The organism is Streptacidiphilus jiangxiensis, assembly GCF_900109465.1.
In the GTDB taxonomy this organism is placed as follows: domain Bacteria; phylum Actinomycetota; class Actinomycetes; order Streptomycetales; family Streptomycetaceae; genus Streptacidiphilus; species Streptacidiphilus jiangxiensis.
Map to the genome: position 1 here is coordinate 1 of NZ_FOAZ01000030.1, position 56671 is coordinate 56671.

At 72.1% G+C, this 56671-nt stretch carries 51 protein-coding genes and 2 pseudogenes (1 of these 53 cut by a window edge); 27 read left to right on the plus strand and 26 right to left on the minus strand.

The annotated features are described in order from the left end of the window. From BMY61_RS37570 to BMY61_RS37610, 9 genes and pseudogenes are all read left to right on the plus strand, one after another. Positions 1-376: pseudogene (locus BMY61_RS37570) on the plus strand (urocanate hydratase); the annotation flags it as partial. Between the two features lie 7 nt (positions 377-383). Next, positions 384-1628 (plus strand): allantoate amidohydrolase, encoded by a 1245-nt coding sequence (locus BMY61_RS37575; RefSeq protein ID WP_042456705.1) that lies wholly within the window; start codon positions 384-386, stop codon positions 1626-1628. Further along, positions 1619-2974, plus strand: coding sequence for a formimidoylglutamate deiminase (locus tag BMY61_RS37580; RefSeq protein ID WP_425314734.1), 1356 nt, complete (start codon positions 1619-1621; stop codon positions 2972-2974). The genes BMY61_RS37575 and BMY61_RS37580 overlap by 10 nt, the downstream gene beginning before the upstream one ends. Positions 2975-3110: 136 nt before the next feature. Next, the gene (gene hutI, locus BMY61_RS37585) at positions 3111-4268 is read left to right on the plus strand and encodes an imidazolonepropionase (RefSeq protein WP_042456699.1); all 1158 of its coding nucleotides are present in this window, start codon (positions 3111-3113) and stop codon (positions 4266-4268) included. A gap of 146 nt (positions 4269-4414) precedes the next feature. Continuing rightward, positions 4415-5128: an LPXTG cell wall anchor domain-containing protein gene (locus BMY61_RS37590; protein WP_042456696.1), complete on the plus strand. Its 714-nt coding sequence runs from the start codon at positions 4415-4417 to the stop codon at positions 5126-5128. 277 nt (positions 5129-5405) lie between these two features. Beyond that, positions 5406-6752, plus strand: coding sequence for a WxL domain-containing protein (locus tag BMY61_RS37595; protein WP_236656593.1), 1347 nt, complete (start codon positions 5406-5408; stop codon positions 6750-6752). Positions 6753-6883: 131 nt separating this feature from the next. Continuing rightward, positions 6884-7930 carry a COG1470 family protein gene (locus BMY61_RS37600; protein WP_244904231.1) on the plus strand — a complete coding sequence of 349 codons (1047 nt, stop codon included), beginning with the start codon at positions 6884-6886 and terminating at the stop codon, positions 7928-7930. Beyond that, positions 7927-9183, plus strand: a complete 1257-nt coding sequence (locus BMY61_RS37605) for a hypothetical protein (protein ID WP_052439295.1) — start codon at positions 7927-7929, stop codon at positions 9181-9183. The genes BMY61_RS37600 and BMY61_RS37605 overlap by 4 nt, the downstream gene beginning before the upstream one ends. Then, positions 9180-10553 (plus strand): hypothetical protein, encoded by a 1374-nt coding sequence (locus tag BMY61_RS37610; RefSeq protein ID WP_042456692.1) that lies wholly within the window; start codon positions 9180-9182, stop codon positions 10551-10553. The genes BMY61_RS37605 and BMY61_RS37610 overlap by 4 nt, the downstream gene beginning before the upstream one ends. A 64-nt stretch (positions 10554-10617) precedes the next feature. Here the strand turns inward: BMY61_RS37610 and BMY61_RS37615 are convergent, their stop codons facing one another. Next, entirely contained in the window at positions 10618-12144 is a 1527-nt protein-coding gene (locus BMY61_RS37615) for a peptide MFS transporter (protein ID WP_042456689.1), read from the minus strand. A gap of 208 nt (positions 12145-12352) precedes the next feature. Continuing rightward, positions 12353-13852, minus strand: a complete 1500-nt coding sequence (locus BMY61_RS37620; RefSeq protein ID WP_042456687.1) for a peptide MFS transporter — start codon at positions 13850-13852, stop codon at positions 12353-12355. Positions 13853-14000: 148 nt separating this feature from the next. Here BMY61_RS37620 and BMY61_RS37625 point away from each other — a divergent pair, with 148 nt between their 5' ends. Beyond that, positions 14001-14675 (plus strand): response regulator transcription factor, encoded by a 675-nt coding sequence (locus BMY61_RS37625; RefSeq protein ID WP_042427662.1) that lies wholly within the window; start codon positions 14001-14003, stop codon positions 14673-14675. 22 nt (positions 14676-14697) lie between these two features. Continuing rightward, positions 14698-15948 carry an ATP-binding protein gene (locus BMY61_RS37630; protein WP_042456684.1) on the plus strand — a complete coding sequence of 417 codons (1251 nt, stop codon included), beginning with the start codon at positions 14698-14700 and terminating at the stop codon, positions 15946-15948. 52 nt (positions 15949-16000) lie between these two features. Here the strand turns inward: BMY61_RS37630 and BMY61_RS37635 are convergent, their stop codons facing one another. Further along, on the minus strand, positions 16001-16522 hold the full coding sequence (locus tag BMY61_RS37635; RefSeq protein ID WP_042456681.1) for a GtrA family protein: 522 nt from the start codon (positions 16520-16522) through the stop codon (positions 16001-16003). A 246-nt stretch (positions 16523-16768) separates the two neighbouring features. Between BMY61_RS37635 and BMY61_RS37640 the strand changes: the two genes are divergently transcribed. The 5 genes from BMY61_RS37640 (at position 16769) to BMY61_RS37660 (ending at position 23276) form a co-directional block, all read left to right on the plus strand. After that, positions 16769-17908, plus strand: coding sequence for a 5-(carboxyamino)imidazole ribonucleotide synthase (locus BMY61_RS37640; protein ID WP_075004214.1), 1140 nt, complete (start codon positions 16769-16771; stop codon positions 17906-17908). After that, positions 17905-18435: a 5-(carboxyamino)imidazole ribonucleotide mutase gene (purE, locus tag BMY61_RS37645; protein ID WP_042456676.1), complete on the plus strand. Its 531-nt coding sequence runs from the start codon at positions 17905-17907 to the stop codon at positions 18433-18435. The genes BMY61_RS37640 and purE overlap by 4 nt, the downstream gene beginning before the upstream one ends. 8 nt (positions 18436-18443) lie before the next feature. Continuing rightward, positions 18444-19643, plus strand: a complete 1200-nt coding sequence (locus tag BMY61_RS37650; RefSeq protein WP_075004215.1) for a dipeptidase — start codon at positions 18444-18446, stop codon at positions 19641-19643. Positions 19644-19860: 217 nt separating this feature from the next. Beyond that, positions 19861-21498 (plus strand): amidohydrolase, encoded by a 1638-nt coding sequence (locus tag BMY61_RS37655; protein ID WP_042456671.1) that lies wholly within the window; start codon positions 19861-19863, stop codon positions 21496-21498. Between the two features lie 71 nt (positions 21499-21569). Next, a complete protein-coding gene (locus BMY61_RS37660; RefSeq protein ID WP_052439294.1) occupies positions 21570-23276 on the plus strand; it encodes a restriction endonuclease in 1707 nt (568 codons plus the stop codon). Positions 23277-23319: 43 nt separating this feature from the next. Here BMY61_RS37660 and BMY61_RS37665 read toward each other — a convergent pair whose 3' ends face one another. The 5 genes from BMY61_RS37665 to BMY61_RS37685 all read right to left on the minus strand — a co-directional run bounded on the left by BMY61_RS37665 (position 23320) and on the right by BMY61_RS37685 (position 28029). After that, positions 23320-23733 carry a CoA-binding protein gene (locus BMY61_RS37665; RefSeq protein ID WP_042456668.1) on the minus strand — a complete coding sequence of 138 codons (414 nt, stop codon included), beginning with the start codon at positions 23731-23733 and terminating at the stop codon, positions 23320-23322. Positions 23734-23823: 90 nt separating this feature from the next. Beyond that, complete coding sequence (locus BMY61_RS37670; protein WP_042456665.1) at positions 23824-25158, minus strand: UDP-glucose dehydrogenase family protein; 1335 nt, start codon at positions 25156-25158, stop codon at positions 23824-23826. Between the two features lie 29 nt (positions 25159-25187). Next, a complete protein-coding gene (locus tag BMY61_RS37675; RefSeq protein WP_052439293.1) occupies positions 25188-26537 on the minus strand; it encodes a nucleobase:cation symporter-2 family protein in 1350 nt (449 codons plus the stop codon). A gap of 145 nt (positions 26538-26682) precedes the next feature. Next, positions 26683-27090 carry a nuclear transport factor 2 family protein gene (locus BMY61_RS37680; RefSeq protein ID WP_042456662.1) on the minus strand — a complete coding sequence of 136 codons (408 nt, stop codon included), beginning with the start codon at positions 27088-27090 and terminating at the stop codon, positions 26683-26685. Between the two features lie 21 nt (positions 27091-27111). Next, positions 27112-28029 (minus strand): zinc-binding dehydrogenase, encoded by a 918-nt coding sequence (locus BMY61_RS37685; RefSeq protein WP_042456660.1) that lies wholly within the window; start codon positions 28027-28029, stop codon positions 27112-27114. Between the two features lie 125 nt (positions 28030-28154). Here BMY61_RS37685 and BMY61_RS37690 point away from each other — a divergent pair, with 125 nt between their 5' ends. Further along, positions 28155-29168: a LysR family transcriptional regulator gene (locus tag BMY61_RS37690; RefSeq protein WP_042456656.1), complete on the plus strand. Its 1014-nt coding sequence runs from the start codon at positions 28155-28157 to the stop codon at positions 29166-29168. A 229-nt stretch (positions 29169-29397) separates the two neighbouring features. On the opposite strand, the gene BMY61_RS37695 is transcribed toward BMY61_RS37690, so the two are convergent. The 7 genes from BMY61_RS37695 to BMY61_RS37725 all read right to left on the minus strand — a co-directional run bounded on the left by BMY61_RS37695 (position 29398) and on the right by BMY61_RS37725 (position 36067). Continuing rightward, the gene (locus tag BMY61_RS37695; RefSeq protein WP_042456652.1) at positions 29398-30549 is read right to left on the minus strand and encodes a low temperature requirement protein A; all 1152 of its coding nucleotides are present in this window, start codon (positions 30547-30549) and stop codon (positions 29398-29400) included. A 31-nt stretch (positions 30550-30580) separates the two neighbouring features. Then, positions 30581-30907 (minus strand): DMT family transporter, encoded by a 327-nt coding sequence (locus tag BMY61_RS37700; RefSeq protein WP_042456743.1) that lies wholly within the window; start codon positions 30905-30907, stop codon positions 30581-30583. 157 nt (positions 30908-31064) lie between these two features. Further along, on the minus strand, positions 31065-31772 hold the full coding sequence (locus BMY61_RS37705) for an HAD family hydrolase (RefSeq protein ID WP_342342550.1): 708 nt from the start codon (positions 31770-31772) through the stop codon (positions 31065-31067). 139 nt (positions 31773-31911) lie between these two features. After that, on the minus strand, positions 31912-33066 hold the full coding sequence (locus tag BMY61_RS37710; RefSeq protein WP_082015510.1) for an ABC transporter ATP-binding protein: 1155 nt from the start codon (positions 33064-33066) through the stop codon (positions 31912-31914). A gap of 48 nt (positions 33067-33114) precedes the next feature. Beyond that, positions 33115-33876, minus strand: a complete 762-nt coding sequence (locus BMY61_RS37715; protein ID WP_236656594.1) for an ABC transporter permease — start codon at positions 33874-33876, stop codon at positions 33115-33117. A 146-nt stretch (positions 33877-34022) separates the two neighbouring features. Further along, positions 34023-34907 (minus strand): ABC transporter permease, encoded by an 885-nt coding sequence (locus BMY61_RS37720; RefSeq protein WP_082015505.1) that lies wholly within the window; start codon positions 34905-34907, stop codon positions 34023-34025. Further along, positions 34904-36067, minus strand: coding sequence for an ABC transporter substrate-binding protein (locus tag BMY61_RS37725; protein WP_425314735.1), 1164 nt, complete (start codon positions 36065-36067; stop codon positions 34904-34906). The genes BMY61_RS37720 and BMY61_RS37725 overlap by 4 nt, the downstream gene beginning before the upstream one ends. Positions 36068-36308: 241 nt before the next feature. Here BMY61_RS37725 and BMY61_RS37730 point away from each other — a divergent pair, with 241 nt between their 5' ends. The 4 genes from BMY61_RS37730 to BMY61_RS37745 all read left to right on the plus strand — a co-directional run bounded on the left by BMY61_RS37730 (position 36309) and on the right by BMY61_RS37745 (position 39197). Further along, positions 36309-37052 carry a GntR family transcriptional regulator gene (locus BMY61_RS37730; protein WP_042456643.1) on the plus strand — a complete coding sequence of 248 codons (744 nt, stop codon included), beginning with the start codon at positions 36309-36311 and terminating at the stop codon, positions 37050-37052. Between the two features lie 81 nt (positions 37053-37133). After that, positions 37134-37706: a TetR/AcrR family transcriptional regulator gene (locus tag BMY61_RS37735; protein WP_042456640.1), complete on the plus strand. Its 573-nt coding sequence runs from the start codon at positions 37134-37136 to the stop codon at positions 37704-37706. A gap of 14 nt (positions 37707-37720) precedes the next feature. Beyond that, positions 37721-38311, plus strand: a complete 591-nt coding sequence (locus tag BMY61_RS37740; protein ID WP_042456637.1) for a DUF4865 family protein — start codon at positions 37721-37723, stop codon at positions 38309-38311. 91 nt (positions 38312-38402) lie between these two features. Further along, positions 38403-39197: a ZIP family metal transporter gene (locus BMY61_RS37745; protein WP_042456635.1), complete on the plus strand. Its 795-nt coding sequence runs from the start codon at positions 38403-38405 to the stop codon at positions 39195-39197. Between the two features lie 79 nt (positions 39198-39276). Here BMY61_RS37745 and BMY61_RS37750 read toward each other — a convergent pair whose 3' ends face one another. Beyond that, complete coding sequence (locus BMY61_RS37750; protein WP_075004220.1) at positions 39277-40437, minus strand: LCP family protein; 1161 nt, start codon at positions 40435-40437, stop codon at positions 39277-39279. A 156-nt stretch (positions 40438-40593) separates the two neighbouring features. Between BMY61_RS37750 and BMY61_RS37755 the strand changes: the two genes are divergently transcribed. Further along, a complete protein-coding gene (locus BMY61_RS37755; RefSeq protein WP_042456630.1) occupies positions 40594-41616 on the plus strand; it encodes a glycosyltransferase family 2 protein in 1023 nt (340 codons plus the stop codon). Between the two features lie 108 nt (positions 41617-41724). On the opposite strand, the gene BMY61_RS37760 is transcribed toward BMY61_RS37755, so the two are convergent. From BMY61_RS37760 to BMY61_RS37775, 4 genes are all read right to left on the minus strand, one after another. Beyond that, entirely contained in the window at positions 41725-43233 is a 1509-nt protein-coding gene (locus tag BMY61_RS37760) for an LCP family protein (protein WP_042456627.1), read from the minus strand. A 436-nt stretch (positions 43234-43669) separates the two neighbouring features. Further along, on the minus strand, positions 43670-44314 hold the full coding sequence (locus BMY61_RS37765) for a LytR C-terminal domain-containing protein (RefSeq protein ID WP_052439292.1): 645 nt from the start codon (positions 44312-44314) through the stop codon (positions 43670-43672). Between the two features lie 210 nt (positions 44315-44524). Beyond that, positions 44525-45751, minus strand: coding sequence for an LCP family protein (locus BMY61_RS37770; protein ID WP_042456624.1), 1227 nt, complete (start codon positions 45749-45751; stop codon positions 44525-44527). Between the two features lie 104 nt (positions 45752-45855). Beyond that, a complete protein-coding gene (locus tag BMY61_RS37775) occupies positions 45856-46620 on the minus strand; it encodes a TIGR03089 family protein (RefSeq protein ID WP_042456621.1) in 765 nt (254 codons plus the stop codon). On the opposite strand from BMY61_RS37775, the gene BMY61_RS37780 reads away from it, so the two are divergent. Further along, positions 46619-47671 (plus strand): DNA-3-methyladenine glycosylase family protein, encoded by a 1053-nt coding sequence (locus BMY61_RS37780; RefSeq protein ID WP_425314733.1) that lies wholly within the window; start codon positions 46619-46621, stop codon positions 47669-47671. The genes BMY61_RS37775 and BMY61_RS37780 overlap by 2 nt on opposite strands. 150 nt (positions 47672-47821) lie before the next feature. On the opposite strand, the gene BMY61_RS37785 is transcribed toward BMY61_RS37780, so the two are convergent. After that, on the minus strand, positions 47822-49153 hold the full coding sequence (locus BMY61_RS37785) for a coenzyme F420-0:L-glutamate ligase (protein ID WP_042456618.1): 1332 nt from the start codon (positions 49151-49153) through the stop codon (positions 47822-47824). After that, entirely contained in the window at positions 49150-50118 is a 969-nt protein-coding gene (gene cofD / locus BMY61_RS37790) for a 2-phospho-L-lactate transferase (RefSeq protein WP_042456615.1), read from the minus strand. The genes BMY61_RS37785 and cofD overlap by 4 nt, the downstream gene beginning before the upstream one ends. Before the next feature lie 90 nt (positions 50119-50208). Between cofD and BMY61_RS37795 the strand changes: the two genes are divergently transcribed. After that, the gene (locus tag BMY61_RS37795; RefSeq protein WP_042456612.1) at positions 50209-51306 is read left to right on the plus strand and encodes an NAD-dependent epimerase/dehydratase family protein; all 1098 of its coding nucleotides are present in this window, start codon (positions 50209-50211) and stop codon (positions 51304-51306) included. Here BMY61_RS37795 and BMY61_RS37800 read toward each other — a convergent pair. The 4 genes from BMY61_RS37800 to BMY61_RS37815 form a co-directional block, all read right to left on the minus strand. Beyond that, complete coding sequence (locus BMY61_RS37800; RefSeq protein WP_042456609.1) at positions 51291-51752, minus strand: cupin domain-containing protein; 462 nt, start codon at positions 51750-51752, stop codon at positions 51291-51293. The genes BMY61_RS37795 and BMY61_RS37800 overlap by 16 nt on opposite strands. Positions 51753-51950: 198 nt before the next feature. Continuing rightward, entirely contained in the window at positions 51951-52553 is a 603-nt protein-coding gene (locus BMY61_RS37805; RefSeq protein WP_042456606.1) for a Uma2 family endonuclease, read from the minus strand. Between the two features lie 63 nt (positions 52554-52616). Beyond that, the gene (locus tag BMY61_RS37810) at positions 52617-53750 is read right to left on the minus strand and encodes a sensor histidine kinase (protein ID WP_042456603.1); all 1134 of its coding nucleotides are present in this window, start codon (positions 53748-53750) and stop codon (positions 52617-52619) included. Further along, complete coding sequence (locus BMY61_RS37815) at positions 53743-54570, minus strand: response regulator transcription factor (protein WP_082015503.1); 828 nt, start codon at positions 54568-54570, stop codon at positions 53743-53745. The genes BMY61_RS37810 and BMY61_RS37815 overlap by 8 nt, the downstream gene beginning before the upstream one ends. 67 nt (positions 54571-54637) lie before the next feature. Here BMY61_RS37815 and BMY61_RS47235 point away from each other — a divergent pair. From BMY61_RS47235 to BMY61_RS37830, 3 genes and pseudogenes are all read left to right on the plus strand, one after another. Then, positions 54638-55399 (plus strand): annotated as a pseudogene (locus BMY61_RS47235) (glycosyltransferase family 2 protein); the annotation flags it as partial. 45 nt (positions 55400-55444) lie between these two features. Next, positions 55445-56038, plus strand: coding sequence for a TIGR04282 family arsenosugar biosynthesis glycosyltransferase (locus BMY61_RS47240; RefSeq protein ID WP_244904232.1), 594 nt, complete (start codon positions 55445-55447; stop codon positions 56036-56038). Further along, positions 56035-56671 carry the 5' portion of a class I SAM-dependent methyltransferase gene (locus BMY61_RS37830; RefSeq protein ID WP_042456594.1) on the plus strand. 71 nt of this gene lie beyond the right edge of the window, so the window shows 637 of its 708 coding nt (coding positions 1-637); the start codon lies at positions 56035-56037; the stop codon falls past the right edge of the window. Before BMY61_RS47240 ends, BMY61_RS37830 begins: the two co-directional genes overlap by 4 nt.

Sequence of the window (56671 nt, forward strand, 5' to 3'; positions counted from 1 at the left end):
GGCGGCGCCGATCGTGATCGGCCGCGACCACCTGGACTGCGGTTCGGTGGCGTCGCCGTACCGGGAGACCGAGGCGATGCTCGACGGCTCGGACGCGATCGCGGACTGGCCGCTGCTGAACGCGATGGTGAACGTGGCGTCGGGTGCGTCGTGGGTGTCGATCCACCACGGTGGCGGTGTCGGCATCGGGCGTTCGATCCACGCGGGTCAGGTGACGGTCGCGGACGGCACGAAGCTGGCGGGCGAGAAGATCCGCCGGGTGCTGACCAACGACCCGGGCATGGGCGTCATCCGCCACGTCGACGCGGGCTACGACCACGCCGTCGACGTCGCCGAGGAGCGCAACGTCCGCATCCCCATGCGCGAGGGTGAGTGACCTTCCGATGACTGAGGCTTACGAGGAGGAGCTCGGCGACGCCGCGGACGGCTACCGCCGGATGTGGCGCGAGCTCCTCCCCGTCGGCCGCTTCCAGGAGACCGGCGGCTACCGCCGGTTCGCCTGGACCAGCGCCGACGCCGAGTGCCGTGCCTGGTTCGCGGAGCAGGCCGCCGCGCGCGGGCTGACCTACGAGCTGGACCGCAACGGCAACCAGTGGGCCTGGTACGGGGACCCGGACGCCGGCGACGCCGTCGTCACCGGCTCGCACCTGGACTCCGTCCCGGACGGCGGCGCCTACGACGGGCCGCTGGGCGTCATCTCCTCGTTCGCGGCGCTCGACGCGCTGCTCGCGAGCGGTGCCCGCCCGACCCGCCCGATCGCGATCACCAACTTCGTCGACGAGGAGGGCGCCCGTTTCGGCGTCGCCTGCGTCGGCTCGCGCCTGACCGCCGGGGTGCTGACGCAGGACCAGGCCTTCCGGCTCCGCGACGCCGACGGCATCTGGCTGCCCGACGCCATGGCCGCCGCCGGGCAGGACCCGGACGCCATCGGCAAGGACGAGGCACGCCTCGCCCGCGTCGGCGCCTACGTCGAGCTCCACGTCGAGCAGGGCCGCTCCCTCGACGCGACCCCGCACGCCGTCGGCGTCGCCTCGGCGATCTGGCCGCACGGGCGCTGGCGCTTCGACTTCCACGGCGAGGCCAACCACGCGGGCACGACCCGCCTGGAGGACCGCCGCGACCCGATGCTGACCTACGCCAACACCGTGCTCGCGGCCCGCAAGAAGGCCAAGCTGGCGGGCGCGCTGGCCACCTTCGGCAAGGTCAGTGTCGAGCCCAACGGCACCAACGCCATCGCCTCGCTGGTGCGCGGCTGGCTCGACTCGCGCGCAGCCGACGAGACCACGCTGACGGCGCTCGTCGACGAGATCACCGCCGCCGCCACCGAGCGTGCCGAGCGCGACGGCGTGCGTGCCGAGATCGTGCGCGAGTCCTACACGCCCGTCGTCGACTTCGACGACGCGCTGCGCGACCGGCTCGTCTCCATCCTCGGCCCGGACACCCCCGTCCTGCCGACCGGCGCGGGTCACGACGCGGGAATCCTCTCCGGAGTCATCCCGACTGCGATGCTGTTCGTGCGGAACCCCACCGGTGTCTCGCACTCGCCGTCCGAGTCGGCCACCGAGCCCGACTGCCTGGCCGGGGTCGCCGCGCTCGCCAAGGTGCTCGAGGAGATGACCTGCCGATGACGACCTTCTGGGCTCCGCACGCGTGGCTGCGCCGCGAGGGCGGCTCGCTGACCGCCGTCGAGGACGACGTGCGGATCGACGTCGACGCCACCGGGCGGATCAGCGCGATCACGCCCGACAGCGGTCCGGCGCCGGAGGGCGCCACGGTGCTGACCGGGCTGGCCCTGCCCGGCATGGCCAACGCCCACTCCCACGCCTTCCACCGCGCGCTGCGCGGGGCGGTGCAGGTCGGCAGCGGCACTTTCTGGACCTGGCGCGACACCATGTACCGGGCCGCCGACGCGCTCGACCCGGACAACTACCTCGCGCTCGCCACGGCCGTCTACGCCGAGATGGCCCTCGCCGGCATCACCGCCGTCGGCGAGTTCCACTACGTCCACCACCAGCCGGGCGGCACCCCCTACGCCGACCCGAACGCGATGGGCGAGGCGCTGATCGAGGCGGCGGCGCGAGCCGGCATCCGGATCACCCTGCTGGACACCTGCTACCTCTCCAGCGGCTTCGGCGAGGCCCCCAACCGGCACCAGACCCGGTTCAGCGACGGGACGGCCGAGGCGTGGGCCTCGCGCGTCTCGCTGCTGAAGGAGCGTGACCACGCGAAGATCGGCGCCGCGATCCACAGTGTGCGCGCGGTCCCGGCGGAGCAGTTGGGGACGGTGGCGGTGTGGGCGAAACAGCGGCAGGCACCGCTGCACGTGCACCTGTCGGAGCAGGTCGCCGAGAACGAGGCCTGCCTGGCCGCGCACGGCGTCACCCCGACGCAGCTGCTGGCCCGCCACGGCGTCCTCGGCCCGCGCACCTCGGCTGTTCACGCGACGCACCTGTCCGAGGAGGACATGCGGCTGTTGACCGACACGTCCACGGTCATCTGCATGTGCCCGACGACCGAACGCGACCTCGCCGACGGCATCGGCCCCGCCCGCAAGCTCGCCTCCGGCGGCTGCCCGATCTCGCTCGGCTCCGACAGCCACGCGGTGATCGACCTCTTCGAGGAGGCGCGCGCCCTGGAGCTGAACGAGCGTCTGGCGACGCAGCGCCGCGGCCACTGGACGGCGGCGTCCCTGCTGCGCGCCGCGACGGAGGACGGTCACGTCTCCCTGGGCTGGTCCGAGGCGGGCCGCCTGGAGCGCGGAGCGCTCGCGGACTTCTGCACGGTCGCACTGGACACCCCGCGCACGGCAGGCCAGGCCCCTCGTCTCGGCGCGGAGACGGCGGTCTTCGCGGCGACGTCCGCGGACGTGCGCGACGTGGTCGTGGGCGGCCGCATCGTGGTCCGCGACGGTGTTCACACGGCCGTTCCGGAGACGGGGCGGGCTCTGACGGAAGCTGTTTCGGCACTTCGGTGAGTTGCACTGTGCAGGGGCGCGGGGAACTGCGCGAGAACCACCCTGTGCGGATGGCCCTGCGCGTTGGGGACCATCCGCGCGTGGGTGGCTTGTCGCGCAGTTCCCCGCGCCCCTCGATGGTCCCCAAGGAGAAGCTATGACCACCCTGATCACGAACATTGGTTCGCTGCTCACCAACGACCCCGAGCTGGGCACCCTCACCAACGCGGCGATCGTCCTCGAGGGCGACCGCGTGGCCTGGGTCGGTTCCGACCTTTCCGCGCCCGCCGCGGACGAGCGGGTCGACGCCGAGGGACGGGCCGTCATCCCCGGGTTCGTCGACTCGCACTCGCACCTGGTGTTCGCGGGCGACCGCACCGCCGAGTTCAACGCGCGGATGTCCGGCAAGGCGTACACGGCCGGCGGCATCCGCACCACCGTCGCGGCCACCCGCGCCGCGAGCGACGAGCAGCTCGACGCGAACATCCGCCGCTACTTCGACGAGATGCTCCGCCAGGGCACCACCACCGTCGAGGTGAAGTCCGGCTACGGCCTCACCGTCGCGGACGAGGCCCGCGCCCTGCGGATCGCGGCCGCGCACACGCAGGAGACCACCTACCTGGGCGCGCACGTCGTCGCGCCCGAGTTCGCGGACGCCCCGGCCGCCTACGTGGAGCTGGTGACCGGCGAGATGCTCGACGCCTGTGCGCCGCACGCGCGCTACGTCGACGTGTTCTGTGAGCGCGGCGCGTTCGACGGGGACCAGGCGCGGGCGATCCTTACCGCCGGTGTCGCCCGCGGGCTCACCCCGCGCGTGCACGCGAACCAGCTGACGCAGGGGCCGGGTGTGCAGCTCGCGGTGGAGCTCGGCGCAGCCAGTGCCGACCACTGCACGCACCTGTCCGACGAGGACGTGAAGGCGCTGGCCGACGCGCACGCGACGACCGTCGCCACGCTGCTGCCGGGCGCGGAGTTCTCCACCCGCGCCGTGTACCCGGACGCGCGGCGGCTCATCGACGCGGGTGCGACGGTCGCGCTGTCGACCGACTGTAACCCGGGGTCCAGCTTCACCAGCTCCATGCCGTTCTGCATCGCCGTCGCCGTGCGCGACATGGGGATGACGCCGGACGAGGCCGTCGTCGCGGCCACCCTGGGCGGAGCCCGCGCGCTGCGCCGCACGGACGTCGGGCACCTCGCACCGGGCGCCCGCGCGGATCTGGCGATGCTGGACGCGCCGTCCCACGTGCACCTCGCATACCGGCCGGGTGTGCCGCTGGTCAGCGCCGTCTGGCAGGGGGGCGCGCGGGTCTGCTGACGCGCCTGGCCGGCCGCCCTGCACCACGACGCTCCCATTGCTCACTGAGAAGGTCGCTGCACGAGGGTTCCCCCCGTCGTGTCCCTGTCGTACCGTCGGCGACAATCTGACGACTCGTCAGTAAGGTGCGGCCGGAGGAGGGCACAGTGGGCAGCAGGACCACCAGGAGGGCCGCCGTCGGCCTCGTCGCCGCGGGGATGGCGACGGCGGCGGCCATCACACCCGCGCACGCGGCGACGGTGCCGGTCAACTACAACTGCCAGACCCCGATCGGGCAGAAGAGCGCGGTCTCGCAAGTCGAGATCTCCGCCACGCAGAGCGGTTCGGGCTACGCGGTGACGGTCACCTTCACCAACGGTGTCTCCTCCAGTCCCGTCCCGCTGGGGGCCGGCTCGATGACACCCAGCGTGGTCGTCGCCGTCGGCGGCGCCGACAGTGGGAGCTTCACCGCGAACGGGACGCCCAACGCCCAGCAGATCCCGGCGAACAGCCCGATCCGCATCGGCAGCATGACCGGTACGTACACCCCGCACCACACCGGTTCGGTCACGCTCACGCCGTCGACGCTCACCATCAAGGCGCTGGGCACGACCACGACGTGCACGCCGACCGGCTCGGTCTCGCCCGCGCTGACGCTGACCGTCGCCACGGCCTCGTCGGGGAGCGGGTCGTCCTCGTCCTCGTCCTCGTCCTCGTCGAGCTCGAGCACGTCGACCGGGGGGACCCTGCCGCAGACCGGTCCGGCGGACGACGCCGCGGCGTTCGGCCTCTTCGGCGGGACGGTGATGCTGGTGGGCGTCGGTGGCGCGCTCTGGCTCACCAGGCGCGGTCGTCACGGCCGACTCGGCGTGCGGCCGTGAACGCGCGGGTCTGCGTGCCTTGACTTCTAAATCTGACGGGCCGTCAATTATGGCCTGCAGGGGGGATGGGACTTCCCTGTGCACGAGGCCGGCCGCCCCGTCCACGGCAAGGGAACCAGGGAGGCCGGCCCGCACGGCACCGTAGCGCCGTTCGCAGGATAGTCCGAGGCCGCACCACTCGGCAGATCGACCTCCGAAAGGGCCGCAGCGGTGACCGTGACGGCCGTCACGCAAGGCGCGTGAAGGTCGTCCGACCACCGAAAGGAGCACCACTCACGTGTTCCACCACTCTTCGAGCATCCTCAGACGCGCAGCCGTCAGGAAACTGACGCAGGCTGTCGCCTGGGGAGGAGCCGCCGCGCTCGCGGTCGGTGCACCGGTCGCCCTGGCCGGGTCCGCGCATGCCGCGTCGGCGAAGGGGACCACGGTCTCCTACGCGATGACCTGCATCCCGCCGTCCATCTCCGGGCTGCCGCCCCAGCACGGCACCGCACAGGCGGAGATCACCCTGTCCGACACCACGCCGACGGCGGGGGAGACGGTCACCGTCACCTACGACGTGATCGCGGCGGCGGCGGGCAACCCGTCCACCTTCACCATCCCGGCCAACAGCGTCAGCGCCACCGGCACGGTGACGTTGGCGGGCGCGGTGACGACGCCGGTCAGCGTCGCCAACTCGGCCGTCCCGAACCCGGCGATCGCGCCCGGGGGCGCCTTCCCGGAGTTCCAGATGACCGGCACGTTCGTCTCGCCGGCGTCCGGCACGATCAACTTCTCGCCGGACGGCATGACCATCAGCGTCGCCGGCACCAACACCGTGTGCACCGTCGACACGGAGCCGGCTCCGGTCTCCAACTCGGCGACCGCCACGATCCCGAACAACCGCAAGCTCAGTGACACGCCCAACCAGGGCCCGGTCGGCACCAAGGTCAGCGTGACCGGCTCCGGCTACACCGCCGGCGCCACCGTCACGGTGGCCGGCTTCGCGGGCACCTCCGGCACCGGCGACCTGACCCAGGTCACCGCCGACGCGAGCGGGAACATCAGCGGCACGCTGACCGTCAACGCGCCGACGACGACCGGCATCATCGCCTTCGAGGGCTCGACGTACACCCCGGCGACGGCCTCCGCGCCGGCGCCGTTCACCGTCACCGCCACGGTCAAGCCCGGTGACCTGCAGCAGACGCTGAACTCGACCGTCCTCTCCGGGACGCTGAGCATGACGCAGGCGGGCACCGCGGTCACCATGACCCCGGTCCCCTTCGGCACCGGCGGCGCCTCGACCGGCACGCTCAACACCGTCACCGTCCAGGACTACCGCGGCGGCTCGACCGGATGGTCCCTGACGGCCAGCAACACCAACTTCACCGGCCCCGGCACGGCGAGCCTCCCGGCCTCCGCCCTCAGCTGGTCGCCGACCTGCACCACGACCACGGGCAGCCCGAGCACCTGCGCGCCCGGCTCCGCGGGCGTCGTCGGCGCGACCGGCGCGACCCTCGCGAGCACGCCCGCGGCGAACCTGACCGGCGGTCAGTTCGCGGCCGGTGCGGGTCTCACCCTCACCGTCCCGGCGTTCACCGCGCCCGGGGCGTACAGCTCCACCCTCACGCTGACGCTGGCGTAGGGGCGCACGACCGTACTTGATCAGGGGGCCCGGACCACCACTCCGGGCCCCCGCAAGGGGAAGGTTGAGTGATGAGGGACCGTTGCACTGCCCCTCAGGGGCGCGGGGAGCTGCGCGACAAGCCACCGGGGGTGGTGAGCCCCCGAACGCGCAGGGCCATCCGCCCGGGGTGGTTTCTCGCGCAGTTCCTCGCGCCCCTGATGGTGCTCCTCGCCGTCGGTCTCGCAACCCCCGCGCATGCCGCCGACAACGGGACCTGGGCCGTCTTCCCGACCCCTCCTGCCGGGACGGCGACGCCGGGACCGGGTGACCGGCAGTACTTCTACCTCGAATCCGCGCCCGGACGGGTCCTCTCCGACCGCGTCTCCGTGGTGAACCTCACCACCAAGCCGAAGTCGTTCACGCTCTACGCCGCCGACGCGTACAACACCCCTCGGGACGGCGGCTTCGCGCTCCGCACCGTGGGCCAGCGGATGACCGGTGTCGGTGCCTGGACCAAGCTCAACGCCACCAGCCTCACCGTGCCGCCGCGGACCCGCGCGGACATCCCCTTCAGCATCGCCATTCCCACCACCGCCGAGCCGGGTGACCACCCCGGGGCGATCGTCGCCGTGGAGACCGACGTGGAGGCGACCACGCAGCAGGGCGGACTCGCCGTCGGGGTCAAGCGCGCCGTGGGCGCTCGCATCTACCTGCACGTCACCGGCCAGTCCGTGCCCGCGCTCAGTGTCGACGCCGTCTCCGTCGAGCGCAGCGCACCGCTCGTGCCCGGCCTCGGCGCCAGCCGCGGGACGCTGCACTACACCCTCACCAACCACGGCAACGTGACGTTGCACCCCACCGTCGAGGTCAGCGAGACCGGTTGGTTCGGTTCTGTCTATCACCGGCCACCGACAAGCACCGGCGTCGAGCTGCTGCCCGGACAGTCCGTGCAGCTCACGCTGGCCCTGCCGGCGCCTCCCCAGTTCGACGACGTGTCGGTGACCGTCAAGGCCGCCGACGGAGCGACCGCCGGTCAGGGACAGACCGAGTACCTGGCGGTGCCCTGGCTCGTGGTCGTCGTCGTCGTGCTGGCGCTCGCGGGGCTGGGCGTCTGGCTCTGGCTGCGGGCGAAACGGCGCCGTGTGCACCGAGGCGGACGCAAGCGGAGCCGTGAACCGGCGGGGGCGGCGGCGTGAGGCGGCACCTGTTCACACTGCGCGGCGCCTTGGCGACCGTGGCGACGCTGCTGCTGGCGCTCGCGCTGCCGGTCGTCCTGCCGCCCGGGACGGCCCGCGCGGCGAACACGCCGGTCGTCGTGGCGCTGCCCGCCTCCGCGAAGCCGGGCGCGACCACGACGGTGGGTGGTTCGGGCTGGCCCGCGCACGTGCTGCTCACCGTGCTGCTGTGCGGCCAGAACGCGGTGGCCGGGACGGACGACTGCGCGAACGCCTCCGGACGGGCCGTCACCACCGACGCCGCCGGGCGCTTCACCGAGCCGCTGACCGTCCAACTACCGCCGGAGCCCTGCCCGTGCGTGATCCACGTCAGCACCGTCCTGGGCGGTTCCACGAGCACGGACACGCCCTTCGACGTGATCGGCGCACCGGTGAAGCCCATCCCGGTGGACGCCGCCGGCAGCGGTCACCTGATCGCGCTGAGCGAGAGCCTGACCGGGGACAGCAACCTGCTCAACGTCTTCGGGGCCCCGCCCTCACGGACGCTCAAGGTGATCGTCACCAATCTGGGGGCCGCGCCGGTCGTCAATCCCGAGTTCCGGTTGGGCACCTCCCACTCGGTGCTCGCGCCCGAGTGGAGCGCGGCGCCGTGGCAGGGAGTGATCCAGCCGGGCCAGAAGGTCGAGGTCGACCTGCCGGTCGAGTTCGACTCGGGCGCCAGCGGGCGCTGGACCGTCGCGCTCAGCTACCAGGGCAAGCAGGACTTCGCCACCGCCTACGAGGACCTGCCGGCGGCGTGGGGCGTCACCCTGTTCTGGTTCCTGCTCGGGCTGGTCGTCGCCGTCGGCCTCTACCGGATCGGGATGGCCGTGCTGGACCGGGTCCGTCCCGACGTCGTCGAGCGCCATCGCGAGCGGCGACTCTCGCGACTGGGCCGCCACCGCGCCGGGGCCGACGTGATCGGTCCGGTGGAGGAGGGGTCGGGGGAGGACGAGGCGGCGGACGAGGCGCCGACGCAGGTGATCCCGCTGGTCCCGCCGCCCCCGCCCTTGCCGATGTCGTCGCCCGCGCAGCCCGCGTCCCCGACAGCGGTGTCCCCGCAGCCCGCGCCTCCGATGCCTGCATACGCGCCGACCGTCCGGCCCGCGCTGCCGGCCGCGCCCGCGGCGCCGACCCTGCCCTGGTTCGCTCCGGGCACGGTGACCCTGACCGCACCACCCCAGGCCGCACCCCTGGTCCGACCACCCCAAGCGGAAAGGCCAACTGACACGTGAACAGCATCCGGCCGGCCGCGGGCGCGCTGACGGCCCTGCTCGCCGCCTCACTCCTGGCGGTCGCCGCGCCCAGCGCGTCCGCCGCCCAGTCCAGTTTCTCGACGACCTGCAACCCACCGGTGGGTGGTGCCGTGCACGGCACCACCGTGGTGGACGTGACCAGTGACGACGCGAATCCAAAGGTCGGCGACACGGTCACGCTGACCTGGAAGTTCGTGCAGGCCGCCTCGCAGAACCCCGGCTTCGTCGACCTCCAGCCGGACACCGTGCAGCCGACGGGGCACGTCTCCGTGGGCGGTGCGCAGACAGCGACCGTCGCGATGAGCGGACCGCGCAAGAACCCGTTGATCCCGAAGAACTCGCCGATGGTGCTCTCGGACATGACCGGGACGGTCAAGCTGACCACGGCCGGGGACGTGACGGTCACGCCCGCGGACTACAACATCAACGTCAGCACGTTCAACGCCGACACCCCCTGCAAGCCGGACGCGACCGCCCCGGTCGGCCTCACCCTCCACGTCGCCGCCTCCGGCGGCGGGACGACCGGCGGGACCACGACGGGTGGCACGACCACCGGCGGCACCACGACCACGGGTGGTACCACGACCGGCGGGACGACCACGGGCGGCACCACGACCACGGGTGGTACCACGACCGGCGGGACGACCAGCGGTGGCACGACCACGGGCGGGACCACCACGGGCGGCACCACGGGCGGCAGCACCGGAGGCGGCTCCGGTGGCGGCAGCTTCCCGGGGACGCCGGTCCAGGTCGCCTACACCTGCCAGACCCCCATCGGCGTCAAGAACGCCAACCCCACGGTCACCATCAGCGCGGTGCGCAGCGGTGACCACTACACGCTGACGGAGTCCTTCGCCTCGGGCGTCTCCTCCTCCCCGGTCGCGCTGGGCGCGGGGTCGATGGTTCCGAGCACCACCGTCGTCGTGGCCGGGGTCGACAACGGCTCGCTGACCCTGACCGGCCCGGCGAACAGCGCCACGATCCCGGCGAACACACCGATCAAGCCGAGCGACATGACCGGCACCTACGTCCCCGGGCACACCGGTGAGGTGAAGTTCGCGCCGGGCGTGCTGACGATCAAGGCCCTCGGCACGACCACCACCTGCTCGGCCACCAGCAAGCCGGGCGCCTCGCTGACCCTCGACGTCACCGCCGCCGGCGGGACCGGCGGTGTCTCCGGGACGGAGGACTCGGGAGGCAGCAGCGGCGGCAGTACCGGCGGGCTCGCCAACACCGGTGGCAACGACGACGCGTTCCGCGCGCTCGGCCTGATCGGCGGCAGCGTGCTGCTGCTCGGTGCGGCCGTCTTCGTGGTCACACCCTGGCGCCGCCTGCGCAAGGTGCGCTGAGAGACGCCGAAGGGGCGCCCCGCTCGACGAGAGCGGGGCGCCCCTTCGGGGTTTCGGCGCAGCGTCAGTGCACGTCGCCCATGAGGGCGCGGACCTTGCGGCGGTAGAGCACCATCGCCACGCCGGCCAGCAGCGCGGCCGCGCCCTGGATGGCGAACGAGGTGGTGCTCAGGAACGCGTCGCCCATGACCTGCTGGAGCACGGCGGCGACGCAGTCGCCCGCGGTGACGGCGAGGAACCAGATGCCCATCATCTGGCTGGCGTACTTCTTCGGCGCCAGCTTGGTGGTGACGGACAGCCCGACCGGGGAGAGCGTGAGCTCGCCGACGGTCTGGACCAGGTAGACCAGGGCCAGCCAGAGCGGGGTGACCAGGACTCCGCCGGAGGCGGCGGCCATCGCCAGCATCATGACGCCGAAGGACAGGCCGATCAGCGCCAGGCCGATGCCGAACTTCACGGCCGTGCTGGGGTTCTTGTCGCGGCGGTGCAGCGCCACCCAGAGCCAGGCCATGACCGGCGCCAGCGCCATGATGTAGAGCGGGTTCAGCGACTGGAACCAGGTGCTCGGGAAGTTGAAGCCGAACAGCTTGCTGGACGTGTTGTTCTGCGCGAACAGGCTGAGCGTCGAGCCGGACTGGTCGTAGATCATCCAGAAGATGGCCGCGGCGACGAAGAACCAGATGTAGCCGGTGAGCTTGCCGCGCTCGTCGGTGCTCAGGTCCTTGTCCCGACGGATCCGGGCGAAGACGATGACCGGGATGATCAGGCCGACGACCGTCAGGGTCCAAGTGACCCAGCCGACGGTGAGGTGACCGGCGAGGGCGACGGCGCCGAAGAAGGCCACCGCGAGAGCCAGCCAGAACAGACCCTTGCGCAGCATCGACGTGCGCTCGGCGCGGGACATGGGCGAGCTGACGACGCTGGACTTCGCGCTGAGGTTGCGGCTGCCCAGGACGTAGTTGGTCAGACCCAGGGCCATGCCGACGCCGGCGAGGGCGAAGCCGAAGTGGTAGCCGAGGCTGCTCTGACCCACGGTGCCGATCACCAGCGGCGCGGCGAACGCGCCCAGGTTGATGCCCATGTAGAAGATCGTGAAGCCGCCGTCCCGGCGCGGGTCGTTCTTGTCCGGGTACAGGTGGCCGACCATCGTCGAGATGTTGGCCTTGAGCAGACCCGAGCCGACGGCGATGAAGCCGAGGCCGACGAAGAAGGACACCGAGGCGGGCACGGCCAGCAGGAAGTGGCCGGTCATGATGATCACGCCGCCGACGAGCACGGTCTTGCGCGCGCCCCACAGACGGTCGGAGATCCAGCCGCCGGGCAGCGCGAGCAGGTAGACCATCGCGTTGTAGACGCTGTAGATCGCGGCACCGGTGGCAGCGTTGAGGCCGAGGCCGCCCTTGTCGTGCGGGGCGACCAGGTAGAGCACCAGCAGCGCGCGCATGCCGTAGAAGCTGAAGCGCTCCCACATCTCGGTCATGAAGAGCGTCGACAGACCACGCGGGTGCCCGAAGAACGTCTTCCTGGGGGAGCCGTTGGCGGCGACGGCGGAGGCCGCGTCGACAGCGAGCTCTACAGGTATCGGCGACATGGGCAAGTTCCTTGCAGGTTCAGTACAGGGGTTGCCCAACTGTAAGGTCCGCCTTTGAGTGCTTTTGACCGCGGCGGCCGGTAACTGATCTTTATGAGCTGATTGGTTCTGCATGAATGTGGCACAGAAGGCGCCCGTGGCCTTCGAATCTGTCGCCAGCACCCCGCTGTTCACGAAGAATCTATAGTCCGGCCATGTGAGCTGGTTCTCAGTGCACCTCGCCCAGGTAGCCGTGGATCTTGCGCCGGTTCAGCAGGATCGCCGCCGCGGCCAACAGGGCCAGGGCCACCTCGGCCAGCACGTAGCCGCGGCTGTTGAGATCGGCGCCGGCCGTCGTCGCCAGCGAGGTCACGCAGTCGCCGGCGGTCACCGCGAGGAACCAGACGCCCATCATCTGGCTGCCGTACTTCTCCGGAGCCAGCTTGGTGGTCACCGAGAGCCCGACGGGGGAGAGGCACAGCTCGCCGACCGTCTGGATCAGGTAGACCGCGCACAGCCAGAGCGGTGTCACCTTGGTCCCGCCCGACGCCGCCGCCAGCGCGCCCAGGAACACCGCGAACGAGAGGCCCACCAGGACCAGGCCGATCGCGAACTTGGTCGACGTCTGCGGCTCCCGGTTCCGCGCCGCCAGCCACTGCCACAGCCAGGCGAAGACGGGGCCCAGCGCCATGATGTACAGGGGGTTCAGCGACTGGAACCAGCTCGACGGGAAGTGGACCCCGGCCAGGCTGTTGGCGGTGTTGTCCTGGGCGAAGATGTTGAGCGTCGAGCCGCCCTGGTCGTAGATCATCCAGAAGATCGCGGCCGCGACGAAGAACCAGATGTAGCCGGTCATCTTCTGGCTCTCCAGCGTGGAGAGGTCCCGGTCCCGCTTGATCCGCAGCAGCGTCCAGGCCGGGAAGACCAGCCCGATCACCGTCAGCGGGATCGTCGCCCAGTTCAGCGTGAAGTGGCCGGTGCCCGCGACGATCCCGTAGAAGACGGCGGCCACCGCCAACCAGAACAGGCCCTTGCGCAGCACGCTGCGCCGCTCCGCCTCGCTGAGCGGCGTCGAGACGATGCTGCTGTGCGGGCTGAGGGTGCGCATGCCGAACAGGTAGATGGCCAGACCGATCCCCATGCCGATCCCGGCCAGTGCGAAGCCCAGGTGCCAGTTGACCTTCTGGCCCACCGTGCCGATCACCAGCGGCGCGAAGAAGGCGCCGACGTTGATGCCCATGTAGAAGACGGTGAAGCCGCCGTCCCGGCGCGGGTCGGTGGGGCCGTTGTACAGGTGGCCCACCATCGTGGAGATGTTGGCCTTGAGCAGTCCCGAGCCGAGCGCGATGAAGACCAGCCCCGCGAAGAACGAGCCCGTGGCCGGCAGGGCGAGCAGGAAGTGCCCGACCATGATGACGCCGCCCGCCACCGCCACCGTCTTGCGCGGCCCCCACACGCGGTCCGCCACCCAGCCGCCGGGCAGTGTCAGCAGGTAGACCATCGACACGTAGACGCTGTAGATCGCGGTCGCCGCGCTCTTGGAGAAGCCCAGCCCGCCCTCGGAGTGCGGGGCCGTGAGATAGAGGACCAGCAGCGCGCGCATGCCGTAGTAGCTGAACCGTTCCCACATCTCGGTGGTGAACAGGGTCGCGAGCCCCCACGGGTGGCCGAAGAAGGTGCGGTGGTGCCTGGGGTCTGTGCCCTGTCCCGTCGCCACGTCCTGAGCCATCGGCCGCACCACCCCTGCCCTTATGCCGCTTTTACACGTATCTGCCCGAGATTAGGCGAGGCGTCGGGGATCGGCGTCGCGCATCGCCCGGCTCTGCTCCGTTCGACGGAAGCGGGGGTGCGGCCCGTGCGCGCACTACGATCGACCCATGACGCGTGTACTGCTCGCCGAGGACGACATCGCCATCTCCGAGCCGCTCGCCCGCGCCCTGCGCCGCGAGGGCTACGAGGTGATCGTCCGCGAGGACGGCCCCTCCGCCCTGGAGACGGCCGGTTCCGGCGGCGGCGTCGACCTGCTCGTGCTCGACCTCGGCCTGCCCGGCATGGACGGCCTGGAGGTCGCCCGTCGGCTGCGCGCCGACGGCCACGGCTTCCCGGTGCTCGTGCTGACCGCCCGCGCCGACGAGGTGGACACCGTCGTCGGCCTCGACGCCGGCGCCGACGACTACGTCACCAAGCCCTTCCGCCTCGCCGAGCTCCTCGCCCGCGTCCGGGCGCTGCTGCGCCGCGGCACCGGAGACCTCACCACCGGCGCGCACGGCGTCAAGATCGACGTCGAGTCGCACCGCGCCTGGCTCGGCGACGACGAGATGCAGCTCTCCGCCAAGGAGTTCGAGCTGCTGCGCGTCCTGGTCCGCGACGCCGGCCGGGTGGTCACCCGCGAGCAGATCATGCGCGAGGTCTGGGACACCACGTGGTGGACCTCGACCAAGACCCTCGACATGCACATCTCCTGGCTGCGCAAGAAGCTCGGCGACGACGCGGCGAGCCCCCGCTACATCACGACGGTGCGCGGCGTCGGCTTCCGCTTCGAAAAGGGCTAGGAAAGGTCGAGGTCGTACCGCTGTGAGACGCAGGCTGCTCAACTCCACCCTGGCGGTGGTGCTGGTGACCGTCGCCCTGTTCAGCGTGCCGCTGGCGGTCGTGGAGAAGCGCAGCATCGAGGGCGCCGCACAGGACGCGGTGAAGACCGAGGCGATCCACATCCTCGGCGTCATCGAGAACCGCTATGCCGCGAACGAACCCATCGACCCCGCCGCGCTGGCCGGACTCAACGACTCCGGCTCCAGCCGCTACGCCGTCGTCCAGATCCCCGGTCACAGCGAGCCGATCATCCTCGGCACCCCGCCCAAGGGCTCCGACCCGGTCACCGCGACGGAGAAGGGCCCGCACGGCGAGACCGTCGTCGTCCAGGAGTCCCGCGGGCCCGTCGACGACTCCATCGTGCGGATGCTGCTGCTGCTCGTCGGGGTCGCCGCGCTGACCGTCGCCGCGGCCATGGCCCTGGCCATCTGGCAGGCCAAGCGGATCACCCGCCCCCTGATCGACCTCGCCGAGACCGCCGAGCGCCTCGGATCCGGTGACCCCCGCCCGCGCCAGCGCCGCTACGGCATGGCCGAGCTCGACCGCGTCGGCGAGATCCTCGACCAGAGCGCGGAACGCATCGGCCGGATGCTGACGGCCGAGCGCCGCCTCGCCGCGGACGCCTCCCACCAGCTGCGGACGCCGCTGACCGCGCTGTCGATGCGACTGGAGGAGATCGTCGAGACGGACGACCTGGACACGGTGAAGGAGGAGGCGGCGATCGCGCTCGGCCAGGTGGAACGCCTGACGGACGTGGTCCAGCGGCTCCTGACCAACAGCCGCGAGTCGCGCAATGCGGCGGCGGTCGCCTTCGACGTCGACGAGGTCATCAAGCAGCAGGCCGAGGAGTGGCGCCCCGCGCTGCGCCGGTACGGCCGCAAGCTCTACCTGGAGGGCCCGCCCGGCCTCCTGGCCGTGGGCACGCCGGGAGCGGTCGCCCAGGTGATCGCGGCGCTGATCGAGAACTCGCTCATGCACGGTGACGGGTCGGTCACCATCCGCACGCGGGTCCGCGACACCCGCGTCGTCATCGAGGTCCAGGACGAGGGCGCCGGCGTTCCGGACGAGCTGGGCGCCCGGGTCTTCGAGCGCACGGTCAGCGGCCACAACAGCACCGGTATCGGCCTCGCCGTGGCCCGCGACCTCGCCGAGGCGGACGGCGGCCGCCTGGAGCTGCTCTCGCAGCGACCGCCGGTCTTCGCGCTGTTCCTGGGCCGGCAGGAGAGTCAGTAGCAAGAGTCAGGGGCGCGGGGACCTCCCCGCGCCCCTCGGTCGTGCAACCGCCTCAGCGTGCGATGTGCGAGTTGCTGCGCTTGACCTGCTCGGCAGCAAGGATCTGCTCGGCGGCGTCCAGCGCCTCCTCCGCCTGCGGCACCACACGGAACACCCAGGTGCGGTAGGCCCAGAAGCGGAAGATCGTCGCCACGCCGATGCCGATGACACTGCAGACGAGGCTCTCCAGCTTGGTGTGGAAGCCCAGGCCGTAGGTCAGCACGTACAGCACGCCGTTCTGGACCACCAGGCCGATCGCGCTGAAGACCAGGAAGAGCGAGATCTCGCGGGACCGCGTCTTCTTGTCCGCGTCCCGGTAGACCCAGTAGCGGTAGCCGACGTAGTTGGTCGCGATGGCGATCAAGGTCGCGACGATGTTGGCACGGACCGTCTGCATGAAGTCCAGCAGGATCCCGAAGGCCACCAGCTGGATGACGACACCGGATATCCCGACGATGCCGAACTTGGCCACCTCGTTGAGAAGGCGGCGCAGAGCACTCGGCGTACGTCCGCCAGTGAGGGGGGAAGCGGTCATGGCAGCAGGATCCGTCTCTACTCGGCTACTCGGCGCGCGATTGGGATGAAGTCGCCGCGCTCGACGCGGGTGCGTGTGCCGCACACGACGATAGTCGGCTCACCGGTGTGACAAATACTTCTCCTGTTAAATCCTCATGGAACTTTGGCTCATCCGCACCTTGTCCACGGGCCTGTCCGGCGGCCCGTCGACCCGCTCGTCCACCAGCGCGGATGGAGCGATTCCGCAGGCGGATATCCTTGCGGTGTGACTTTTCCGGTAGTGGGCATGATCGGTGGCGGGCAGCTGGCCCGGATGGCGCACGACGCGGCGATCCCGCTGGGCGTGCGATTCAGGTTGCTGGCGGACACGCCGCAGGACTCGGCCTCGCTCGTGGTGAACGACGTCGTCCTCGGCGACTACCGCGACCTGGAGACTCTGCGTCGCTTCGCGGCAGGCTGCGACGTCATCACCTTCGACCACGAGCACGTGCCCACCGAGCACCTGCGCACTCTCCTCGCCGAGGGCGTGAACGTCCGGCCGGGGCCGGACGCGCTGGTGTTCGCGCAGGACAAGGGCCTGATGCGGGCCAAGCTCGACAGCATCGGCGCGCCCTGCCCGCGCCACCGCCTGGTGGCGGACCCGGCCGACGTGACGAAGTTCGCCCAAGAGGGTGACGGCTATCCCGTCGTGCTGAAGACCACCCGTGGGGGTTACGACGGCAAGGGCGTCTGGGTCGTCAAGGACGAGACCGAGGCCGCAGAGCCGTTCCGGGCCGGGGTCGCGGTCCTCGCGGAGGAGAAGGTCGACTTCGTGCGCGAGCTCGCGGCCGACGTCGTGCGCTCCCCGCACGGGCAGGCCGTGGCGTACCCGGTCGTCGAGTCCGTGCAGAAGGACGGCATCTGCCACGAGGTCGTCGCGCCCGCGCCGGACCTGTCGCCGGAGCTCGCCGCCGAGGCGCAGGCCCTGGCGCTGCGCATCGCGGGGGAGCTCGACATCACCGGCCACCTGGCCGTGGAGCTGTTCGAGACCCGCGACGGCCGCGTGCTCGTCAACGAGCTCGCCATGCGTCCGCACAACTCCGGCCACTGGAGCATCGACGGCGCGGTCACCTCGCAGTTCGAGAACCACATCCGCGCGGTGCTGGACCTGCCGCTGGGCGACCCGCGTCCGCGCCAGCCGTGGACGGTCATGGTGAACGTGCTCGGCGGCGACTACCCGGACATGTACAGCGCGTACCTGCACTGCATGGCGCGCGACCCCGGGCTGCGCATCCACATGTACGGCAAGGACGTGAAGCCCGGCCGTAAGGTGGGCCACGTCACAGTGTTCGGCGACGACCTGGAGGACGTGCGCGAGCGCGCCCGCCACGCCGCCGCGTACCTTCGAGGGGACATCACAGAATGAGCGAGCAGCCGGTCGTCGGCATCGTCATGGGTTCGGACTCCGACTGGCCGGTCATGGAGGCCGCGGCCCAGGCGCTGGAGGAGTTCGAGATCCCCTTCGAGGTCGACGTCGTCTCCGCGCACCGGATGCCGCGCGAGATGATCGCCTACGGCGAGGCCGCGGCCGGCCGCGGCCTGAAGGCGATCATCGCCGGTGCGGGCGGCGCGGCACACCTCCCGGGCATGCTCGCCTCCGTCACCACGCTGCCGGTCATCGGCGTGCCGGTGCCGCTGAAGTACCTCGACGGCATGGACTCGCTCATGTCCATCGTGCAGATGCCGGCCGGCGTGCCGGTCGCCACGGTCTCCATCGGCGGCGCCCGCAACGCGGGCCTGCTCGCCGTCCGACTGCTGGCCGCGTTCGACACGGACCTCGCCCAGCGGATGGCCGAGTTCCAGCAGGAGCTGAACGAGCAGGCCGCCGAGAAGGGCCGCAAGCTGCGGTCCAAGGTCGGTGGCGGCGCGAGCAGCTTCGGCTTCGGGGGCTGACCGCGGGCATGGCCGACACCGAGCTGCTGGCCCGGGCGATGGAGCTGCTCGCCGAGCACCCCATCGTCGACGGCCACAACGACCTGCCCTGGAAGCTGCGCGAGCAGGTCCGCTACGACCTGGACCGCTGTGACATCGCCGACGACCAGCGGGCCAACCTGCACACCGACCTCGCCCGGCTGCGCGCCGGCGGCGTCGGCGCGCAGTTCTGGTCCGTCTACGTGCCCTCCACCCCGTCGCGGGTGGGGGAGAGCGACGCGGTCACAGCGACGCTCGAGCAGGTCGACTTCGTCCACGCGCTGGTCGCCCGCTACCCGGAGCAGCTGCGGCTCGCGCTGACGGCGGACGACATGGAGGCCGCGCGCGCGGAGGGGAAGATCGCCTCGCTGATGGGGGCCGAGGGCGGCCACTCCATCAACAACTCCCTGGCGGCGCTGCGTTCGTTGCACGCGCTGGGTGTCCGCTACATGACGCTCACGCACAACGACAACAACGACTGGGCGGACTCCGCGACCGACGAGCCGAAGGCCGGGGGCCTCACCCGGTTCGGCGAGGAGGTCGTGCGGGAGATGAACCGGCTCGGCATGCTGGTCGACCTCTCCCACGTCTCCGCGGACACCATGCGGGCAGCCCTGCGGGTCACGGCCGCGCCGGTGATCTTCTCGCACTCGTCCTCGCGGGCGGTCTGCGGTCACGTGCGCAACATCCCCGACGACGTGCTGGCGGCCCTGCCGGCCAACGGCGGTGTGGCGATGGTGACGTTCGTGCCGAAGTTCATCCTTCCCGAGGCGGTCGCCTGGACCCGGCGTGCCGACCAGAACATGGTCGCCCACGGCTTCCACCCGCTCGACCTCTCCCCGGAGGGCCTCGCGGTCCAGTCCGCGTTCGAGGCGGCGAACCCGCGGCCCGTCGCCACGGAGGCGACCGTCGCCGACCACCTCGACCACATGCGCGAGGTCGCCGGCGTCGACCACATCGGCCTCGGCGGCGACTACGACGGCACGGCGTTCACCCCGCAGGGGTTGGAGGACGTGGCCGGCTATCCGAACCTCGTCGCGGAGCTCCTCCACCGCGGCTGGTCGGACGCGGACCTCGCGAAGCTGACGTGGCAGAACGCGGTGCGAGTGCTGCGGGACGCGGAGTCGGTGGCGGCGGGGATGGCCGAGGTCAGGCCGTCCATCGCGACGATCGACCAGCTGGACAGGTAGCTGCACCATCCAGGGGCGCGGGGAACTGCGCGACAAGCCACCGACATGCGGATGGTCCTCAGTGCGCAGGGCCGTCCACACAGGGTGGTTCCTCGCGCAGTTCCTCGCGCCCCTGAGGTCTTACTGACGTGCGGTCAAGCAGTGGCCCTGGTTCCCGGCATATTCCCAGGTTGCGGTTAGCATTCTTCTGACAACGCCGTTGACAGGGGGACACCGCATGGCGAACGAGATCGACTTCCTCTTCGTGGGTGGTCCCGTCATCACGATGGACGCCGCGCGGACCCGGGCCACCGCCGTCGCGGTGAGTGGGCAGCGCGTGCTGGCCGTCGGGCACGACGACCTGTTGGACCTCGCGGGGCCGGAGACGGAGATCGTCGACCTGCGCGGTCGCGCCCTGCTGCCGGGGTTCCAGGACGCGCACGTGCACGCGGTGTACGGCGGTGTGGAGATGGGCGAGTGCGACCTGTCCGGCGCCACCGATCTGGGGGAGTACCGCCGGCGCCTGGCCACGTACGCGGCCACGCACCCGGCGCAGCCGTGGATCACCGGTGCGGGCTGGGCCATGGAGGCGTTCGAGGGCGGTCGGCCGAGCCGTGCCCAGCTGGACGAGGTCGTGCCGGACAGGCCGGTGTTCCTGCTCAACCGGGACCACCACGGAGCCTGGGCCAACTCCCTCGCGCTGGAACTGGCCGGGATCGGTCGGGACACGCCCGACCCCGCCGACGGGCGGATCGAGCGGGAGCCGGACGGAACCCCGTCCGGCATGCTGCAGGAGGGCGCGACCAACCTGGTCGCCCGCATCGTCCCCAAGGTCACCGTCGAGGACCGGGTCAAGGGACTCCTGCGCGCCCAGGCACACCTGCACGGTCTCGGGATCACGGCCTGGCAGGACGCGATCCTCGGGGTCTTCAACGGTCAGCCGGACGTCTCGGACGCGTATCTCGCGGCGGCCTCGGACGGGCGGCTGACGGCGCGGGTCAACGGCGCGCTGTGGTGGGACCGGGAGCGCGGCGCGGAACAGATCCCCGAGCTGGTCGCGCGCCGCGACAAGCTGACGGCGGGCCGGTTCCGGGCCGGCTCGGTGAAGGTCATGCAGGACGGCATCGCGGAGAACTTCACCGCCGCGATGAGCGTGCCCTACAAGGACGCCTGTGGCTGCACGACCTCCAACGCGGGCCTCAGCTTCGTCGACCCGGAGGCGTTGAAGTCGCACGTCACCGAGCTGGACGCGCTCGGCTTCCAGGTGCACTTCCACGCGCTGGGCGACCGCGCGGTGCGCGAGGCGCTGGACGCCGTGGAGGCGGCGGCCGCCGTGAACGGACGCCGGGACAACCGGCACCACCTCGCGCACCTGCAGGTCGTGCACCCGGACGACGTCGCGCGCTTCGCCCGGCTCGGCGCGGTGGCCAACCTGCAGCCGCTGTGGGCGGCGCACGAGCCGCAGATGGACGAGCTGTGCATCCCGTTCCTGGGCGGGGAGCTGGCGTCGTGGCAGTATCCGTTCGGGGACCTGCTGCGTGCCGGTGCGACGCTGGCGGCGGGCAGTGACTGGCCGGTGTCCAGCCCCGATCCGTGGCTCGGCATCCATGTGGCTGTGAACCGGGTCAACCACGGCGAGGACCGTGAAGCGTTCCTGCCGGAGCAGCGTCTGGATCTGACCACCGCGATCGCCGCCTACACGGCGGGCAGCGCGCATGTGAACCACCTCGACGACACCGGCGTGATTCGGCCCGGAGCGCTGGCCGACCTCGTCGTCCTGGACCGCGACCCGTACGCGGGCCCGTCGGACGAGATCGGCGCGACGCGGACGCTGCAGACGTTCGTCGGCGGCGAACGGGTCTTCGCCGCGGACTGATCCGTCGGGTCGGGCCGGGCCCTTAGGCTTCAACTTCGCTGATCGCGCGGGTGGGGTCGAGGAGCAGGGCAGTGGTCGCAGAGTACGTGGGTGACAACGGCGTGATCATGATCGACGGGCCCGACCTCACCCTCAGCAGGACCGGAGCGAAGGCGAGGCTCTCCGGCCACCTGATGGGCGACCGTGTCATCCCACTCGCCGCCCTGACGGGGGTGGTGGTCTCCGAGCCGACGCCCACCACCCACGGGCACCTCCAGTTGGCTTTCGGCGGGCGGCCGTTGGTCGACCTGCGCCACCAGGGAGCCGTCAAGGACCCCAACACCGTCCTGTTCACGTTCGGCCAACGAGCGGTGTTCGCGGCCCTCGCGGGATACCTCGCCCACTGCGTCGCGACCAACCGGGCACACCGCGTCGACTCGGTCGGCGCCTACGCCTCAGCCGGCGACCCGCTGATGCAGACGCAGGTGCGCCCTGCCGCCCCCCGCCCTGGCGTGGCGGGGGCTGCCGCCACGTACACGGGATACAACGGGGCCGTCACCATCGACGGGCCGGATCTCACGGTCAGCAGGACCGGGCTGAAGGCGAGGCTCTCCGGCCACCTGATGGGCGACCGTGTCATCCCCCTCGCCGCGCTCACCGGACTGGACGTGCGCCAGCCGACCGTCGTCACCAACGGCTATCTGCAACTCGCCTTCGGGGGAGCCCCGTTGGCGGTTCTGAGCCACCTCGGCGCCGCCCCGGGTGACCCCAACACCATCCTCTTCACCCACGGGCAGCGTGCCGTGCTGACGGCCCTGGCGGGATACCTCGCCCACTGCGTCGCGACCAACCGGGCTCACGGAATCGACTCCGCACGCGTCTACGCCGCGGCGGCCGATCCGCTGATCCTGGCGCGCCGGAAGGCCGCCCCGAAGAGGGAGGAGGTAGCAGCGGCGGCCGAGACGAGACAGCCGACTCCTGCCGACCGCGGCGCGGCCGACCGCGCGGCGGAGGACGAACGGCACCGGGCCGAACTCGCGGCGGTCCAGCGCCGCCTGCGGGCTGTCGAGGAGGAGCTTGCCGCCCAGCAGGCGGCCGAACGCTCCGCGACCGAGGCGGCTGAGGCAGCGGCGGCCGAGCAAGCGGCGATCGCGCAGGCGGAGGCCGAGCGGGCGGCGGCCGAAGAGCGACGGAGGGTCCGCGAGGCGGGGCGCGCGGCGCAGCTCGCGGCGGCGGAAGAACGCAGACTCGAGCGTGCGGCGGAGGCGGAGCGGCTCAGGATCTCGGCCGCCGTAGCCGAGGAGCGGCGCAAGATCTTCTGGGCCGAGCGTGAGGCGGAGCGCGCGGCAGCCGACGAGCGGCGCAGGGTCCGCGCGGCGGAGGCCAAGGCGCAGCTTGAGGCCCGTGCGCGGGAGATCGCCACCTACGACGGGATGAGCGGGACCGAATTCGAACGTGCGCTGGAGTACCTGTGCAAGCGCGACGGATGCACCGGCGCGCGCGTCGTCGGTGGCACCGGCGATCTCGGGGCCGATGTCATTGCAACCACACCGGACGGACGCCGCATGGTCATCCAGGCAAAGCGGTACGCGGTGACCAACACGATAGGCAGCCAGGTGGTGCAGGTGCTGAACGGGACCTACCGGGATGCGCACCGGGGCGATCTGGGAGTGATCATCACGACCTCGACCTTCACCGCCCCCGCCAAGGACTTCGCCGCCACGGTCGGAATCAAGCTGATCGATCGCAAGGCACTGGCCGCCTGGGCCTCCGAGACGGGCCCGGCGCCCTGGGAATGACGTCGACGCGCGGAAGCCGCCCGTGCCCGCGGACGGAGCCCGGTCAGCCCAGTCGCGGGATCTCGATGGCGGGGCAGCGGTCCATCACCATGTCCAGACCCGCGGTCAGCGTCCGGTCGTAGGCCGCCTCGTCGACGACGCCGAGCTGGAACCAGACCGCCTTCGCCCCGATCCCGGCCGCCTGGTCGGCGACGGCGCCCGCCAGCTCGCTGTTGACGAACACGTCCACCACGTCCACCGGGAACGGGATGTCCGCGAGGCTCGCGTACCCCTGCTCGCCGTGCACGGTCTCGGCCTTGGGGTGCACCGGGACGATCCGCTTGCCGTACCGCTGCAGCACCCGGGCCACGCCGTACGCGGCCCGGCTCTCGTTGTTCGACAGGCCGACGATCGCCCAGGTGTCACCGGACCCGGTCAGGATCCGCCGCACCGTCTCGTGGTCGCCGTAGCCGTTCATCCGTCGCTCCTGTCCGCCGTTCCCGGTCACTGCCCCGACCTGAAGCAACGCGGACGGCCGGGGGCACATTCCGGCGCGCCGGCTCGCCGGCTACTCGCCCGGGCGGCCGAGCGCGCGGTAGGTCCAGCCGGCGGTGCGCCAACGCTGCGGGTCGAGGGCGTTGCGGCCGTCGAGGACGCGGCGCTCGGCGACGATCTCGCCGAGGACGGCCGGGTCGAGGTCGCGGAACTCCTGCCACTCCGTCAGGTGGAGGACGACGTGGGCGCCGGCCGCCGCCTCCAGCGCGGTCGGGGCGAAGGAGAGGCCGGGGAAGAGCTTGCGGGCGTTGTCCATGGCCTTGGGGTCGTAGACGTTCACCTGCCCGCCCTGGAGCTGGATCTGCGCCGCCACGTTGAGCGCGGGCGAGTCGCGGACGTCGTCCGAGTTGGGCTTGAAGGCCGCGCCGAGGACGGCGATGCGGCGGCCGAGGAAGCCGCCGCCGCACTGCTCGCGGGCCAGCTCGACCATCCGGGAGCGGCGCCGCATGTTGATCGAGTCGACCTCGCGCAGGAACGTCAGCGCCTGGTCCGCGCCGAGTTCGCCCGCGCGGGCCATGAAGGCGCGGATGTCCTTCGGCAGGCAGCCGCCGCCGAAGCCGAGGCCGGCGCCGAGGAACTTGCCGCCGATCCGCTCGTCGTAGGCGAGCGCCGCGGACAGCTGCACCACGTCCGCGCCCGAGGCCTCGCAGACCTCGGCCATGGCGTTGATGAAGGAGATCTTGGTGGCGAGGAAGGAGTTCGCCGCGGTCTTCACCAGCTCCGCGGTCGGGTAGTCGGTGACCAGGAACGGCACCCCCTCCGCGATCATCGGGGCGTACACCTGGCGCAGTACGGCCTCGCCGCGGCCGCCGGCGCGGACGCCGACCACGAGGCGGTCCGGGTGCAGGGTGTCCTGCACGGCGTAGCCCTCGCGCAGGAACTCCGGGTTCCAGGCCAGCTCCACGCTGTCGGCGATGTCGGCCGGCGCGTTCGCGGCGAGCCGCTCGGCGAGGCGCGCCGCGCTGCCGACCGGGACCGTGGACTTGCCGACGACCACCGCGTTCTCGCGCAGATGCGGGGCGAGCAGGTCGAACGCGGACTCGACATAGCTCATGTCGCAGGCGAACTCGCCCTTGCGCTGCGGCGTGTTGGTGCACACGAAGTGCACGTCGCCGAAGGCGCCGGCCTCGGCCCAGTCGGTGGTGAAGCGCAGTCGCCCGGAGGTGACGTGCTTCTCCAGCAGCGGGTCGAGGCCCGGCTCGTACATCGGGGTCCGGCCCTGGGAGAGGGTGGCGATCTTCTCCGGGTCGATGTCCAGCCCCAGCACCTCATAGCCGAGCTCGGCCATGCAGGCGGCGTGCGTCGCGCCCAGGTATCCGGTTCCGATGACGGTGATCCTCATGGCCACGGAGCCTACCTGGTCCGGTTGGGCGCCCCTCAGGAAGCCGCAGCTTCCCCCTCCGGCATCGGTGCGCGGCGTCCCAGCTGGTTGAAGAAGATGTTCAGCGCCACCGCGACCAGGCAGCCCGCGCTGATGCCGCTGTTCATCACGGTCTGCACCAGGGAGGGGAAGTGCGCGTAGAAGCCCGGCGCCGCTATCGGCAGGACGCCGAAGCCGAGCGCCACCGCGACCGTCAGCAGGTTGCCGCTCTCGTCCAGCCGCGCGGCAGTGAGGGTGCGGACGCCGCTCGCGGTGACCGTGCCGAAGAGGGCGAGGCCCGCGCCGCCAAGGACCGGCTGGGGGACGACGCTGACGAGCGCGCCCGCCACCGGGAAGAGACCGAGCAGGATCAGGATGGCGCCGCTGGTCGCCACGACGTAGCGGCTGCGCACCTTGGTGAGCGCGATCAGTCCGATGTTCTGGGCGAAGGCCGTCGCGGCGAAGCCGTTGAGGACGGCGGCGAGGACCGTCGCCGCGCCGTCGGCACGCAGTCCGCCCTCGATGGTGCGGGCGTCCGCGGGCCGTTCGACGATCTCGCCGAGGGCGAGCAGGTCCGCGGTGCTCTCGGTCATCGAGACCAGCATGACGATCAGCATCGAGATGATCGCGCCGAGCTGGAACGTCGGTGCGCCGAAGTGGAAGGGCGAGGGCATGGAGAAGACCGGCACCTTGCCGAGCGTGGAGAAGTCGCTCTTGCCGAGCGGGATGGCCAGCAGCGTGCCGGCGGCGAGGCCGAGCAGGATGCTGATGCTGCCGAGGAACCCCCGCAGGAAGCGGTTGAGCAGCAGGACCACCGCCAGCGTGACGCCCGCGAGGGCGATGTTGGAGGCGGAGCCGAAGTCCGCGGCGGCGGGGTTGCCGCCCTGGGCCCATCCGGCGGCGACAGGGAAGAGCGAGAGGCCGATCAGGGTGATGACCGTGCCGCTGACCACGGGTGGGAAGAAGCGGTTGAAGCGGGAGAACCAGGGGGCGGCGAGGAAGGCCGCCGCCCCGGCGATCAGCAGGGCTCCGTAGATGGCGGGCAGTGCCTGTCCGGGATGGGACTGCTTGACGATCGACAGCATCGGCGCGACGCCGGCGAAGCTGATGCCGTTGACGAACGGCAGCCTGGAACCGACGCGCCAGAAGCCGAGCGTCTGGAGCAGGGTCGCCAGACCCGAGGTCAGCAGGGCTGCGCCGATCAGCAGCGTCAGCTCGCCGCCGGAGAGGCCGACCGCCGTGCCGATGATCAGCGGTGGGGCGACCACGCCGGCGTACATCGCGGCGATGTGCTGGAGCCCGTAGGCGAGCAGCTTTGGTGCGGGCAGGATTTCGTCGACGGGGTGGGGCGCGGGAGAGCTGGACACGCGGGACCTCCAGGGGTGGGCCAGGAGCGAGCGTTGGTCTCTCGAAATTCCGCGATGTGGTATCCGCATTCCGATTGAAGGAAAACGTAGATCTACCCAAGGGGGCCGTCAACAGACTGTTGAGGTATCTGGAGGAATCTACAAGTCACCCGAAGAGGGTGCGCTCCACGTGCTGGGTGTCGGCGTACTCGCGGACCGAGACGATCTTTCCGTCGCGGACCGTGAAGATCCCGGCGCAGCGGTTGTCGTACTGGTGACCGTTGACGGTGATCCCCGTCGAGGTCCACTCGGCGAGCACCTGCTCGCCGCTCGCGAACGCGTTGACCAGGGCGACCTGCGGGGTGCCGCCGGGAGCGAAGAGGGCGCCGGCCCCGCCGAGGAAGTCGTTGATGATGGCGTCGCGTCCGCGCCAGACCCGGCTGAGCGGCAGGTCGCCCGGGTAGGCCCAGGTGGCGTCCTCGGCGAAGGCGGCGACGATGGTGTCCAGGTCGCCCTCGGCGACGGCGTTGACGTAGTCGACGACGACGCTGAGCGGGGTGGCGGTGGTGGTCATGGTGGATCCTCCTTCGTGGGGTCAGGACAGGGTCAGCACGGCGTTGCCGCGCACACGGCGCTCGCGCAGGTCGGTGAGGACGTCGGCCGTCTCGCTCCAGTCGCGCACCACGCCGATCTCGGGGTGGAGTCGGCCCTCGGCGACGAGGCGGACCAGGGCGGCCAGGTCCTCGCCGTAGGGCCGGTCCTCCGCGGCGTAGCTGAAGTGGCGGATCGTCGCGCCGACCGGGCCGTGCAGAAGGTCGAAGAAGCTCAGCGTGGCGGGCTCGCGGCTGGCCTGGCCGAACCAGATCAGCTGCCCGTGCGGGGTCAGTCGGGCCAGCGCGGCCGCCAGGCTCGGGCCACCGGTGGACTCCAGCACCACGTCGAAGGGGCCTGCGGCGTCCTCGACCCGCTCGACCACGACGGCGCCGAACTCCGCGAGCCTCGCGCCGCGTTCGGTCGAGGAACTGACCGCGGTGACCCGCGCGCCGGCGGCGACCGCGAGCTCGACGAAGTAGTGCCCCACCCCGCCCGACGCGCCGGTCAGCAGCACGTTCCGCCCGGCGAGCGCGCCTGCGGTCCCCAGCAGGCGCAGCGCCGTCAGGCCCGCCAGCGGCAGCGCCGCCGCTTCGACGGTGGTCACCTGGTCCGGCAGCTCCGCCAGGTCGGCGGTCGGGACGGCCACGTACTCGGCCCATCCGGACGCGGGCGGGTGGGCGACGACCCGGCGTCCGGCGGCCGGACCGCTGCCGTCGGCAGCCGCCTGGACGACCAGCCCGGCCACGTCCTTGCCGGGACGCCAGTTCGGTGGCGGACTCTCCAGGAGGAAGGTCTCACCGCGGTTCACCGAGTAGGCGTCGACCTTCACCAGCACCTCGTCGGTGCGCGGCTGGGGCTGCGGCACCTCGCCCAGCTCGACCGTGCGGCCCGTGCGGCCCGTCGCCCCGAATGCCCTCATCGTCCTCGACTCCCTTGTCCGGCACCGTTCTTCCGACGAGGAACAGCTAACCCGCGGCGCGGGGAGGGGGTCCAACAACCGGAAAGGGGGTGTGACAACCGGCGGTTGTCACCCAGGATGGCTCCGTGGACGATCTCGATCTGGCGCAGGTGCGCGCCTTCCTCGCGGTGGCCGAGCAACTCCACTTCCGCCGGGCCGCCGAGGTGCTCTCGCTGTCCCAACAGGGGCTCTCGAAGCGGATCGCGCGGCTGGAGGACGGCCTCGGCGTCCGGCTCTTCGACCGCACCCAGGGCGGCGTCCGACTCACCGATGCGGGCACACGCTTCCTCGAACCGGCCCGCGCCGCGCTGGCGGCAGGTGTCGCCGCGGTCGCCGCCGTGCGTGAGGGCACCCGCCCGCTGCGCCTGGACGTGTGGGGTCACCTCTTCGACCCGCTGCGCACCGTGCGCGAGACCCTGGCGGCGGAGGACCAGGCACGGGAGGACCAGGCCGTCGAGGTGGGCCCGGGGCGGGACCTTCCCGGAGTCGCGGCCGCGCTCGCCCGCGGCGAGATCGGAGCCGGCTTCGGCCGGTTCCATCCCGCCGCCGGTGCCCCCGACGGCGGCCCCGAACACGCCCTGGCCCACCGGCTGGTGCGACTGGAGCCCGTCGACGCCGTCCTGCGGGCCGACCATCCGCTGGCCCGCGCGGAGCAGTTGCGCCCCGACCAGCTGACCGCGCTGCGCCTGATCCTGCCGACCAGCGCGGGCCGCCTGGACTTCCTGGCCCGGTTCGCCGAACAGTTCGGCGTTCCGATGCTGGAGGGCGGTACCAACCTCGGCCTCGACCACCTCCTGGAGCGCCTGCGGAGCACCCCGGACGGCGTGGTGCTGCTGCCGTCCGAGCTGCCCCTCGACCCGGGCCCGGACCTCGCGGTCGTCCCGCTGGCCGAACCCACGCCGCTCTACGCCTGGTCCCTGGTCTGGCACCGGGACCGCCCCGACCCGGGCGTCCCCGCGCTGCTGCGCGCCTTCGCCGAGACCGGGGCCTCACGCCGCTGGCTCGAGTACCGCCCCGGCCGGGACTGGCTCCCCGAGGACGACCAGGCCGAGGCGGGTCGGTCCCAGCTCATCAGCAGCACGCGCTGGAAGACGTCGTAGCCGGTCCGGGCGAACGAGGCGGCCATCGGGGCGTTGCCGACGTCCGTGCCGGCCCGGATCAGCTCCGCGCCGTCGGCGGCGAGGATCCGGGTGCCCTCGGCCGGCAACTCCTCGGCGTAGCCGTGGCCGCGGTGCTCGGCAGCCTCGTCCCACTGCGCCTGCGCGGCCTGTCGGGGCGTCATGGTGCGCAGGTCGCGTCGGGAGTGCGCGACGGATTTTCGTTCGGCTGTCACAGCTCGTGGTTCGCGGAGCGCTGCACCCGCACGTACTCCCACAGGTTCAACGCCACCAGCAGCCCCGCCAGCACGCTCAGCGCGCCGAGTGCCGACAGCGGCGCGCACAGCGGCAGCGCCGCCAGCGTGGCGACCGCCGCCGCCAGGCGGGTCCAGGCCATCAGGCGGAACATCCGCCAGCGGGTGTAGCCGAACGCGGCCAGGAAGAGTGCGCAGCCGCCGAAGAGCAACGCCAGGGCGCCGGCCGGCAGCGGGACGGACGGGTGCGTCGCCGCGGCCGTCACCCCGGCCGCGAAGGCGATGACGCCGCTGACGAACATCAGGTGACCGTAGGAGAGGACCTGGCGGACGATGTCCCCGGGCAACCGCGAGGTGGCCATCGCGTGCCGCATCGCGTCCGCCGCGTAGTTGAAGTACACCCACCACAGCCCGCAGGCGGCGACGAAGGCGACCGCGACCGCGAGCGTCTCGTCCACGTGCAGGGTCCGCCCTGCGGCCACCGGCGCGCCGATGGAGACGATCGCCTCCCCGAGCGCGATCAGCAGGAACAACGCGAAGCGCTCCGGGAGGTGGGTCGGGTGGAAGCGCACCGCCATCAGCTGCCGTCGCGCCAGCGCCGGGGTGAGCAGGTCGAGCACCGCGGCCAGCCCCCACAGGGCGATCCGGGCGTCGCCGTGGGCCAGGCCCCCGGCCAGCAGCAGCGGCCCGGTGACCAGCGCGCCGACGCCCATCGGTCCGATCACGACCCCGCGCCCCCACAGGATCTGGCCCAGCAGCAGCCAGCGCGCGGCGAGGTAGGCCGCGCCGAACAGCAGGCCGCGCGACCCGTAGGCCTGCGGCAGGGCGAGGGCGAGGAACAGGCCGCACAGCGCGATGGAGAACAGGCCGACCCGGCCCAGCGGGTGGTCGATCTCGCGGGTGTTGGCCAGCACCGTGCTGCCGACCCAGCACCAGTAGACGGGGATCAGCACGATCAGCGCCCGGCCGACTCCGGCCCAGCCGTGGTCCAGATGCAGCAGGCCGGAGATCTGGGTGATGCACAGCACCCACACCAGGTCGAAGAAGGCCTCCGCGTAGCTGACCCGCTTCTCGCCGGGCTCCTCCTGATCGCTTTCGGTGTCCGCCAGCTCCACCCCGTCGCCGCTCATACGGTCAGCCTAGGGCCGGGCGGGCGGCGACTCAGGAGTGGGCCGCGCCACCGAGGTTGAGCGCGACAACGCCCACGATGATCAGCGCGATACCGAGGACCTTCCACAGGTTCACGCCCTCCCCGAGGAAGGCGAAGCCGATCGCGGCGACGACCGCGGTGCCGGCGCCGGACCAGATCGCGTACGCGGTGCTCACCGGGATCTGCTTGAGCGCCTGGCTCAGCAGGGCGAAGGAGGCGACATAGCCGACCACGACCACGAGGCTGGGCAGCAGGCGGGTGAAGCCGTGGGTGTACTTCAACGAGACCGTGGCACAGATCTCGGACGAGATGGCGAGGGCGAGGAAGAGGCCGGGCATGTCGATCACGCTATCCCGGCTGCGGGGGCCGTCTCGGTGCCGGGGGCGGCATCGACAGGGCACGCAGCCACTTCGGGGTGTCCAGGGTCGTCACGAATCAGGCAGGTCTCCCTCCGGCTCCGGGTGAACCCGCCCGGAGAGAGACCAACGCCCGTCGTCAGGCGGCGGGCGACTCCAGCAACCCCTGCAGCAGCGACAGGTCGACGTCGAGCAGGCTGCGCACCACGGCGCGACCGGGGCCCGGCAGGATCGGCGTCAGCGACGGCACGGCGACGACCGCCACGCCCGCGGCCTCGGCCGAGGCCACACCGGTCGGGGTGTCCTCGACGGCGACGCAGCTCTCGGGCGAGGCGCCCAGCGCCTCCACCGCGGCGAGGTACGGGTCCGGCGCGGGCTTGGTCAGCGGTGTCTCACCGGCGGCGAAGCTCGTCTTGAAGCGACGCCGGCCCAGTGCGTCCAGCACGAGGTCCACGACGTGGCGCGGCGACGCGGAGACCAACGCGGTGGCGACGCCCGCCTCCGCGAGCCCGTCCAGCAGTTCCAGTGCCCCCGGCAGCGGCACGACCTGGTGCGACACCAGCTCCACGAACCGCGCGTCCAGAGCGGCCGCGATCGACTCCTCCGAGCGGACGCCGTTGCAGCGCCCGTACAGGTAGCTCGCGGTGTGCTCGACGGCCTGGCCGAGCACGTCGGGCACGTCCTGGTCGCCGAGCGTGAGGCCCAGTCTCGCCGCCTCTTCCTCTGCCGCCTGCCACCACAGACCTTCGGTGTCGACGAGCGTTCCGTCCATGTCAAACAGAACGGCCTGGAGGTTGGAGCGGGTTGACACGAGACGTCGCCTTTTCAACGAAGGGAAATTGGACACCAGGGGCGCGAGGAACTGCGCGAGTTACCACCCGGTGCGGATGGCCCTGTCGCTGCGGGACCATCTGCTCATCAGATGGGGGCACCTCCCGGCCGAAGGCTGGGGGATTGTCGCGCAGTTCCTCGCGCCCCTGAGGGGGTTACCGCCGGGTGTCCACCAGGACGGGGCGCTCGGGGAAGGAGACGGTGACTCCCGTGCCCGCGGGCAGCGCCGCCGCGTCGTGGGTGGAGAGGTCCGCCTTGACGGCCGTGCCGTCGGGCAGCTGGACCGTCACGCGGGTGGTGGCGCCGAGGAACGTCGTGCCGACGACCAGCGCGCCCTGGCCGCCACCGGCGGTCAGCAGGACGTTCTCCGGACGGACCAGCGCGTCGACGTCGCCGCGCAGCTCGGTGGCGCCGTCCACGGGGAGGCGCTGGCCGAAGAGTTCGACCGTCGCGCCGTCGCCGGCGAGCACGCCGGGGATCCGGTTCATGGTCCCGACGAACTCCGCGACGAACGCCGTCGCGGGACGCGCGTACAGCTCGGCCGGGGTGTCGCACTGCTCCAGGCGGCCCGCGTGCATGACCGCGACGCGGTCCGCCATGGACAGCGCCTCCTCCTGGTCGTGCGTCACGAACAGCGTGGTGATGCCCAGCTCCTGCTGGAGCCGGCGGATCTCCTCGCGGAGGTTCTCGCGGACCTTCGCGTCCAGCGCGGACAGCGGCTCGTCCAGCAGCAGCACGCGCGGCTGCAGGGCGAGGGCGCGGGCCAGCGCGATGCGCTGCTGCTGGCCGCCGGAGAGCTGGTGCGGGTAGCGGTCGCCGTGGGTCGGCAGACCGACCAGCTCCAGCAGCTCGTCGGCGCGGCGGTGGCGCTCGGCCTTGCCGGTCTTGCGCATCTTGAGGCCGAAGGCCACGTTGTCGCGCGCGTTCAGGTGCGGGAAGAGGCTGTAGGACTGGAACACCATGCCCGCGTCACGGCGATGCGCGGGAAGGTGGGTGACGTCCTCGCCGTCGACCAGGACCTGGCCCGAGTCCGGCGTCTCGAAGCCGGCCAGCATCCGCAGCGCGGTGGTCTTGCCGCAGCCGGAGGGACCGAGCAGGGCCACCAGCTCGCCGGGGTTGACCGTCAGGTCGAGGCCGTCCAGCGCGGTGGTCGCACCGAAGCTGCGGCGCAGCGCCACGAACTCGACGGTGGCACCACCCGTCTTGTCAGTGGCGGCCGCTGCAATGGTCGCAGGCGTCGAGGAGTCCGTCGGCCCCGCAGGGGAGGGCACGGCGGCGACGGTCGTCGCGGGCGCGGGGTCGGTGGTCATGGACACTCCTGGAGCTCCTCGGAGGTGAAACAGAAAGAGGTGGTTCGGTTACTGCTGGGCCGGCGCGCTGTTGCGGCGGTCCCCGCCCAGGGAGAGCACGAACAGCAGCAGCCAGGTCAGCAGCAGGCTGACGACGGAGACGGCCACGGTGACGGGGCCCTGGCCGGCGCTGTTGCCATTGACGATCCAGACGGCGAACGGCACGTACCCGAGGATCGAGGCCACGGTGAACTCGCCCAGCACCAGTGCGAGGGTGATGAACGCGGTGTTCAGCATCGCGCTGCGCAGGTTCGGGAGGATCACCGTGACGATGGCCCGGGCGCGGCCCGCGCCGTTGTTCTGCGCGGCCTCCAGCAGGGTGCGCACGTCCAGCGTGCGCATGCCGGCGTCCAGCGTGCGGAAGGCCAGCGGCAGGGCCATCACCACGTAGGCGAGCAGCAGCACCACGGGGAAGTTCGCGTTCTGCGCGTAGAGGAACGTCGCGTAGAACGGCGTCGGCGCCAGGTTGTCGTTGCACCAGCGCAGCACGTCGGAGATGCCGGCGGTCAGCGCGATGGTGGGGACGACCAGCGGCAGGGTGCAGGTCAGCTCGACGACCGTGCGCAGCTTCGGGCTGCCGAGCCGGACCGCGACGACGGTCGGGATCAGCAGCAGGTAGACCAGCACGATGGTGCCGGCGGCCAGCAGCAGCGAGAGCTGCAACGCGGGCCACAGGCCGGGCACGGTGAAGATCTGCCGGTAGGCGTCGAGGCTGAAGCCCTGGGGCGAGTTGTCGACGGTGAACCAGAGGGTCGCACCGATCGGCACCATGAAGTACAGCGCGGAGACGAGCAGCACGGTGCCGCGGCCCCAGCGGATGCGGCCGAGCGCGCCCAGCACGCCGCGGGGGCCGGCGGAGCCGCCACCGTTCGCGGTGCTCGGGGCGGGGCGGCCCTCGGTGGTCAGGGCGGAGGCGGTCACACCAGCCATCGGGCGCTCCGGCGTTGCAGGGGGATGTAGATGACCATCACCAGCGTGGCGATCACCACCATGTCGAGGCTCATCGCCAGGGCGACGTTGGTGGCGTCCGCGGAGACATTGCCGCTGAGCGCCGTGGCGATCTGCAGCGTGACCAGCGGAACGGTCGCGCCGACCATGGCGGCGGCGGTCGCGTAGGCGGCGAAGGCGCTGCCGAAGAGCAGCACGAAGCCGCCGAGCAGCGAGGGGGCGAGGACGGGCAGGGCCACGTGGCGCCAGTACTGCCAGGCGGTCGCGCCGTTGTTCTGGGCGGCCTCACGCCACTGGCGGCGCAGGCCGTCCAGCGAGGGGATGACGCTCAGCACCATCAGCGGGATCAGGAAGTACAGATAGACCAGGACCAGGCCGTTGAAGGAGTAGAGACTCCAACCGTGCTGGTCCAGGTGGAGCTTGGTGGTCAGCACACCGGCGTTGCCGAGGGTGGCGATGAAGGCGAACGCCAGCGGCACGCCGCCGAAGTTGGCCAGCACGCCGGAGGCGCTCAGCACGGCCTTGCGCAGCAGCGCGAAGCGGGAGGTGACGACGGCCTGGGCCAGCAGCAGCCCGGCCACCACGGCGATCAGCGCGGACAGCGCGGACAGCTTGACGCTGCCGATCAGCGCGTCGAGGTAGCCGCCCTGCAGCGAGGCGGTCAGGTTGCCCATCGTGTACTGGCTGGGCTTGCCGGGGTTGTACGTGGTGAACGCACCGTAGGCCATGGCCAGGGCGGGAACCCCGAAGGACACGGCGACGAAGAGCAGCAGCGGGACGACGGCGAGCCGGCCCGCCGCCGCCCCCTTGGGGCGGCGGCGAGCAGGCGTCGCGCTCAGCGGAGCGGTGCTCACCCGGCGAGGGCCTTCGACCAGCCGGAGGCGACAGCGGCCTTGGCCTTGGTGATCTGGTCCTGGCTCGGGATCGGCGCGGTGCCGGAGACGGTGGCCAGGCTGGCGGCCGCCGTGCTGTCCAGCGTGCCGGCCGACTTCAGGGCGTCGAACAGCACCGGGCGGGCGTAGCCGCCGAGGAAGCCGTTCTGGCCGTCGGCGGAGAAGAGGAACTCCTCCCACAGGCGGGCGGCAGCGGGGTGCGGCGCCCACTTGTTGATGGCCTGGTTGTAGTAACCGGCGTACAGGCCATCCGTCGGGATGTTGACCTGCCAGTTGATGCCCTTGGTCTTGAACTCGGAGGCGTAGCCGGAGTTCAGGTACTCCCAGTCGATGCTGATCGGGGTCTCGCCCGACTCGACCGTCGACTGCTTGGACTGGACCGGGTTGAAGTTGCCGGACTTCTTGAGCTTGCCGAAGAAGTCGATGCCCGGCTGGATGTTGTCCAGCGAGCCGCCGTTGGCCAGCGCGGCCGCGTAGACGGCGGAGAAGGCGGCGTTGGCCTGCGTCGGGTCACCGTTGAGGGCGACCATGCCCTTGTACTCGGGCTTGAGCAGGTCGGCGAAGCTCTTCGGGCACTCCTTGACCTTGCCCGCGTTGCAGCCGATGGAGATGTAGCCGCCGTAGTCGTTGTACCAGGTGCCGTCGGTGGCGGCGCGGCCCGAGGGGATCTCGGCGAAGTTGGCGACCTTGTACGAGGCGAACAGGCCCTGCTGCTGGCCCTGGATCGCGAAGGCACCGCCGACGTCGACCGCGTCCGGCGCGCGGTCCTGGTTCTTGCGGGTCGTGATCGCGTTGATCTCGTCCTGCGAGGAACCCTCGGGGTTCTCGTCGCTGATCTTGATGCCGTACTTGGCGGTGAACTCGTCCATGAGCTTGCCGTAGTTGGCCCAGTCACGGGGGAGGGTGATCAGGTTGAGCTGGCCCTCCTTCTTCGCGGCCGCGACGAGCGCGTCCATGCCGCCGAAGTCGGCGGCGGAGGTGGCGGTGCTGGCCTTGACAGAGTCAGAGGAGCCGGCGCTGCTCTTGTTGACGGAGGCGGCGGAACCACATGCGGTCAGCGTCAGCGCAGAGGCGACCAGAACGCCGGTCAGCGCGGCGGCCCGGAGGGTGGAGGTCACGATGGTCTCCTGAGGAGGCGTCAGATCAGACGGATCAGAATCACTTGTCCGAACAAGTCGATGACAGTACGCCCGAGCATGGTGTCCGTTCGGTTAACAGCGCGTCAACACACGCATGCGATTCCCTGTCGGAATCCCCTCTGCCGATACGGCGTTTCGTTGACTGTGCACGTAACGGTACGATCACGCCGTTGCTGCCAGGGAGAACGACCGAGCGGCGAAGACTGATCAAGGAGTGCGCACTGTGGCCGCACGGCATGAGGAGATCGCGGAGGAGCTGCGGCAGGCCATCGACCGCGGGGAATACCCGGTGGGGGGCCCGCTGCCGACCGAGACGGAGCTCTCGGCCCGCTACGCCGTTTCGCGCGGCACCGTCCGTCAGGCCGTCGCCGCGCTGACCGCGGAGGGCCGGATCGGCTCCCGTCAGGGGGCGCGTCGCGTCGTCCTCGGCAACCGCCGCAGCCAGAGCTTCGCCGAGCTGCGCAGCTTCGCCCAGTGGGCCGCGGCCATGGGCCGCACGGCGACCGGCCGGGTGCTGGAGCAGCACCGCCGCCCCGCGACCGCGGAGGACGCCGAGAAGTTGCAGATCAAGCGCGGCGACGAGGTCCTCCAGGTGCTGCGCGTGCGCGGCCTGGACGGCGATCCCGTGCTGCTCGAGCGCAACGTCTACGCCGCGTGGATGGCCGACTCGGTGGAGCGGCTCCCCGCCGAGTGCGTCTCCGTCGTCCAGGCGCTGTACGAGGACATCGGCATGGTCTTCGCCTACGGCGAGCACGTCATCGACGCGGTCGCGGCCGGTGCGGAGGATGCGCGCCTGCTCGGCATCCGGCGCGGCAGCCCGCTGCTGCGCATCCGCCGGGTCACCACGACGCCCGCCGGGCGGCCCATCGAGTGGTCCGACGACCGGTACGTCTCCGGCACGGTCAGCTTCACCGTCGCCAACTCCATCGGCTCCAACCCGCTGGCGCGCCAGGCCGGCCAGGCCTGAGCGGAGCCGGCGCGCGGCCGGGGCGGAGCCGGCCGCTGCTCGCCGTGGATTCTGTACCTACTGGTATGTACAGTTGTCGGCATGAGTACCGACACCGCCCGGCGACTCGTCGAGAGCATGCGGGACCTGCTGTGGGAGCGCGGCTACACCGGCACCAGCCCGAAGGCCGTGCTGCAGCGGGCCGGGGCCGGGCAGGGCAGCATGTACCACCACTTCGCCGGCAAGGCCGACCTCGCGCAGTCGGCGATCGTCGAGACCGCGCAGGAGATGCGCGCCAAGGCCGACGCCGAGTTGTCCGGCCCCGCGCCGGCCGTCGAGCGGCTGACCGCGTACCTGCGTCGCGAACGCGACGTCCTGCGCGGCTGCCCGATCGGCGGCCTCACCCAGGACGCCGAGCTGATGGCCGACCCGCAACTGCGCGCCCCGGTCGCCGAGACGCTCGCCTGGCTGCGCGGGAGGCTCGCCGAGGTGCTCGGGGAGGCCGTCGCCGCAGGGGAGTTGGCGCCGACGCTCGACGCTTCGGCGGTCGCGACGACCCTGGTCGCCACGCTCCAGGGCGGCTACGTCCTCGCCCGCGCGGCGGGCTCGAGGGAACCGTTCGACCAGGCCGTCGCCGGAGTGCTCGGCCTGCTGCTGTCCGCATCCGAACACTAGATCCGGGGGATTTCATGTACGCGATGCAGTACCCGATCGCCCTGCCGGCCGACTACGACATGGAGATCATCCGCAAGCGGGTCGCGGCCGCGTCCTCGATGCTGGACGACCGGGCCGGGCTCGGCTTCAAGGCCTATCTGATGCGTGCGCGCGGGGTGGCCGGCTCGCCGGTCAACGAGTACGCGCCGTTCTACGTCTGGCGCGACGCGGCGGGTGCGGCCGACTTCCTGCTGCGCGGCGGCGGTTTCCAGAACATCGTCCGCAGCTTCGGGCGGGTGCCGGTCCGGCAGTGGTTGGGGGCGGCCGTGTTCGCGGGTCCGGCCCGCGGCGAGGAGGTCGGCGCCGCCACCCGGCGGCTCGCCCTGCTCCCACCCGAGCCGGACCAGGACGGGCTGGGGCTGTCGCAGTTGATGGAGCGTGAGACGGCAGACCTGCGGGAGCTGGCCGCCCACTCGGACGTCCACACGGCCGTGCTGGCCGTCGACCCGCACGCCTGGCAGACGGTCCGCCTCACACTCTGGCGGGCGGGCGCGGAGCCCGTCGAGGAGGGCGACCGCTACGAGGTGCTGCACGTCTCGGCGCCGGAGCTCGACCGGTTCGCATAGCGGGACGAGGAGGCCGACTACCGCACGGAGAATTGCTTAGGCTAACCTAACTCGCCGCAAGCCTTCGTGTCGTAGAGAGGCACCCGTCGTCATGTCGTCGTCCGAGATCGCGCTGCTGGGCGCCATCGCCGGGTTCACCATCTACCTGGGCCTGCCGATCGGCCGTCTCCGCGCGCCCCTGCCGCGGACGCGGGTGCTGCTGAACGCCCTGGCGATCGGCATCCTGGTCTTCCTGCTGTGGGACGTGCTCACGCACGCCTGGGACCCGATCGACGAGGCCCTGTCCAACCACCGCTACGGCTACGCCGGCGGCCACGCCCTGATGTTCTTCGGCTGCTTCGGCCTCGGGCTGCTGGGCCTGGTCTACTTCGACCGGCTGATGGCCCGCAAGGCCGCCGCCGCAGGGGAGGCCGGGACCGGCGGGCGGTCGCGGTTCGACACCCTCGCGCTGATGATCGCGATCGGCATCGGCCTGCACAACTTCGCCGAGGGCCTCGCCATCGGCAACAGCGCGGCCTCCGGCCAGCTGCAGTTGGCCGTCCTGCTGATCATCGGCTTCGGCCTGCACAACGCCACCGAGGGCTTCGGCATCGTCGCGCCGCTCGCGGCCGAGGGGACCCGCCCGTCCTGGGGGCGCCTCGGCCTGCTCGGGCTGATCGGCGGCGGCCCGACCTTCGTCGGCACCCTGGTCGGGCAGTCGGTGACCAACGACTTCCTGTCGATCGGCTTCCTGACCCTGGCCGCCGGCTCGATCCTCTACGTGGTGATCGAGCTCCTGTCGGTGGCCCGCAAGTCGGCCATGAAGGAGCTCGTCACCTGGGGCATCTTCGCGGGCGTGGTGGCCGGCTTCGTGACCGACGCCATCGTCACGGCCGCCGGAGCCTGAGCCGCAGGAGCCCGAGCCTGAGCCAGGAGCCCGAGCCCGAGCCCGAGCCCGAGTCGCCGGAGCCCGGCGACCGGCCGGCCTAGTTCGAGAACGACGGCACCTTGGTGTCGTTCTTGAACGCGTCGAAGACCTGCTGGGCCTCGGACATGTTCCACTTCAGCGCCACCCCGTCGGCCGGGGTCTGGTAGTTCGCGTCCGCGATCGGCACGGTCATGGTCTTGCCGTTGCCGCTCTTGAGGTCCTTCATCGCGAGGAACATCGACGCGAGGTCGGTGAGCCCGGTGTTGTTGTCGACCTGCAGCATGGACAGCCCGCTGTCCAGCGTCGGGTAGAGCGTGAACGGGTTGAGGATCGTCCCCATCGAGGTCGCCTTGTGGGCGAGCGCGTTCAGGAACTGCTGCTGGTGCTGCATGCGGGCGATGTCCTGGGTGGCCTCCTGGTGGCGCTCGCGGACGAAGGCGAGAGCCTGGGTGCCGTTCAGGGTCTGGCAGCCGGCCTTGAGGTTGGCGCCGGAGTCCTTGTCGACGATGGCGTGGTCCAGGCACATGTCCACGCCGCCGAGGTCGTCCACGACGTTGACGAAGCCGGAGAAGCCGATCTCGGCGTAGTGGTCGATGTGGATGCCGGTGTTGTACTCGACCGTCTTGACCAGCAGCGGGCCGTCGCCCATCGCGAAGGCGGCGTTGATCTTGTGGCGGGACTCGTGGTGCTGGACGCCCTTGCTGTCCGTCCAGGCGGGGATGGTCACGTAGGAGTCGCGCGGGATGCTCATCAGGGTGTCCCCGTTGGAGCCGATGTGCAGCACCATCATCGAGTCGGTGCGCGCGCCGGTGTCGTAACCGGTGTGCAGGCGCTGCTGGTCCGTCGTGGAGAGTCCCTGGCGGCTGTCGGAGCCGAGGATCAGCCAGTTGGTGCCCTTGCCCACCGGCGGGCGGCCGGCGTAGTCGGCCAGCACGTTGGTCTTGTTGAGCTTGCTGCTCGCCCAGGCGTAGCTGCCGCCGCCGACCGCGAGCAGGCCGACGACCAGGACGGTCGCGGTCAGCCTGATCTTGCGCTTGCGCGACCACTTCCGCTGCCCGTTGCCGTTGCCGTTGCGGCTGCCGAGGGTGGGCCCGGCGGGGGCGCCTGTGGCCGTCCCGGACGTTCGGCGGGGGCGCTTCGCTCCGGACGTGCCGTTGCGCGGGTTCAGCTCGGGCGGCAGGGGCGGCTCCCCTCCGCCCCACTGGGACGTATCGCTCATGACTGTGAGCATGCCTGCTCATCGGCGACGTTGGTAGGACGAACGACGCAAAACGGAAAGCTGTAGCAATCCTGATGCGATAAGGGCACCGTCCCCGCACACCTGTGAAGGGGCCGTTGGAACCGGAGCCGCGCCTCGCTGTACCGTGGCGGGATTATGGTCGCCACGCCCCTCCCCGCCGTCTCCGTCATCATGCCGGTCCTTGATGAGGAGCGGCACCTGCGCACCGCCGTCGAGCGCATCCTCGAGCAGGAGTACGACGGCGCGATCGAGGTCGTCATCGCCCTCGGCCCGTCCAAGGACCGGACCGACGAGATCGCCGCCCAGTTGGTCGCCGAGACCGCCGGGAGCACGCGTGAGGTGCACACCGTCCCCAATCCGACCGGCCGCACGCCTGCCGCGCTGAACGCGGCGATCAAGGGCTCGCGCTTCCCGATCGTGGTGCGCGTCGACGGCCACGGGCTGCTCACCCCCGGCTACATCGCCACCGCCGTCCGCCTGCTCGACGAGAAGGACGCGGCCAACGTCGGCGGCATCATGGCCGCCGAGGGCGAGACGGAGTGGGAGAAGGCCGTCGCCGCCGCGATGACCTCCCGGATCGGCGTCGGCAACGCCGCGTTCCACACCGGCGGCGAGGCCGCCCCCGCCGACACCGTCTACCTCGGTGTCTTCCGCCGCGAGGTGCTGGAGCGGCAGGGCGGTTACAACGAGGAGTTCATCCGCGCCCAGGACTGGGAGCTGAACTACCGCATCCGCCAGGACGGCGGCCTGATCTGGTTCACCCCGGACCTCAAGGTCACCTACCGCCCGCGCCCCGACGTCCGCGCGCTCGCCAAGCAGTACAAGGACTACGGCCGCTGGCGCCGCGTGGTCACCCGCTACCACCGCGGCTCGGTCAACCTGCGCTACCTCGCCCCGCCGGCGGCCCTGGTGGGCTGCGTGGCCGGGCTGGTCGCGGGGGTGGCGCTGACGCCCGTCGCCCTGGTCGTCCCGGGCGGTTACGCGGCGGCGATCCTGCTCGGCTCGGCCAAGGAGGGCAAGGGCCTGTCGGCCTCCGCGCGCCTCCAGCTGCCGGTGGCGCTGGCCACCATGCACATGTCCTGGGGCTGGGGCTTCCTGACCAGCCCGCGGTCCCTGGCCCGCAAGGTGATCGCGAGCACCGCGCCCCGCCCGGAGTGACCTGCTCCGAGTGACTCGCCGCGAGTGACCGGCCCGGAGTGGCCCGTCGCGGTGGCCCGGCCGGAGTGACCCGGCCGGGACGCCGCGCGGCTCAGCGGCGGGCGTGCATCACGGCGTCGTGTAGGGCTTGTAGTCGGGCGGCTGCGGGACGTTCGGCGGCGTCGTGCCCTTCCACACGTAGGGCGCGTAGACGTCCATGCACTGGCCGGCGTCCGCCGCCGCGTTCTGGGTGACGGCGCTCGTCGGCACGGCCCCTTGCTTGGGCAGGGTGTCGCGGTAGTCGAAACCGGTCGGCCACTCGCTGCCGACCCGCAGCACCAGGTGCGTGACGGACGGGTCCGCCTTGAGCACGGACGGCGTCAGGCCCAGCTCGGCGGCGACGGCCTGCGCCTGCGCCTGGTCGGCGGCCGGGTAGCTGAGCTGCGTACCGCCGGTGACGGTCTGCGTGTCGCGGACGGCCTTGGTGAAGCCCGCCGCGACCAGGTGGTCGGTCATCGCCTTGCCGCGGCCGTCGACGCTCGCGTTCTCGACCGAGATCTGCACGGCCGCCTTGTCCACCGGCGCGCTGCTCGCGCGGGGCGTCGCGGACGGGGAGGGGCTGCTGCTCGGCGCCGAGGACGCGCCGCCCTTGTCGAGCGGGATGTCGTTGGCGATCATCGAGAAGATCTTGTCGCTGTCCGCGTTGAGCGCCGGCACCCAGTTGTTCGGGTCGCTCTGGCCCGGGTAGGTCAGGTGGTCGAACGGGATCGTCACCGTGGTGACCCGGCTGGCCGGCACCTTGTTGAACTCCAGCGCGAGTGAGGTCATCGCCTCGATGCTCTTCAGGCTCGGGTCCACGGTCATCGCGGAGGTGGCTGCCTGGGCGAGGGAGTTGACCTTGAGCGGGTCGAGCAGCGTGTTGGCCGACTTCATCTTGCGGATCATGGAGTTCAGGTAGAGGTGCTGCGCGTGGGTGCGGCCGATGTCGGTGCCGTCCTCCCAGGCGTGGCGGGTGCGCAGCCACTCCAGCGCCTGGACGCCGTAGATCGTGTGCGTGCCGGCCGGCAGGACGAGGTCGGAGCCTTCCTCGTGTTCGCCGGTGTTGTCATAGGTGATCTTGTAGTCGGCGACGTTCTGCTTCGTGCACACCTGCACCCCGCCGACCGCGTCCGCCATCTTCACCACGCCGGAGAAGTCGAGCATGACGAAATGGTCGATCTGGATGTGACTCAGACTCTCCCATGTGTCCACGACACAGCCCGGCCCGTAGGCGAGGGTCTCGGTGATCTTCCGGTGCCCGGTCGGCATGCCCTTGCAGGCGTACGGCTGGACCCAGGTGTCGCGCGGCATGCTGGTGATCGAGGCGTTGGTGCGGTCCGCGGAGATGTGGACCAGCATCTCGACGTCCGCGTGGCCCGCGCCGCCGACCGAGTCCTGCGAGCCGCCGAGGCTCAGGTCCGAGGAGCTGTTGCGTGAGTCCGATCCGATGACCAGGACGTTGATGGGCGCGCTGCCACCCACCGACTTCTCGGCCACGGTCGAGGGGGCGGGGCCGGCGCCCGAGTGCAGCGCCTCCGAGTGGATGTTGCTGTCCAGCACCTTCACGTAGACGTAGATGCCCGCCGCGGAGAGCAGCACCGTCGTGGAGGCTGCGACGGCCGTCCACTTGAGGACGCGTTTTCTGCGTCCGGCCTTCTTCCGGTGCCCGTTCCGCCGAGCCCGGCGGGTCCCCTCCCCGCTCGGACCGGAATTACCGGAAAAGAACTCCGCGTCGGAATTCTCTATTTCGTCCGGGGTGTCCGTAATCGGCGCGCGGGCGACTTGTCGTTCATTGTTCAAGGGTCGGTTCCCCCCTCGGCGGTGTGCGTTCCACAGCCCTGCCCCCGCGTGCTGTATCCGCAAGACTTTAACCATTCGTGGTCTGCAGTTCACGAGCAGGAGGGTGGGAACAGAACAAGAGAAATGCCTAGTTCCGGTGCGCTCCGTCACACACCGTGTGCAAGGAATTCCACTCGGTTCACCATTCGCAGGAACCTCCCGGGGCGCATGGACGCGACGGCCCGGCAAACGGTTCCTAGCAGTGGGAGAAAGATTTGCCGACGCCTCGGAAGTCGGTTCCGAGCGTCAGCACCATCGGGTCACGCGCGCCGCGCGCGGTCCCGTTCCCGTGCAGGGCGGAGGCGGGCAGGCCGAGGGCCGCGACCAGCGTGCGGGCCTGGTCGGCGTGGTTCGGCGCGTAGACGAGCGTGGTGGTCGCCTGGTGCGAGGCCGGGCCGCCGTTGCTGGTGCGCAGGAACTTCTCGGTGTTCTGCATCCAGTTCAGCACCGCCTCCGCCTGCCCGAAGGTTCCACTGCCGTTCAGCACCGTCACCCGGGTGTCCAGCGGCAGTGCCTTGGCCCCCGAGGTGGCGAAGGCGGTGTCGGCGGGCTCCGGCGCGCAGGCCGGCGCCGCAGAGGCCGAGATCGAGGGCGGTGCGGCCGAGGCCGAGGAGTCGGCTGCGTCCTGAGCAGCGGCGCTCGGGGCACCGCCGCCGTGCAGCGCCAGGTAGCCGCCGACGGCCGCGATCGCCACGAAGCCGGCCACGGCGGCCAGCCAGGGGCCGCTGCGCGTACCGCCGCGTGCCCGCCCGCGCCCCTTGGCCCGGGCGCGTGAGGCCGAGCGCGAGCCGTTGCGCGACGCGGCGCGGGAGCCGGTGCCCGACCCCTCGCGGGAAGCCATGGGGGCTCCGGCGTCCGGGGTGTCGACCCGTCGCCTGCCGCCGCCCTTGCCACGCGTGCCCACGTACCGCTCCCGTTCCGTTCCCGCAGCTTCCCGTCGTTGCGGCGTCAGCGTAGCGGGCGCGGCTGAGCGATTCCGGCAGGGGCGCGTCCGTTCACAGGTCGGTTCAGGGGTCGGTCAGGGCGCCGGCTCCCGCCGGGTTCAGGGGCATCAGGGAGTGGCGCAGACGTCCTGGGCCGCGGAGCGGCCGGTGTACGTCGGCGCGGGGGTCGGATCCGCCGCGGCCGCGGCGACGGCGACCGGCAGGGCGAACGGGAGTCGGGTCGTGGAGCCGACGCCCGTATTCACCGTTCCGGGTGACGCCGCTGCCGCCGTCCCGGTCGGACCGGGGGAGACCGTCACGGGCTGGTCGTTGCGCAGTTGCCGGAACAGCTCCGCCGCGTCCGGCTGCTTGAACTGGTCGCGGTTGCGGTCGAGGACGTACGGCTCCCGGGGCGCGGTCAGGAAGCTCACCTGACTGGCCGGCAGGTGCGACAGGCTCGACGCCAGGTCGTAGAGCTTGCTCAGCGAGTCCAGCCCCGGATCGACCGTCAGCGACGAGGTCGCCGCGTCCAGGAGCGGGTACAGGCGCGTCGGGTTGAGCAGGACGCCCGAGCTGTCGATCTTCGCGACCAGGGAGGAGAGGAAGTCCTGCTGACGGCCCATCCGCTGGGTGTCGCTGCCGTCGCCCAGCGCGTAGCGCACCCGCACGTAGCCGAGCGCCTGCTCGCCGTCGAGGGTCTGCCGGCCCGCCGGCAGGTCCAGCGCGGCGTCCTTGTCGACGACCGGCTGGGACAGGCAGACCTCCACCCCGCCCACCGCGTCGACCATCTTCTTGAACCCGGTGAAGTCGACCACCACGAAGTGGTCGATCCGGATGTCCGTGAGCTTCTCGACGGTGCGGATCGTGCAGGCCGTGCCGCCCTGCTCGTACGCCGAGTTGAACATGCCCTGGTACGGCGCGGTGACCTTGCCGCTCGGCAGCTCGCACGCGGGCACGTCGACCATCGCGTCGCGTGGCAGGCTGACGGCCACGGCCCGGCGTCGGTCACGGCCGATGTGCAGCAGGATCGTGGTGTCCGAGCGCGCCCCGATGGTGGTGCCGTACGCGGCGTTGGCGCCTGCCCGCGAGTCGGAGCCGATGACCAGGATGTTCTCGCCGTTGACCTCCGTGGGACGGGAGGAGCTCGGCCCGAGCAGCCTGTCGGTCGTCGTGTCGGCGTGGATGTTGCCGTTCAGCTTGGTGTAGCCGATCCACACCGTGCCCACGGCCAGGAGCAGCAGCACCCCGAGCCCGAGGGAGAGCCAGAACACGACTCGACGCCGTCTGCCGCTGCTGCCCACGAGACCCCCGGTCGGGTAGACGACGATGGACGGCAGCGTGCTGCTGCCGTCCATCGATCATGTCCGGGGTGGGTGGCGATCACAGGTGGAGTGACCCGTCCGGGGGACGGGTCCGGGTGATCGGACCGGCTGACGGGTGCTGGTCCAACAGGCGGGTGCTAGTCCAGCTGACGGGTGACGCGTTCGTCCGCGATGCGCCGGGCCAGGGTCTCGGGAGCGAGCGACTCGCTGTGGCGGCACAGCACCACGCTGCCGCCGACCACCAGCGGCGCGAGCAGCCCGCCGGCCAGGCCGTCCCAGTCGCCGTAGCTGAGCGTGGACAGCACCCGGTCCTCCTCGCCGAGCCCCAACTGCCGCGCGTGCTCGGCCGCCAGCGCGACCACGTGCGAGCCGCTGAGCTGCTCGCCGTCGATCTCCAGGGCCGGCCGCGCGGGGTCGACGGGCGCGTACGGCACGAACCGGTCCCCCTGGGCCGGCACCTCGACCGCGTAGTCCACGAAGCCGTCCGGCAGCTGCGGGAACCGCCCGCCGAGCGGACGCAGCGCCAGCGCCACCCGCTCGCCGTCGCAGTCCAGCGCCTCCTCCAGGCTGTCCGGTCCGCTGACGACCAGCTGCGCCTTGGCCGGGTCGCCGCCCGGACAGGCCAGCACGCCCACCGACCAACAGGCGAAGAGCCAGATCGCGCTCTGCCAGTGCGCGGGCAGCAGCAGCGCGCATCTGTCGTCCGGGGCGGCCAACAGCTCGTCCTGCAGCAGGTTCGCGGTCTTGGCCACCCAGTTGTCGAACGTCTTGACGGAGAGCTCGACCCGCTCGCCCGTCGCGTCGTCGTAGAAGGTGATGAGAGGCCGCGCCGGATCGGCTTCGAGAAGGGAGCGCAGCAGATCGGCGGGGGACTCTGCGCCGCTGAGGGGTGTCTGGCTCATGGTGGTGCCCAGCCTACGGCGTGCGCCGGGCGAAGGGACCAGGCCCCCACCGCTAACTTTGCGTGCCGGTAACCTGGCTCAAGTGAGAAGTGGGACTGACGCGACCGCGGGAACGCCCGCACCGGCACAGGGCGCGGTGCGCGTCTGGAAGCCGGACGGCCCACTCGACCTCGCGATGACCTTCGGATTCCTGCGGCGCGGCCCCCTCGACCCCGCCTACCGGCGCACCCGCGACGGCGCGCTGTGGCGCGTCTCCCGCACCCCTGCCGGCGTCGGCACGCTCCGGCTGCGCACCCGCCCCGCGGAAGGGGCCGTCGAGGCGACGGCCTGGGGCGCGGGCGCGTCCTGGCTGCTGGACGCGGTCCCGCGCTGGCTCGGCGCGGACGACGACCCGTCCTCCTTCGACCCGCGCGGCCAACGCCTGCTGCGCGACGCGCACGCCCGCCACCCCGGTCTGCGGATCGGGCGCACCGGGCTGGTCATGGAGTCCCTGGTCCCCGCGATCCTGGAACAGAAGGTCACCACCGGTGAGGCCTACGAGGCGTGGCGGATGCTGCTGCGGCAGTACGGCGAGCCGGCGCCGGGCGGGTCCGCGGTCCCGCCGTTCATGTACGCGCCGCCCGCGGCGCGCGACTGGGCGATGATCCCCTCCTGGGCCTGGCACCGCGCCCGCGTCGACGGCAAGCGCGCCGCCACGGTCGTGCGGGCGGCGAGGCTCGCTCCGCGGCTGGAGGAGGCGTCGGTGATGTCCCCGGCCGACGCCGTCGCCCGGCTGACGTCCGTCCCCGGCATCGGCGTCTGGACGGCGGCGGAGACGCTCCAGCGCAGCAACGGCGACGCGGACGCCGTGTCCGTCGGGGACCTGCACCTGCCGAACACGGTCGGTTGGGCCCTCGCCGGACGGGAACGCAGCGACGACGCGGTGATGCTGGAGCTCCTCGAGCCGTACCGGCCCCACCGCTACCGCGTCTGCCGCCTGCTCCACACACTGCACGTCGCCGCGCCACGGCGTGCCCCGAGGTACGCCCCGCACGATTTCCGCGACATGTAGCTCGGTGAGGCTCCCGCAGGACGTTGCACTGTCGGGGGGCGCGGGGAACTGCGCGACAAGCCACCGTGTGTGGTGAGTCCCCGAACGCGCAGGGCCATCCGCACAGGGTGGTTTCTCGCACAGTTCCCCGCCCCCCTGAGGGTGATGCAGCTACCTCACCGTCAGAAAGTGCTCCGGGTCTCGTGGGTCGCGCGCAGGCGCGGGAGCGGCAGGGCGGCCGACGGCGACGGCGCCCATGGGATCCCACTCCGCGGGGAGTTCCAGCACCTCACGGACCGTGTCGCGGCAGAACATCGTCGAGGAGACCCACGCCGAGCCCAGACCCTCACCCGCCAGGGTGACCAGCAGGTTCTCCACCGCCGCGCCCATCGCCACCACGAACATCTCCCGCTCCGCCGCCGCACGGCGCGCGTCGGGGTAGTCGTGGGCGCCGTCCATGACCAGGCACGGCACGACCAGGTACGGCGCGTTGCGCAGCACGTCGCCGCGACGGACGCGGCGGGCGACGCGCTCAGGGTCCCAGCCGTCGAGGTCGACCAGGTCGCGGTTCCAGGCCGCGAGCATCGCGTCGAGCAGGCGGACGCGCATGGCCTCCGTCTCGACCAGGACGAAGCGCCACGGCGTCGTGTGGTGCGGGGCGGGAGCCGTGATCGCGGCCGCGACGGCGCGGCGGACCGCGCCGGCGTCGACCGGTTCGTCGGTGAAGGCACGGACCGTGCGTCGGCCGTGCACGGCCTCGCGGACCGCCTCGGAGGTGCCCAGGCGGAAGAGGTCGTCCTCGCCGGGGCGGATCAGCGGGCGGATGCCGTCGCCGTCGTCCTCGGTCACCACGTGGGCCAGGCCGCGGACGATCGCGACCGGGCGGCCGGAGGTCTTGCCCTTGACCAGGTCCGCCGCCGCGGCGAGCTCGTCCGCGGTCGCGGTGACGGTCAGCGAGAGCTCGTTGCCGTGGTTGTCGGCGCGGCCGCGGTGGTCCTCCAGGACCGCGACGCCGGCGGCGCCGATCGCCACGTCGGTGAGGCCGTTGCGCCAGGGGCGGCCGAAGGTGTCGGTGATCAGCACACCCACCTGGGCGCCGGTCAGTTCGTGGAGGCGCTTGCGCAGCGCCCGCGCGGAGGCGTCCGGATCCTCCGGCAGCAGCAGCACCGTGCCGGGCGGGGTGTTCGACGCGTCGACGCCGGCCGCGGCCATGACCAGGCCCTGGCGGTTCTCCACGATCCGGGTCCGGCCGCGCCGGGCGACGACGCGGACGGCCTCCGCGTCGATCGCCGCCTCGCGGTCCGTGGCCTCGACGATCCGGCCCTCCGCCTTGCTGACGATCTTCGAGGTGACCACGACGAGGTCGCCGTCGCGCAGGGCGAAGCCCTCCGTGGCGACGAGCAGCGCGGCGATGTCGTCACCGGCGGCGATCTCGGGCAGGCCGGGCACCGCGAGGAGCTCGACCCGATCGACCCGATCGGCGGGCTGCGCGTCGGCGGTCACCCGCGCACCTGCTCGGCCAGTTCCAGGGCCTGACGGGCCATCGCGGCCGTGGTGTCGACGTCGGTCATCAGCAGCGGCACCGCACGGCAGATGATGCCGGCCGCCTCGACCTCGGCGACCGAGGCCTCGTCGCCGGTGTGGACGAGCCAGCCGTCGAGCAGGTCGGAGCCGTAGTGCTTGGCCACGGCCGCCGCGCTGCTCTCCACGCCGACGGCCTCCAGCACCTTGTCGGCCATGCCGCGCACCGGCGCGCCGCCGACGATGGGGGAGAGGCCGACGATCGGCGCCTGGGCGGCGACCAGGGCCTCGCGCACACCGGGGACGGCGAGGATGGTGCCGATGGAGACGATCGGGTTGGACGGCGGGAAGAGGATCACGTCCGCCTCGGCGACGGCCTCGACCACACCGGGCGCGGGCTTGGCCGTCTCGGCGCCGACCGGCAGGATCGCCTCGGCGGGGACGGCGGCGTGCAACTTGACCCAGTACTCCTGGAAGTGGACCGCGCGGCGCTTGCCGCCCTGCTCGGGGTCCTCGATGACCACGTGGGTCTCCACGCGGTCGTCGGTCATCGGCAGCAGCCGGACGCCCGGCTGCCAGCGGTCGCACAGCGCCTCGGTGACGGCACTCAGCGGGTAGCCGGCGCCGAGCATCTGGGTGCGGACGATGTGGGTGGCGAAGTCCCGGTCGCCCAGTCCGAACCAGGACGGGCCGACGCCGTAGGCGGCGAGCTCCTCCTTGACCGACCAGGTCTCCTCCGCGCGGCCCCAGCCCTGCTCCTCGTGGATGCCGCCGCCGAGCGTGTACATCACCGTGTCCAGGTCGGGGCAGACCTTCAGCCCGAACAGGTGGATGTCGTCGCCCGTGTTCCCGATGACGGTGATCTCGTCGGCGGGGCCGACCGCCGCCTTGAGCCCGCGCAGAAAGCGGGCTCCGCCGATGCCTCCGGCCAGTACGGTGATGCGCATGCCGCCTATCCTTCCAGGCGTCCTTACGGAGTGGTGACGTGACGGTGTTCACTACTGCCCCGAGGCGGCGGGCGGCCTAGCGTCGGCTGCATGGAGGTACTGCTGACCGGCGGGGCCGGCTTCATCGGAACGGCGATCGCGAGAGCACTGCTCGCGGACGGGCACACCGTTCACGTCTTTGATCAGCGGCCCGTGTCGCTACCAGGTGTCACATCCGTGCGCGGTGATCTCCGCGACCCGAGCGTGGTCGCGGACGCACTGCGCGGAGTGGACGCCGTCTGCCACCAGGCCGCCATGGTCGGCCTCGGCGTCGACTTCGCGGACGCGCCCGCCTATGCCGGCGCCAACGACCTCGGCACCGCCGTCCTGCTCGCGGCGATGGCCCGCGCGGACGTGCGCCGACTGGTGTTGGCCGGCTCGATGGTCGTCTACGGCGAGGGCCGCTACCACTGCCCCGCCCACGGCCCCGTGCCCGCGCCACCGCGCCGCGTCGCGGACCTCGAGGTGGGCCGCTTCGACCCGCGCTGCCCGCGCTGCGGCGCGGAACTGACGCCGGGCCTGGTCGGCGAGGACGCCCCGGCCGACCCGCGCAACGTCTACGCCGCGACCAAGCTCCACCAGGAGCACCTCGCCTCCGCCTGGGCCCGCGCCTGCCGCGGCACCGCGGTGTCGCTGCGGTACCACAACGTCTACGGTCCCGGCCTGCCCCGCGACACCCCCTACGCGGGCGTCGCCGCCCTCTTCCGCTCCGCGCTCGCGCGCGGCCGGGCCCCTCGGGTCTTCGAGGACGGCGCCCAACGCCGTGACTTCGTCCATGTCAGGGACGTGGCCTCGGCGAACCTGGCGGCACTTGCCTCGCTGGACACCCGTGACCCGGGGGCCTTCCGCGCCTACAACGTCGGCAGCGGCGAGATCCACACGGTCGGGGACCTCGCCTCCGCGCTCGCCGCCGCGTACGGCGGCCCGGCGCCGGTCGTCACGGGGGAGTTCCGCCTCGGCGACGTCCGCCACATCACCGCGGACTCGCGCCGCCTGCGCGCCGAGCTGGGCTGGGCGCCGCGCGTCTCCTTCACGGACGGCATGGCCGAGTTCGCGGCGGAAGCGGCCGAAGGGGCGGAGGCGGCCGAAGCGGTGGAGGCTGCCGAGGGAGCCGACGCGGAGGAGGCCGACGCCTACCCGAGGAACTGACGCAGTGCCGCGCGGTGGGCGGGCGGCAGGTCCGCCTCCTCGGCGAACGCGTGGTCGGCGAAGTCGAACCCCGGCGTCACCACCTCCGCGACCAGCGCGTACCGCGCGCCCTCGGGCAACCGCGACGCCTTCCACCACCCGCCGGGGACGAGCAGATCACGGGCGTCCCCGGCGCCCAGCACCCGCACCCGCAGCCGCCCCTCGGCGTCGACGGTGTGGTACTCGACGGGGTCGCCCTCCAGGAAGAAGTGCAGGATGTCGCTGCGGTTCCGGTGCAGCCGCCCGCACGGCTGCGCGGCCGTCATCAGGTAGTAGATCGAGGTCACCGTCGGCCGCTCCCCGCCTGCGGCGGCATGCGCGTGCGGGCTCGTGTAGACCCGCCGGTAGAACCCGCCCTCGGGGTGCGGCTCCAACCCCAGCCCCTCGATCAACTCCCGCTCACGCATGCGCCCAGGCTAGGCCCGCACGACGGCGGCCCCGACCCCCGCCGCGCGGAGCCGCCGCGCGAGCAGCTCCGGCTCCGGCAGCGTCGCGACGTACGTGCCGGCGAGCACGCAGCCCCACCCCGTCCTCGCGAGGCCCGTCCTGCCCGCAGGAGGGACAAGGCCCCTGGAAACGGACGCTCTCACCGGCGCCCACCGCCGTCAGCTCCCGTAACGCCGGAAGGCGGAGGTGTCGATCCGCCACGGGCCGAAGGGGACGGTGTCACCGAAGACGTAGTCCCTGACCCGGTCGTAGCGCGGCCCGTCCGGGCCGGGGAGGATGGCCTCGTAGGTGAAGACGAGGCCCTTGCGAGGGTCGACCAGCAGGTAGTGCGGGATGCCCATCGCGGGGTAGTCGGCGACCTTGTCGATGTAGTCGTTGTCCGGGTTGTTCTTCGACACGACCTCGACCACGGCCAGGATGGCGCCCGCGTCGACCGTGCCCTCGGACTCGTCCAGCACGCGCAGCGGCACGACCACCGCGTCGGGGCGGCGCATCCGGCCGATGGAGGGGTCCTCGATCTCGGCCCCGGACTGGGCGATCACGTCGGTGTCCGGGTGCGTGCGCGGGATCTGATCCTCCAGCTGACGCACCACGCGGTAGACGATCGACTCGTGGCGCCCGGCCGGGCTCATCATCACGAACGGGCCCGCCGCGCCGATCTCGACGCCCCAGAAACCCTCCAGGTGGTCGGCCAGCGGCCACAGCTCGGTGGCGATGGCGCGCATGCGCGCGTACTCCTGCGGGTCGACCGGCTCCGGCATCGCTCACTCCCTCCGATCGCGGGCCACGGTACGAAAGTACCGCGGCCCGCGATCGGTGCGCGTTCAGAGCGCCGCCGTCGGCAGCGCGATCTCGAAGCAGCAGCCGCCCGTGACGTTGCGGACCGAGGCGCGACCCTCGTGGGCCTCGACGATGCCGCGGACGATGGCGAGGCCGAGGCCCGCGCCGGCCTCGCCCGCTGCGGGGGTGGTGCGGGGGGTGCGGGCGGCCGCGCCGCGGAATCCGGTGTCGAAGACACGGGACAGGTCGGCCTCCGGGATGCCGCCGCAGCCGTCGGTGACCGAGAGCACGACCTCGCGGTCGAAGGCGTGGGCCGAGACGGCGACCGTGCCGTCGACGGGTGTCGCGCGGATCGCGTTGACCAGCAGGTTGGCCAGGACTCTGGTGATCTCGCGCGGGTCCACCTCCACCGGGACCGGCGCGATGCCGCCGCCGACCAGGTGCACGCCGCGCTCCCGCGCCAGCGGGTACGCGCCCGCTATCGCGTCGCCGACCAGGTCGTAGACGGAGACCCGGGAGAGCGACAGCGTCAGCGCGCCCGCCTGGATGCGGGACAGCTCGAAGAGGTCGTCGACCATGCCGGTCAGCCGGTCCACCTCGGTGCGGATGCGCGCGTGGTAGCGGGAGGGGTCGTCGGCGACGCCGTCCTCCAGGGCCTCCGCCATGGCCCGCAGGCCGGCCAGGGGCGTGCGCAGGTCGTGCGAGATCCAGGCGATCAGCTCGCGCCGCGAGGACTCCAGCGCCCGCTCGCGCTGCCGCGACTCCGCGAGACGCTCGCTCGTCGCGGCCAGCTCCGCGCCCAGTGCCTGGAGCTCGGAGTTGAGCGGCACCGCGGGCGCCGTGAAGCCTGCGTCGCTGCCCACGGTCCGCGCCGCGCGCCGCAACTCCATGCTGCCGATGGCCACCTGACGGCCCAGCAGCCAGGCGACGACCAGCGACACCACCGAACCCATCGCCAGCACCACCACGACCACGCCGTAGTCGTGCCGGGACAGGAACATCGCCTGCGCCACCGCGATCGTCCCGGCCGCCACCGCCAGCACCGTCACCAGCGCGACCGTGAACAGCGACCACGACAGCGAGCGGCGCCGCAGCAGCACCACCGCGGGCCAGCCCGCGATCCCGGCCAGGCCCGCACCGAGGGCCGCGATGGCGGCCATCTCCAGCAGGTCATGCATCGGGCACCGCCGTCTCCAGCGCGCGGCCCGGCGCGTCCGAGGGGTCGAAGCGGTAGCCCACGCCCCACACGGTGGTGATCAGGCGCGGAGCCGCCGGGTCGTCCTCGACCTTCTCGCGCAGCCGCCGCACGTGCACGGTCACCGTCGACAGGTCGCCGAAGTCCCAGCCCCACACCCGGCGCATCAGCTCGTCGCGGCCGAAGGCCGTGCCGGGGTGCGCGAGCAGGAACGCCAGCAGGTCGAACTCGCGCAGCGTCAGCGTGAGCTCGCGGGCCCCACGCCAGGCGCGCCGCGCCGCCGGGTCGACGCGCAGGTCACCGGCGGCGACCGGCGCCGCCTCCTCGGGCGGCAGTGCGGGGCCGCCGCTGCGGCGCAGCACGGACTGGATCCGCAGCACCAGCTCGCGCGGCGAGAACGGCTTGGTGACGTAGTCGTCCGCGCCCAGCTCCAGGCCGAGGATCCGGTCGTGCTCGTCGCCCTTGGCGGTCAGCATGACGATCGGGACGGCGTGCGAGAGCGGCTCGGCGCGCAGGCGGCGGCAGACCTCCAGGCCGTCGATCTCCGGCAGCATCAGGTCCAGGACCACCAGGTCCGGGCGCCGCGCGGCGGCCTGCTCCAGCGCGGCCCGGCCGTCACCGGCACGGTCCACGGCGTATCCGGCGCGCTGCAGGTAGCCGGAGACGACCTCGGCCACGGTCGGGTCGTCGTCCACGACCAGGATCCGGCGTGGCACCGGGGCGGGCAGCGCCGGTGCGTCGAGTGCTTCGCTCACCCCTCCACGGTAGGAGGCTTCGGCCTGCGGTGACGCCCGAAGCGGCATTGACGTTCGTGTTCCGTAAGGTGCCGTAAGGGTCTGCGACGACCGTGCCGCTCCTAGCGTGAGGGGCATGGACGACGCGGAAGCGGTCGGGACGACCGTCGATCTGGTGCTGCCCTGCCTCGACGAGGCGGAGGCGCTGCCGTGGGTGTTGGGCCGAGTGCCGCGCGGGGTGCGGCCGATCGTCGTGGACAACGGCTCCACGGACGGCTCGGCGGAGCTGGCCGCCGAGCTGGGCGCGACGGTGGTGCACGAGACCCGGCGCGGGTTCGGCGCCGCCTGTCACGCGGGGCTGCTCGCGGCCACCGCCCCCTACGTCGCGTTCTGCGACTGCGACGCCTCGCTGGACCCGGCCGAGCTGCCGCGGCTGCTCGCGCCGCTGGCGACCGGCCGCGCCGAGCTGGTGCTGGGCCGCCGGGTGCCGGCCGGGCGCGGCGCCTGGCCTGCCCACGCCCGGCTGGCCAACGCCGAGTTGGCACGCCGGCTGCGCGCCCGGACCGGCGCCGCCCTGCACGACCTCGGGCCGATGCGGGTCGCCTCGCGGGAGCGGCTGCTGGCGCTGGGCCTTGGCGACCGCCGCTCCGGCTACCCGTTGGAGATGGTGCTCGCCGCGGCCTCGGCCGGGATGCGGCTCGCGGAGGTCCCCGTCGGCTACCACCCGCGCGCCGGACGGTCCAAGGTGACGGGCACGCTGCGCGGCACCCGGCAGGCGGTCCGCGACATGAGCGCGATCCTCGCCGCACCCGCCCCGGTGCTGCTGCTCCTGGCCAAGTCGCCCGCGCCGGGCCGGGTCAAGACCCGCCTCACCGCCTCCGGTCCGGCCTCCGTCACCCCCGAGCAGGCCGCGGCGGTGGCACAGGCGGCGCTGGTCGACACGATGGCGACACTGGATCAGGTCCCGGCCTCCCGCCGGGTGCTGGTGCTGGACGGTCTGCCCGGTCGCTGGCTTCGTCCCGGCTGGGAGGTGGTCCCGCAGTCCGGCGGCGGGCTCGACCACCGCCTCGCGTCCGCGTTCGCGGCGGTCGCCGGACCGGTTCCGGCGCTGCTGGTCGGCATGGACACCCCGCAGCTCGCCGCGCGTGTGCTGGCGGAGCCGCTGGCGCCCGCGGCGCGGGCGGGCGTCGACGCCTGGTTCGGCCCGGCCACCGACGGCGGCTTCTGGGCCTTCGGTCTGGCCCGCCCCGACGCGCGGCTGGCCGCGCGCCTGCTGCACGGCGTCCCGATGTCCGCGCCCACGACGGGGGCGGCACTGCGGGGCCGCCTCGCTGCGGAGGGTCTCCGGGTGCGGGACCTGCCGGAGCTCACCGACGTGGACACCCCCGCCACGGCGGACGCGGTCGCCTCGGCGGCACCGTCCTCACGCTTCGCGGCGGCGTGGCGGGAGGCACGCGCAGTGCGCGAGGTGCGCGAGGGGCAGCGGGTGCAGGAGGCACGGGAGGCGCGCGACGCGCAGAGTGCGCTGGTCCGGTGAGCGCGTACGGTCCGACCCCGGTCCTGGGCTGGGGTCACACGGACGACCCCTTCGCGACGGCCATGCGCACGGGCCGCGGCCCGCTCTGGTTCCGCCGCGAGGACGGCCTCGGCCGCATCCCCCTCCACGTCGAACGCTGGTGCGCCGAACCGGACCGCGCCGACCGTTCGCTCCTGCGGCGAGCGCTGCGGCGCGACCTGCCCACCCTCGACATCGGTTGCGGGCCCGGCCGGCTGGTCACCGCGCTCCAGTCGCGCGGGCTCCCCGCGCTCGGCGTCGACGTGACGCGGGCCGCAGTCACCCGGACGGTGGGGCTCGGCGGCAGCGCGCTGTGCCGCTCGGTCTTCGACCGGCTGCCGGGGGAGGGCCGCTGGGGCACCGCGCTCCTGGCCGACGGCAACCTCGGCATCGGCGGCGATCCGGCCGCGCTGCTGCGGCGCATCGCGCAACTGCTGGCCTTCGACGGCCGGTTGCTGGTGGAGGTGGAACCGGAGGACGTGGACGAGCGGTTCACGGTCTGCCTGGAGGACGGGTCGGGACGCCTGGGGCCGCCGTTCCCGTGGGCCCGCCTGGGCGTTCACGCGGCGATGCGGGTGGGGGAGTCGGCGGGTCTTGGCGCAGTAGGGGGTTGGC

Excerpts from the sequence above, each read along its gene's own strand:
- BMY61_RS37575 (WP_042456705.1), top strand. The coding sequence starts at position 384 with ATGACTGAGGCTTACGAGGAGGAGCTCGGCGACGCCGCGGACGGCTAC.
- hutI (WP_042456699.1), top strand. The coding sequence starts at position 3,111 with ATGACCACCCTGATCACGAACATTGGTTCGCTGCTCACCAACGACCCC.
- BMY61_RS37615 (WP_042456689.1), bottom strand. The coding sequence starts at position 12,144 with ATGTCGCCGATACCTGTAGAGCTCGCTGTCGACGCGGCCTCCGCCGTC.
- BMY61_RS37620 (WP_042456687.1), bottom strand. The coding sequence starts at position 13,852 with ATGGCTCAGGACGTGGCGACGGGACAGGGCACAGACCCCAGGCACCAC.
- BMY61_RS37625 (WP_042427662.1), top strand. The coding sequence starts at position 14,001 with ATGACGCGTGTACTGCTCGCCGAGGACGACATCGCCATCTCCGAGCCG.
- BMY61_RS37635 (WP_042456681.1), bottom strand. The coding sequence starts at position 16,522 with ATGACCGCTTCCCCCCTCACTGGCGGACGTACGCCGAGTGCTCTGCGC.
- purE (WP_042456676.1), top strand. The coding sequence starts at position 17,905 with ATGAGCGAGCAGCCGGTCGTCGGCATCGTCATGGGTTCGGACTCCGAC.
- BMY61_RS37650 (WP_075004215.1), top strand. The coding sequence starts at position 18,444 with ATGGCCGACACCGAGCTGCTGGCCCGGGCGATGGAGCTGCTCGCCGAG.
- BMY61_RS37655 (WP_042456671.1), top strand. The coding sequence starts at position 19,861 with ATGGCGAACGAGATCGACTTCCTCTTCGTGGGTGGTCCCGTCATCACG.
- BMY61_RS37665 (WP_042456668.1), bottom strand. The coding sequence starts at position 23,733 with ATGAACGGCTACGGCGACCACGAGACGGTGCGGCGGATCCTGACCGGG.
- BMY61_RS37680 (WP_042456662.1), bottom strand. The coding sequence starts at position 27,090 with ATGACCACCACCGCCACCCCGCTCAGCGTCGTCGTCGACTACGTCAAC.
- BMY61_RS37685 (WP_042456660.1), bottom strand. The coding sequence starts at position 28,029 with ATGAGGGCATTCGGGGCGACGGGCCGCACGGGCCGCACGGTCGAGCTG.
- BMY61_RS37695 (WP_042456652.1), bottom strand. The coding sequence starts at position 30,549 with ATGAGCGGCGACGGGGTGGAGCTGGCGGACACCGAAAGCGATCAGGAG.
- BMY61_RS37700 (WP_042456743.1), bottom strand. The coding sequence starts at position 30,907 with ATGCCCGGCCTCTTCCTCGCCCTCGCCATCTCGTCCGAGATCTGTGCC.
- BMY61_RS37710 (WP_082015510.1), bottom strand. The coding sequence starts at position 33,066 with ATGACCACCGACCCCGCGCCCGCGACGACCGTCGCCGCCGTGCCCTCC.
- BMY61_RS37715 (WP_236656594.1), bottom strand. The coding sequence starts at position 33,876 with ATGGTGCCGATCGGTGCGACCCTCTGGTTCACCGTCGACAACTCGCCC.
- BMY61_RS37735 (WP_042456640.1), top strand. The coding sequence starts at position 37,134 with ATGAGTACCGACACCGCCCGGCGACTCGTCGAGAGCATGCGGGACCTG.
- BMY61_RS37740 (WP_042456637.1), top strand. The coding sequence starts at position 37,721 with ATGTACGCGATGCAGTACCCGATCGCCCTGCCGGCCGACTACGACATG.
- BMY61_RS37745 (WP_042456635.1), top strand. The coding sequence starts at position 38,403 with ATGTCGTCGTCCGAGATCGCGCTGCTGGGCGCCATCGCCGGGTTCACC.
- BMY61_RS37750 (WP_075004220.1), bottom strand. The coding sequence starts at position 40,437 with ATGAGCGATACGTCCCAGTGGGGCGGAGGGGAGCCGCCCCTGCCGCCC.
- BMY61_RS37755 (WP_042456630.1), top strand. The coding sequence starts at position 40,594 with ATGGTCGCCACGCCCCTCCCCGCCGTCTCCGTCATCATGCCGGTCCTT.
- BMY61_RS37765 (WP_052439292.1), bottom strand. The coding sequence starts at position 44,314 with ATGGCTTCCCGCGAGGGGTCGGGCACCGGCTCCCGCGCCGCGTCGCGC.
- BMY61_RS37770 (WP_042456624.1), bottom strand. The coding sequence starts at position 45,751 with ATGGACGGCAGCAGCACGCTGCCGTCCATCGTCGTCTACCCGACCGGG.
- BMY61_RS37780 (WP_425314733.1), top strand. The coding sequence starts at position 46,619 with ATGGTGGTGCCCAGCCTACGGCGTGCGCCGGGCGAAGGGACCAGGCCC.
- BMY61_RS37775 (WP_042456621.1), bottom strand. The coding sequence starts at position 46,620 with ATGAGCCAGACACCCCTCAGCGGCGCAGAGTCCCCCGCCGATCTGCTG.
- cofD (WP_042456615.1), bottom strand. The coding sequence starts at position 50,118 with ATGCGCATCACCGTACTGGCCGGAGGCATCGGCGGAGCCCGCTTTCTG.
- BMY61_RS37795 (WP_042456612.1), top strand. The coding sequence starts at position 50,209 with ATGGAGGTACTGCTGACCGGCGGGGCCGGCTTCATCGGAACGGCGATC.
- BMY61_RS37800 (WP_042456609.1), bottom strand. The coding sequence starts at position 51,752 with ATGCGTGAGCGGGAGTTGATCGAGGGGCTGGGGTTGGAGCCGCACCCC.
- BMY61_RS37805 (WP_042456606.1), bottom strand. The coding sequence starts at position 52,553 with ATGCCGGAGCCGGTCGACCCGCAGGAGTACGCGCGCATGCGCGCCATC.
- BMY61_RS37810 (WP_042456603.1), bottom strand. The coding sequence starts at position 53,750 with ATGCATGACCTGCTGGAGATGGCCGCCATCGCGGCCCTCGGTGCGGGC.
- BMY61_RS37815 (WP_082015503.1), bottom strand. The coding sequence starts at position 54,570 with ATGCCGCTTCGGGCGTCACCGCAGGCCGAAGCCTCCTACCGTGGAGGG.
- BMY61_RS47240 (WP_244904232.1), top strand. The coding sequence starts at position 55,445 with ATGGCGACACTGGATCAGGTCCCGGCCTCCCGCCGGGTGCTGGTGCTG.